This is a genomic window from Acutalibacter caecimuris (genome assembly GCF_034335085.1).
GTDB classification, from domain to species: domain Bacteria; phylum Bacillota; class Clostridia; order Oscillospirales; family Acutalibacteraceae; genus Acutalibacter; species Acutalibacter caecimuris.
The window spans coordinates 1-55621 of sequence record NZ_JAWXXJ010000017.1 but is presented as its reverse complement, the minus strand read 5'-3'; the positions used below and the strand labels follow the sequence as shown (position 1 = coordinate 55621).

The 55621-nt window shown below is 59.6% G+C and carries 61 protein-coding genes, 1 tRNA gene and 1 pseudogene (1 of these 63 cut by a window edge); 49 read left to right on the top strand and 14 right to left on the bottom strand.

Features of this window, described 5'->3' with window-relative positions; translation table 11 throughout:
- From U8U01_RS11200 to U8U01_RS11175, 6 genes and pseudogenes are all read left to right on the top strand, one after another.
- Positions 1 to 317: the final stretch of an amino acid adenylation domain-containing protein gene (locus U8U01_RS11200; protein WP_322174212.1), read on the top strand. Its footprint begins 1207 nt before the window's first position; only the last 317 of its 1524 coding nucleotides appear in the window; the start codon falls outside the window, past its left edge; its stop codon occupies positions 315 to 317.
- A gap of 15 nt (positions 318 to 332) precedes the next feature.
- Entirely contained in the window at positions 333 to 1199 is an 867-nt protein-coding gene (locus U8U01_RS11195) for a formyltransferase family protein (RefSeq protein ID WP_322174211.1), read from the top strand.
- A 63-nt stretch (positions 1200 to 1262) separates the two neighbouring features.
- Positions 1263 to 1901, top strand: a complete 639-nt coding sequence (locus U8U01_RS11190; RefSeq protein WP_322174210.1) for an MBL fold metallo-hydrolase — start codon at positions 1263 to 1265, stop codon at positions 1899 to 1901.
- Positions 1902 to 2133: 232 nt separating this feature from the next.
- Entirely contained in the window at positions 2134 to 2310 is a 177-nt protein-coding gene (locus U8U01_RS11185; RefSeq protein ID WP_322174209.1) for a hypothetical protein, read from the top strand.
- Between the two features lie 65 nt (positions 2311 to 2375).
- Entirely contained in the window at positions 2376 to 3818 is a 1443-nt protein-coding gene (locus U8U01_RS11180) for a recombinase family protein (RefSeq protein WP_322174207.1), read from the top strand.
- A gap of 46 nt (positions 3819 to 3864) precedes the next feature.
- Positions 3865 to 4356, top strand: a pseudogene (locus U8U01_RS11175) (sigma-70 family RNA polymerase sigma factor); the annotation flags it as partial.
- A gap of 91 nt (positions 4357 to 4447) precedes the next feature.
- Here U8U01_RS11175 and U8U01_RS11170 read toward each other — a convergent pair.
- A complete protein-coding gene (locus U8U01_RS11170) occupies positions 4448 to 4984 on the bottom strand; it encodes an inorganic diphosphatase (RefSeq protein ID WP_322174205.1) in 537 nt (178 codons plus the stop codon).
- 85 nt (positions 4985 to 5069) lie between these two features.
- Between U8U01_RS11170 and U8U01_RS11165 the strand changes: the two genes are divergently transcribed.
- Positions 5070 to 5360, top strand: a complete 291-nt coding sequence (locus U8U01_RS11165) for a YlmC/YmxH family sporulation protein (RefSeq protein WP_322174203.1) — start codon at positions 5070 to 5072, stop codon at positions 5358 to 5360.
- A gap of 17 nt (positions 5361 to 5377) precedes the next feature.
- Here U8U01_RS11165 and U8U01_RS11160 read toward each other — a convergent pair whose 3' ends face one another.
- Positions 5378 to 6232: a patatin-like phospholipase family protein gene (locus U8U01_RS11160; RefSeq protein ID WP_322174201.1), complete on the bottom strand. Its 855-nt coding sequence runs from the start codon at positions 6230 to 6232 to the stop codon at positions 5378 to 5380.
- A 274-nt stretch (positions 6233 to 6506) separates the two neighbouring features.
- On the opposite strand from U8U01_RS11160, the gene trmB reads away from it, so the two are divergent.
- Positions 6507 to 7166 (top strand): tRNA (guanosine(46)-N7)-methyltransferase TrmB, encoded by a 660-nt coding sequence (gene trmB, locus U8U01_RS11155; protein WP_322174200.1) that lies wholly within the window; start codon positions 6507 to 6509, stop codon positions 7164 to 7166.
- A gap of 177 nt (positions 7167 to 7343) precedes the next feature.
- On the opposite strand, the gene U8U01_RS11150 is transcribed toward trmB, so the two are convergent.
- Together U8U01_RS11150 and U8U01_RS11145 are read right to left on the bottom strand one after the other, a co-directional pair.
- Entirely contained in the window at positions 7344 to 7871 is a 528-nt protein-coding gene (locus U8U01_RS11150) for a hypothetical protein (RefSeq protein WP_322174198.1), read from the bottom strand.
- On the bottom strand, positions 7871 to 8353 hold the full coding sequence (locus U8U01_RS11145) for a sigma-70 family RNA polymerase sigma factor (RefSeq protein ID WP_322174196.1): 483 nt from the start codon (positions 8351 to 8353) through the stop codon (positions 7871 to 7873). The genes U8U01_RS11150 and U8U01_RS11145 overlap by 1 nt, the downstream gene beginning before the upstream one ends.
- Positions 8354 to 8753: 400 nt before the next feature.
- On the opposite strand from U8U01_RS11145, the gene U8U01_RS11140 reads away from it, so the two are divergent.
- Positions 8754 to 9788, top strand: a complete 1035-nt coding sequence (locus U8U01_RS11140) for an aldo/keto reductase (protein WP_322174195.1) — start codon at positions 8754 to 8756, stop codon at positions 9786 to 9788.
- A 119-nt stretch (positions 9789 to 9907) separates the two neighbouring features.
- Here U8U01_RS11140 and U8U01_RS11135 read toward each other — a convergent pair whose 3' ends face one another.
- Positions 9908 to 10459, bottom strand: a complete 552-nt coding sequence (locus U8U01_RS11135) for a helix-turn-helix domain-containing protein (protein WP_322174193.1) — start codon at positions 10457 to 10459, stop codon at positions 9908 to 9910.
- A gap of 343 nt (positions 10460 to 10802) precedes the next feature.
- Here U8U01_RS11135 and U8U01_RS11130 point away from each other — a divergent pair, with 343 nt between their 5' ends.
- The 3 genes from U8U01_RS11130 to bcp all read left to right on the top strand — a co-directional run bounded on the left by U8U01_RS11130 (position 10803) and on the right by bcp (position 12321).
- A complete protein-coding gene (locus U8U01_RS11130) occupies positions 10803 to 10997 on the top strand; it encodes a hypothetical protein (RefSeq protein WP_322174191.1) in 195 nt (64 codons plus the stop codon).
- 111 nt (positions 10998 to 11108) lie between these two features.
- Complete coding sequence (gene yaaA / locus U8U01_RS11125; RefSeq protein WP_322174190.1) at positions 11109 to 11855, top strand: peroxide stress protein YaaA; 747 nt, start codon at positions 11109 to 11111, stop codon at positions 11853 to 11855.
- A gap of 1 nt (position 11856) precedes the next feature.
- Positions 11857 to 12321 carry a thioredoxin-dependent thiol peroxidase gene (gene bcp / locus U8U01_RS11120; protein WP_322174188.1) on the top strand — a complete coding sequence of 155 codons (465 nt, stop codon included), beginning with the start codon at positions 11857 to 11859 and terminating at the stop codon, positions 12319 to 12321.
- 125 nt (positions 12322 to 12446) lie between these two features.
- Here the strand turns inward: bcp and U8U01_RS11115 are convergent, their stop codons facing one another.
- Positions 12447 to 13796: a PepSY1/2 domain-containing protein gene (locus U8U01_RS11115; protein WP_322174187.1), complete on the bottom strand. Its 1350-nt coding sequence runs from the start codon at positions 13794 to 13796 to the stop codon at positions 12447 to 12449.
- A gap of 530 nt (positions 13797 to 14326) precedes the next feature.
- Here U8U01_RS11115 and ruvC point away from each other — a divergent pair.
- The 34 genes from ruvC to rhaD all read left to right on the top strand — a co-directional run bounded on the left by ruvC (position 14327) and on the right by rhaD (position 43412).
- Positions 14327 to 14845, top strand: coding sequence for a crossover junction endodeoxyribonuclease RuvC (ruvC, locus tag U8U01_RS11110; protein ID WP_322174186.1), 519 nt, complete (start codon positions 14327 to 14329; stop codon positions 14843 to 14845).
- Between the two features lie 98 nt (positions 14846 to 14943).
- On the top strand, positions 14944 to 15546 hold the full coding sequence (gene ruvA / locus U8U01_RS11105; protein WP_322174184.1) for a Holliday junction branch migration protein RuvA: 603 nt from the start codon (positions 14944 to 14946) through the stop codon (positions 15544 to 15546).
- 86 nt (positions 15547 to 15632) lie between these two features.
- Positions 15633 to 15857, top strand: coding sequence for a hypothetical protein (locus tag U8U01_RS11100; protein WP_322174182.1), 225 nt, complete (start codon positions 15633 to 15635; stop codon positions 15855 to 15857).
- A 33-nt stretch (positions 15858 to 15890) separates the two neighbouring features.
- The gene (locus U8U01_RS11095) at positions 15891 to 16025 is read left to right on the top strand and encodes a hypothetical protein (protein ID WP_322174180.1); all 135 of its coding nucleotides are present in this window, start codon (positions 15891 to 15893) and stop codon (positions 16023 to 16025) included.
- A 99-nt stretch (positions 16026 to 16124) separates the two neighbouring features.
- Positions 16125 to 16676: a DUF6144 family protein gene (locus U8U01_RS11090; protein ID WP_322174178.1), complete on the top strand. Its 552-nt coding sequence runs from the start codon at positions 16125 to 16127 to the stop codon at positions 16674 to 16676.
- Between the two features lie 57 nt (positions 16677 to 16733).
- Positions 16734 to 17387, top strand: coding sequence for an RpiB/LacA/LacB family sugar-phosphate isomerase (locus U8U01_RS11085; RefSeq protein ID WP_322174176.1), 654 nt, complete (start codon positions 16734 to 16736; stop codon positions 17385 to 17387).
- Entirely contained in the window at positions 17384 to 18058 is a 675-nt protein-coding gene (locus tag U8U01_RS11080; RefSeq protein ID WP_322174174.1) for a DNA alkylation repair protein, read from the top strand. Before U8U01_RS11085 ends, U8U01_RS11080 begins: the two co-directional genes overlap by 4 nt.
- Positions 18059 to 18177: 119 nt before the next feature.
- The gene (gene ruvB, locus U8U01_RS11075) at positions 18178 to 19221 is read left to right on the top strand and encodes a Holliday junction branch migration DNA helicase RuvB (RefSeq protein WP_322174262.1); all 1044 of its coding nucleotides are present in this window, start codon (positions 18178 to 18180) and stop codon (positions 19219 to 19221) included.
- A gap of 142 nt (positions 19222 to 19363) precedes the next feature.
- Positions 19364 to 20716 carry a phosphoglucosamine mutase gene (gene glmM, locus U8U01_RS11070; RefSeq protein WP_322174172.1) on the top strand — a complete coding sequence of 451 codons (1353 nt, stop codon included), beginning with the start codon at positions 19364 to 19366 and terminating at the stop codon, positions 20714 to 20716.
- A 37-nt stretch (positions 20717 to 20753) separates the two neighbouring features.
- Positions 20754 to 20996 (top strand): hypothetical protein, encoded by a 243-nt coding sequence (locus U8U01_RS11065; RefSeq protein WP_322174170.1) that lies wholly within the window; start codon positions 20754 to 20756, stop codon positions 20994 to 20996.
- A 3-nt stretch (positions 20997 to 20999) separates the two neighbouring features.
- The gene (locus U8U01_RS11060) at positions 21000 to 21236 is read left to right on the top strand and encodes a hypothetical protein (RefSeq protein ID WP_322174169.1); all 237 of its coding nucleotides are present in this window, start codon (positions 21000 to 21002) and stop codon (positions 21234 to 21236) included.
- Positions 21237 to 21450: 214 nt separating this feature from the next.
- A complete protein-coding gene (locus U8U01_RS11055; RefSeq protein ID WP_322174167.1) occupies positions 21451 to 22314 on the top strand; it encodes a class I SAM-dependent methyltransferase in 864 nt (287 codons plus the stop codon).
- A 66-nt stretch (positions 22315 to 22380) separates the two neighbouring features.
- Positions 22381 to 22746, top strand: coding sequence for a hypothetical protein (locus tag U8U01_RS11050; protein ID WP_322174165.1), 366 nt, complete (start codon positions 22381 to 22383; stop codon positions 22744 to 22746).
- Between the two features lie 2 nt (positions 22747 to 22748).
- Positions 22749 to 22964: a hypothetical protein gene (locus U8U01_RS11045; protein WP_322174266.1), complete on the top strand. Its 216-nt coding sequence runs from the start codon at positions 22749 to 22751 to the stop codon at positions 22962 to 22964.
- A 270-nt stretch (positions 22965 to 23234) separates the two neighbouring features.
- On the top strand, positions 23235 to 24089 hold the full coding sequence (locus U8U01_RS11040) for an energy-coupling factor transporter ATPase (RefSeq protein ID WP_437124393.1): 855 nt from the start codon (positions 23235 to 23237) through the stop codon (positions 24087 to 24089).
- Positions 24090 to 24178: 89 nt separating this feature from the next.
- Positions 24179 to 25057: an energy-coupling factor transporter ATPase gene (locus U8U01_RS11035; protein WP_322174163.1), complete on the top strand. Its 879-nt coding sequence runs from the start codon at positions 24179 to 24181 to the stop codon at positions 25055 to 25057.
- Complete coding sequence (locus tag U8U01_RS11030) at positions 25047 to 25865, top strand: energy-coupling factor transporter transmembrane component T family protein (RefSeq protein WP_322174161.1); 819 nt, start codon at positions 25047 to 25049, stop codon at positions 25863 to 25865. The genes U8U01_RS11035 and U8U01_RS11030 overlap by 11 nt, the downstream gene beginning before the upstream one ends.
- Positions 25866 to 25927: 62 nt before the next feature.
- Positions 25928 to 26476, top strand: coding sequence for a putative signal transducing protein (locus U8U01_RS11025; RefSeq protein ID WP_322174159.1), 549 nt, complete (start codon positions 25928 to 25930; stop codon positions 26474 to 26476).
- A gap of 190 nt (positions 26477 to 26666) precedes the next feature.
- Entirely contained in the window at positions 26667 to 27155 is a 489-nt protein-coding gene (locus U8U01_RS11020) for a GNAT family N-acetyltransferase (protein ID WP_322174157.1), read from the top strand.
- Between the two features lie 4 nt (positions 27156 to 27159).
- The gene (gene truA / locus U8U01_RS11015) at positions 27160 to 27897 is read left to right on the top strand and encodes a tRNA pseudouridine(38-40) synthase TruA (RefSeq protein ID WP_322174155.1); all 738 of its coding nucleotides are present in this window, start codon (positions 27160 to 27162) and stop codon (positions 27895 to 27897) included.
- A 50-nt stretch (positions 27898 to 27947) separates the two neighbouring features.
- Positions 27948 to 29255: a DUF5711 family protein gene (locus U8U01_RS11010; protein WP_322174153.1), complete on the top strand. Its 1308-nt coding sequence runs from the start codon at positions 27948 to 27950 to the stop codon at positions 29253 to 29255.
- A gap of 127 nt (positions 29256 to 29382) precedes the next feature.
- The gene (locus tag U8U01_RS11005) at positions 29383 to 30081 is read left to right on the top strand and encodes a CvpA family protein (RefSeq protein WP_322174151.1); all 699 of its coding nucleotides are present in this window, start codon (positions 29383 to 29385) and stop codon (positions 30079 to 30081) included.
- Positions 30082 to 30233: 152 nt separating this feature from the next.
- Positions 30234 to 30872 carry a CDP-alcohol phosphatidyltransferase family protein gene (locus tag U8U01_RS11000; protein WP_322174149.1) on the top strand — a complete coding sequence of 213 codons (639 nt, stop codon included), beginning with the start codon at positions 30234 to 30236 and terminating at the stop codon, positions 30870 to 30872.
- A 169-nt stretch (positions 30873 to 31041) separates the two neighbouring features.
- On the top strand, positions 31042 to 33351 hold the full coding sequence (locus U8U01_RS10995) for an ATP-dependent Clp protease ATP-binding subunit (RefSeq protein ID WP_322174258.1): 2310 nt from the start codon (positions 31042 to 31044) through the stop codon (positions 33349 to 33351).
- Complete coding sequence (locus U8U01_RS10990; protein ID WP_322174147.1) at positions 33351 to 33869, top strand: GNAT family N-acetyltransferase; 519 nt, start codon at positions 33351 to 33353, stop codon at positions 33867 to 33869. Before U8U01_RS10995 ends, U8U01_RS10990 begins: the two co-directional genes overlap by 1 nt.
- A gap of 521 nt (positions 33870 to 34390) precedes the next feature.
- Positions 34391 to 35392, top strand: coding sequence for a glycoside hydrolase family 130 protein (locus U8U01_RS10985; RefSeq protein WP_322174146.1), 1002 nt, complete (start codon positions 34391 to 34393; stop codon positions 35390 to 35392).
- Positions 35393 to 35487: 95 nt separating this feature from the next.
- Positions 35488 to 35871: a GNAT family N-acetyltransferase gene (locus U8U01_RS10980; RefSeq protein WP_322174145.1), complete on the top strand. Its 384-nt coding sequence runs from the start codon at positions 35488 to 35490 to the stop codon at positions 35869 to 35871.
- A 5-nt stretch (positions 35872 to 35876) separates the two neighbouring features.
- Positions 35877 to 36440 carry a hydrolase gene (locus U8U01_RS10975; protein ID WP_437124392.1) on the top strand — a complete coding sequence of 188 codons (564 nt, stop codon included), beginning with the start codon at positions 35877 to 35879 and terminating at the stop codon, positions 36438 to 36440.
- 12 nt (positions 36441 to 36452) lie between these two features.
- A complete protein-coding gene (locus U8U01_RS10970) occupies positions 36453 to 37283 on the top strand; it encodes an NYN domain-containing protein (RefSeq protein ID WP_322174142.1) in 831 nt (276 codons plus the stop codon).
- 987 nt (positions 37284 to 38270) lie between these two features.
- A complete protein-coding gene (locus tag U8U01_RS10965; protein ID WP_322174140.1) occupies positions 38271 to 39461 on the top strand; it encodes a hypothetical protein in 1191 nt (396 codons plus the stop codon).
- A 27-nt stretch (positions 39462 to 39488) separates the two neighbouring features.
- Complete coding sequence (locus U8U01_RS10960; RefSeq protein ID WP_322174138.1) at positions 39489 to 39791, top strand: DUF5597 domain-containing protein; 303 nt, start codon at positions 39489 to 39491, stop codon at positions 39789 to 39791.
- 27 nt (positions 39792 to 39818) lie between these two features.
- Entirely contained in the window at positions 39819 to 41111 is a 1293-nt protein-coding gene (locus U8U01_RS10955; protein ID WP_322174136.1) for a rhamnulokinase, read from the top strand.
- Positions 41112 to 41150: 39 nt separating this feature from the next.
- Entirely contained in the window at positions 41151 to 42575 is a 1425-nt protein-coding gene (locus U8U01_RS10950) for an arabinose isomerase (protein ID WP_322174134.1), read from the top strand.
- A gap of 18 nt (positions 42576 to 42593) precedes the next feature.
- Complete coding sequence (gene rhaD / locus U8U01_RS10945) at positions 42594 to 43412, top strand: rhamnulose-1-phosphate aldolase (RefSeq protein WP_322174133.1); 819 nt, start codon at positions 42594 to 42596, stop codon at positions 43410 to 43412.
- 146 nt (positions 43413 to 43558) lie between these two features.
- Here rhaD and U8U01_RS10940 read toward each other — a convergent pair whose 3' ends face one another.
- Positions 43559 to 44065: a superoxide dismutase family protein gene (locus U8U01_RS10940; RefSeq protein WP_322174132.1), complete on the bottom strand. Its 507-nt coding sequence runs from the start codon at positions 44063 to 44065 to the stop codon at positions 43559 to 43561.
- Between the two features lie 593 nt (positions 44066 to 44658).
- Between U8U01_RS10940 and U8U01_RS10935 the strand changes: the two genes are divergently transcribed.
- Both U8U01_RS10935 and U8U01_RS10930 read left to right on the top strand, forming a co-directional pair.
- On the top strand, positions 44659 to 45009 hold the full coding sequence (locus U8U01_RS10935; RefSeq protein ID WP_322174130.1) for a matrixin family metalloprotease: 351 nt from the start codon (positions 44659 to 44661) through the stop codon (positions 45007 to 45009).
- A 44-nt stretch (positions 45010 to 45053) separates the two neighbouring features.
- Positions 45054 to 45887 carry a hypothetical protein gene (locus tag U8U01_RS10930; RefSeq protein WP_322174128.1) on the top strand — a complete coding sequence of 278 codons (834 nt, stop codon included), beginning with the start codon at positions 45054 to 45056 and terminating at the stop codon, positions 45885 to 45887.
- A 28-nt stretch (positions 45888 to 45915) separates the two neighbouring features.
- On the opposite strand, the gene U8U01_RS10925 is transcribed toward U8U01_RS10930, so the two are convergent.
- Together U8U01_RS10925 and U8U01_RS10920 are read right to left on the bottom strand one after the other, a co-directional pair.
- The gene (locus U8U01_RS10925; RefSeq protein WP_322174126.1) at positions 45916 to 46740 is read right to left on the bottom strand and encodes a phosphotransferase; all 825 of its coding nucleotides are present in this window, start codon (positions 46738 to 46740) and stop codon (positions 45916 to 45918) included.
- An 85-nt stretch (positions 46741 to 46825) separates the two neighbouring features.
- Positions 46826 to 46901: transfer RNA gene (locus tag U8U01_RS10920), tRNA-Ala, on the bottom strand.
- Between the two features lie 355 nt (positions 46902 to 47256).
- On the opposite strand from U8U01_RS10920, the gene fba reads away from it, so the two are divergent.
- The gene (gene fba, locus U8U01_RS10915; RefSeq protein ID WP_322174125.1) at positions 47257 to 48120 is read left to right on the top strand and encodes a class II fructose-1,6-bisphosphate aldolase; all 864 of its coding nucleotides are present in this window, start codon (positions 47257 to 47259) and stop codon (positions 48118 to 48120) included.
- Positions 48121 to 48232: 112 nt separating this feature from the next.
- Here fba and U8U01_RS10910 read toward each other — a convergent pair whose 3' ends face one another.
- From U8U01_RS10910 to U8U01_RS10890, 5 genes are all read right to left on the bottom strand, one after another.
- Positions 48233 to 49633 carry an MATE family efflux transporter gene (locus tag U8U01_RS10910; protein ID WP_367575618.1) on the bottom strand — a complete coding sequence of 467 codons (1401 nt, stop codon included), beginning with the start codon at positions 49631 to 49633 and terminating at the stop codon, positions 48233 to 48235.
- Between the two features lie 51 nt (positions 49634 to 49684).
- Complete coding sequence (locus U8U01_RS10905; RefSeq protein WP_322174123.1) at positions 49685 to 50566, bottom strand: YitT family protein; 882 nt, start codon at positions 50564 to 50566, stop codon at positions 49685 to 49687.
- 143 nt (positions 50567 to 50709) lie between these two features.
- The gene (locus tag U8U01_RS10900) at positions 50710 to 53877 is read right to left on the bottom strand and encodes a hybrid sensor histidine kinase/response regulator (RefSeq protein ID WP_322174121.1); all 3168 of its coding nucleotides are present in this window, start codon (positions 53875 to 53877) and stop codon (positions 50710 to 50712) included.
- A gap of 229 nt (positions 53878 to 54106) precedes the next feature.
- On the bottom strand, positions 54107 to 54370 hold the full coding sequence (locus U8U01_RS10895; RefSeq protein ID WP_322174119.1) for a DUF3795 domain-containing protein: 264 nt from the start codon (positions 54368 to 54370) through the stop codon (positions 54107 to 54109).
- Positions 54371 to 54475: 105 nt separating this feature from the next.
- On the bottom strand, positions 54476 to 55378 hold the full coding sequence (locus U8U01_RS10890) for a helix-turn-helix transcriptional regulator (RefSeq protein ID WP_322174117.1): 903 nt from the start codon (positions 55376 to 55378) through the stop codon (positions 54476 to 54478).
- Positions 55379 to 55621: the final 243 nt, after the last annotated feature.

Sequence of the window (55621 nt, the reverse complement as noted above, 5' to 3'; positions counted from 1 at the left end):
GGGAGATCATTTTTAAAGGGAGAAATGATACGCTGATTAAGCATCATGGTAAGCGTATCGAATTAGGCGAAATAGAGCATATAATCATCAACACGCTACAGTTGGTAAAAAATGGCTGCGCAGTCTATAACCGTGAAAAACAGGAGATAGTCTTTTTCTACGAAGCCGCGGCACAGTTGGAAAACGCAGCCTTGCGGAAAGAGATTGGGGCAGCCCTGCCTAAATATATGATACCGGGGAAGTTCGTTTTTATGGAAGAATTGCCGAGGAATACAAACGGTAAAATAGACAGGCTAAAACTAAGCAGAAATTTATAGATAAGAGGATATGTCATGGAATTATACTTAAATAATTCTGACAGCATTGCTATATTTGGTTCAGGTTCTTTGGTTAGGAAATGCATACAATCGATAAGGGGATTTTCCGGCTGCAAGATATTTGTCTTTGAAAAAAAGATAAGTGGTATTTCAGCATTAGAAAAGCAGATCCGCAAGATCGATCATGCGGAGTATGCAGAGGTGGATGCCAATGTTGAAAAAAGGGTATTAGAGGCCAATCCAAAAATAATTTTTAGCATTAGCAATATATATCTTTTTAAAGATCCCCTGATAAGCCGGTTCCCCATCATCAATTACCATAATGCCCTCCTCCCGATCCACCCAGGCAGAAATGCCGAAGCATGGACAATTTTTTCGCAGGATAACACCGCGGGGGTTACATGGCATTTTGTAGAGAACAAAGTGGATGCGGGGGATATTATCCTACAGGAAAAGGTTCCCCTGCATGACAGGATGACGGCAATCCAATTGTTGTCGCAGCAGGCAAGAACAGCGCATAAAATGTTTGAAACGATCCTAACGGATATTTTTGAGAAACATACGCTAAAGGGACACAGGCAAGCGGCCCGGGCCGATGTCAAGTTCCATTTTTCCTGGGAGAAACCCAATGACGGCCTGTTGGAACTATCTTGGGATACTAAAAAAATCTCGGCATTCCTGCGTGCGATGGATTACGGTAAATTCACTATACTGGGCAAGCCCTCCCTGCAATACCAGGGTACACCCTTCACATGGGAAAGCTATGTGATCGAGAGATCCGGCGATCCAGGCGGAAATACGCGATTCTCTTTCGGGGATGGGGAGGCGGTATTTACAGGCGGCGGCCTTTCCATTAAACTGTTGGGCTTTCACAAAGCATAAAAAAGGATGATGGATTTGAGTTTGACATATTATTTGGAGCAACACCCTATATACAGGTTCCCAATGCCGGTTATCGATTCTAATATGTATTTCCTGCCCACAGGGGAAAGCGCTTTGGTGGTCGATCCCTGCATATCCAGGGAACTGGAACAGCGGATGAAGGAATGCCGGATAACAGATTGCCTGATCCTTTTGACCCACGAGCACTATGACCATATCTCTGGTGTAAACTGGCTAAGGGGCCTGGCAAAGTGTAAAGTGATGTGCTCAGAAACCTGTGGGGAACGTATCCAAGATCCCAAGAAAAACTCTGCGGCATATTTTGAGGCCCTCTTTTTTAACCGGGATGCGCAGACGCAGAAACGGGCCCGGGAAATAACGGACCCCAACTATACCTGCCAGGCAGATGTTTCCTATGCCGGGAAACAGGTGTTTGTATGGAAAGGCCTAGAAATCGAACTGACAGAAGCCCCCGGTCACTCACCGGGCAGCCAGATCATCCGTGTGGGCGGGAAGTATTATTTTACCGGCGATTACCTGATCCCCGGCGGCCAGGTAATCACCCGCTTACCCGGCGGGAACAGGCGCCAATATGAAACGGCCACAAGGCCTTACCTGCAAAGGATAGGGCCGGATAGTTTCATTTTCCCAGGCCACGGGGAACCCGGGCCCATCCAAAGCAACACCTTGGGCGGAATATAACCGAGAGGCCTGCCGGTTGGGAAGTTCCCGTTTTTTCAGGCAGGCGAAAGTCCGGGAGAGGATAGTTCCCAGCAAAGGGGAAAGTAGACTTGTAAAGTGATCATAAAGGCAAGCCGCCCATAAGGATGGGGCGGCTTTTTGCGTCCCCTCATAGCGGAGCCTTGGAAAAAGGCCGGGGCGTGGGCCGATTATACAGCAAGAAACAGGCCATACTGGTTGTTGAGGTGATACCATGGACATGGCCGTTATACGTTATATCAACAACGAGCCCTATCAAGGGGAAAAGCTGCCCGCCATGAAGGTGGACAACCCCGGCGTGGTCATGGTGCTGAAGGGCCTACAGCACCGGCTCATAGACACATCAAAAACCAAACGGGAAAACCATCCCCTTGGGAAATCCCTCCATTGATTTTCCCCCCGGCAAATGGTATACTGGAGTTGCCTTGCAGAGGGCATTTTCGGAAAGGAGCAAACGTGGCAAACAAGCCAAATCAAGCGTTAGAAACCCGATTCCGTGTGCTGTACATCCGTGTTTCAACGGAGGCGCAGGCGGAGGAGGGCTTTTCCATCGGGGCCCAGCAAGAGCGGCTGGAAGCCTATTGCCGGGCCCTGGGGTGGGAAAACTATCAACTGTATATCGATCCCGGTTTTTCCGGGAGCAATTTAAACCGGCCGCAGATGCAGCGGCTGATTGGGGACGTGCAGAGCGGGAAAGTCAGCGCCGTGGTGGTCTACAAGCTGGACAGGCTTTCCCGTAGCCAAAAGGATACCCTATACCTGATCGAGGACGTCTTTATCCCCCATAACGTAGCGTTCGTATCTCTCAACGAGAATATTGACACCGGCACGCCCTACGGCCGGGCCATGATCGGGATCCTGTCCGCTTTCGCCCAGTTGGAGCGGGAAAACATCTACCAGCGTACCCGTATGGGTATGCTGGAGCGGGTCAAGCAGGGCTACTGGATGGGCGGCGGTGGTGTCCCCTACGGGTATGACTATGACCGAAACAGGGGGATCCTGGTGCCCAATGAGCAACAGGCTGAACAGGTGCGTAAGATGTATGACCTGTACCTGAGAGGATATTCCGCCCAGAAAATCGCCCATATGCTGGGCCTGCGCTATGACCGGATCGTTACCCAGATTCTAGCCCGTAAAAGCAATACCGGGGTGATCTGCTATAAGGGTGAGGAGTACCCAGGCCTGCACGAACCGATTATTTCTGCGGAGATATACAACCTGACCCAGATCAAAATGCGGGAGCGCGCTGAAAAGAGCCGGGTGCCAACCAAAGGCACCCACCTGCTGGCCGGGCTGGTATATTGCGGCGTGTGCGGCGCGCGGATGCGGTATGTAAAGTGGGGCAAGGGCGGTTGCAAGCTGTACTGCTACTCCAAAGACAAGTCCAAGCCGCATATGAAACGCGCGGACGCCTGTAGTTCGGAGCCCTGCTGGGCAGACCAGATCGAGGGCCTGGTGATACAGGACCTATTCAACATCTCCGCCAACCTGGAGCAGCCGGAAAAAGAGGGCTGTGCCCCGCCGGCTGACCCCCTCCAGGAGCTGGAAAGCCAGATCGCCCAGACAGAGGCCAAAGTCAAGCGCCTATATAACCTCTACGCCGTAGACGGCAACGAAATGCTGCTGGACACCATTGAGGAGAACAAGCGCCAGCTAGCCCTGCTCCGGGAACAACGGATTATGGAAGAGGAAACCCATGCCCGCGCCAGGCATATTGGCCTGATCCGGGAACAGGTGGTCAGCATCCGGTCGGCTTGGGAGATGCTAAGCGCCCAGGAGCGCCAGGCCATACTGCGGGACTGCATCGACCGTATCATCATCCACAAAAACAGGGTGGAGATCTTCTACACCTTCTTGAAAGAGAAAGGGAAGGGCGGGGAAACAGAATATGTTGCGTAGAACCGGCCATTTACCGCAAAATATAGTTTTTCCCCAAGATACGCCCATGCCCATGATCATCGGTGAAGTACGGCGGTTTTTGCGGGACAACAACTCCGTGCGGGTAAGCCGGTCCATGCGGGACACAGCCTATAAGGCCATCCAGTGTAAAGAGCGCCTGACCGCCAAAAACGGCCGGGAGCCTACGGTAGAGGAGATTGCCGGGGAACTGGAGATGAAACGGGAGGACATTGTGGTGGCTTTGGAGGCCATTGTGGAGCCGGTGTCCCTGTACGAGCCCACCTTCTCCGACGGGGGCGACCCGGTATATATCATGGACCAGGTGGGGGACGGGGACGACCAGGACTGGCTGGAGGAGTTGGCCATCAAGCAGGCCATCCACAATCTCAGCGACAGGGAAAAACGCATCCTCTCCATGCGCTTTCTGGATGGCTGCACCCAGATGGAAGTAGCCGGCCAGGTGGGTATCTCCCAGGCCCAGGTTTCCCGGCTGGAAAAAGGCGCGCTGGGGAAGATCAAGGCGGAGATAAGGGCGTAAGCCACTGGGCCCGGCTAATCTATAAAAAAGAAAATAAACAGGAAGGGCAAGCCCGGCGTGGGGCCTGCCCTTCCTGTCTATATTATGCCTTTTATGCCTTGCAAAAATCGTTTAAGTACCTGTCCAGGCAGGCGTCAATCACCGCCTTGGCGTCCTCCGGGCCCCTGGCCTCACTGATCTCGGTAAACTTGTCGCTTTCCAGTTGTTTGTAGACCTTAAAGAAGTGGCGCATCTCCTCAAAAATATGGGGCGGTAGCTGGGAGATGCTTTTATAGCTGTTGTAGGTGGGGTCGTCGAAGGGGATGGCGATGATCTTTTCATCCTCGGCGCCGCCGTCGTCCATGATGATCACCCCAATGGGATAGCAGCGCACCAAGGACATGGGGATAATGTTCTCCGAGCAGAGTACCAGCACGTCCAGGGGGTCGCCGTCATTGGCATAGGTGCGGGGGATAAACCCATAGTTGGCCGGGTAATGGGTAGAGGTGTACAGCACCCGGTCCAGCTTTAAAAGGCCGGTTTCCTTGTCCATCTCATACTTAGACTTGCTGCCTTTGGTAATCTCAATGACAGCATAGAAGTCGTCGCTTTTAATGCGCTTGGGGGAGATGTCATGCCAGATGTTCATGGTTCTGCCTTCTTTCTTATTTGAATTTTGGTATATATTCACCCCCGCGGGCATATATATGGCAAAAACCGCAGGGGGGATATTTATGAGCAGCAGAATGGCCGATCTGCGCCGCAAAGAGGTCATCAGCGTGAAGGACGGCGGGCGGCTGGGCTTTGTGTGCGATGTGGAAATAGACACCCACACAGCCGCAGTCACCGCGCTGGTCATTTACGGCCGGGCAAGGTTCTTTGGGCTGTGGGGCCACCAGGAGGATGTGGTGATCCCCTGGCGGGATATCGAAATGATCGGCGGGGACATTGTACTGGTAAGATGCACCGCCCCCCAGCGGGAACCCGGCCTGCTGGCAAGGCTGTGGGAAAAACTGTTGGGCTGAGCTCCAAAGGCAACACCCTACTCCCCCAGGAAGGCCTGTAACGAGGGCAAAAGCTGGCGGCAGGTGTCCTTTCCCTGGTCGTAGAGGGCTTGTAGCTTTGCCACGTCCCGCTCGGTGCGGCTGACGGTAACAGGCTCTGGCGGGCGGATGACAAAAAGCTTGCCCTGGGCCTCCAGGCGGTCCAGCTCATCCAGCTCGGCATTATAGTGGCGGGGGATATGCAGGATGGCCTGCACCAGACGGGGGTATCTGCGGTAGACACGGGCATACATCCTGGCTGCGGTGCGGGAAACCGGCTCTTTCCGGTAGCCGTGTTCCCTGGTCGTAACGACAACCACCCTGTCATAGCCCTCTTCCAGAGGGCGGCGGTAGGGGATAGACACCGAGAGCCCCCCATCCAGGCAGGGCTCGCCGTCCACAGGAACAATGGGGGAGAGCAGCGGCAAGCTGGCGCTGGCCCGTATGGCCGCGTACAGGTCCCCCACCTGGCTTTTTTCATAGTACATGGCCTGGCCCGTGCGGCAACTGGTGGCCACCGCCGTATACTGGCAGGGGGAATTTTCAAAAGCCGGGCGGTCCAGGGGAAACAGGGTATCGCTGACTTCTCCAAAGAGGAAATCAAAATTAAAAATGCTGCGGTGCAGCAGCAGGCTGCGCAGGCCCATATAGCGGGGGTCGTTCACACAACTGAGGTTGATCTCCGCGGTACGGCCCTTTTGCCCGGACACAATGTTGACCCCAGCCAGTGCCCCGGCAGAAACCCCGAACACCCCCTGCCAGCCCAGGCCAGCCTCCATCATCACATCGGTAACGCCGGCAGTGAACAGGCAGCGCAAAGAGCCGCCCTCTAAAGCCAAAGCTTTACGGTTCAAACTATCACTGTCCTTTCGGTCATTTTGAGGTTCAGGCAGCACGGTGCGGCCCTAAGCGCCCTATGGCGCGGCCGGCCCCCAGCGTGTAAGATTGCGCTGGCCGTGGGTGGTAGATGCCGCCTTAGAGTCTGTCTTAAAACGGACTCTAGCCCTATTTTACATCAACCGGCAGAAACTTTCAAGCCTTTCCGGGTTGATTTTGTTGGCAGGGGCAGGTATAATAGCAGCATATGCCCCTGCGGGCAGGGGAACACGATTTGGGGAGGCAAATGGTATGCGTATAAGGAAAAAAGCCTGGGCCCGGCCGGAACTGGCCGCCTGCGGCTACTACATAGACAACCCAGAGGCCCAAAAGGGGCGCTGGCAGGAATCCTTTGGGGCCAGGCGGCCCCTGCATCTGGATCTGGGCTGCGGGAAATGCGTGTTTCTGGCGGAGATAGCGGAGCGCCGGCGGGACGTGAACTTTGTGGGCATTGACATCAGCTACGATATTTTAGGGGTAGGCCGACGGAACATACAGGCGGCCTTTGGCGATGTCCAGCCGGACAATGTGCTGCTGTGCTACTATAATATTGAGCGCCTGTCCGAACTGTTTGCGCCGGGTGAGGTGGACAGGCTGTATATTAACTTCTGTAACCCTTGGCCCGCTGCCGGCTGCCATAAGCGCCGGCTGACCCATACCCGCCAGCTACTAAGCTATAAGCCCCTGCTGGCCCCCGGCGGGGAGGTATGGTTTAAAACCGATAACGACAGCCTGTATCTGGGTACCCGGCGCTATTTGGCGGAGGCCGGGTTTGAAGTGTTCTTTGATACCACCGACCTACACGCCCTACAAGATCCGGAGAATGTAATCACCGAGCACGAGCAGATGTTTACCGCCCAGGGGATAAAAACAAAAGCGCTACGGGCCCGGGTAGCCCAGGCAGAGGTCTAGCCGCCGTGGGCGCCATTCCCGCGGGTATTCTGGGGGCGGATGCACAATACGAAAGCCATAAAGCCAACACAGGACAAAGCAGGCCGGGCATACCCCCAAGAGGTATACCCGGCCTTTCCGAATGTTATGGCCTGCTGGCTGCACGCAATCCCCTGTACGCGCACCGGAAACCGTGTCCTATTTGCCTTTGGCCGGGGCCTGTTCCAGGCTCCAGTGGCCACCGTTTTCCCCGGCGGTGCCGGTGATGGTGCCGGCCTTTGCCTGCATTTCCTGGAAACTGTCATACTGCCGGAATTCCCTGTCCACGTCCAGTTCCAGCCATTCGGGCCCGCCATTTACCGGGGAAAAATAAGCCCGCAGTACGCCCCGTTCCGGGTAGTACTCCACCTTTTCCGCCAGGAATTCTATCTCTTCCCCATAGTCGTTCTCCATGCGGATCAGGCATTTTTGGCTGCCCGTAACAGAGCCTGTTTGGGCGTATTCTATCAAGCCGGTCACCCGGCTGAATATCTTCCCGCCCGAGGCGGCGTTGGCGCCTATGGCGGTGGCCACCACCATCACGGCGATCGCAGCCGCTACCAGCGCTCTTTTGGCCAGTTTAGGTTTCCGTTTGTTTTCCGTCATGCGAAACACCTCCTGCATTTTTTCCGGGGAGGCAGTCAGCCTGGAAAAAGCACGTTTGTAGAGATCGGGGTAAAATTCCATTATGAGTCCTCCTCTTGCGTTGTCAACATCTGTTTCAGTTTCTCCCTGGCCCGTTGCAGCCGGGTCTGTACGGTGGAAGGGTTCAGCCCGCACAGGGCGGCCACCTCTTTGACCGGGTAGCCCTCGTAATAGTAAAGGTATAGCGGCACCCGGTACTTTTTGGGCAGGGACATCACCGCCAAAAACAACCGGCTTTCCTCCGGGGCCTGAAAATCTACCGTGCCGGCATATTCCTCCAGGGGCGCCCGTTTGCGGAACCAGGCCGAGCGGGTAAGCTTGCGGCTCTCGTTCACCGTGACCCGGATGAGCCAGTGTTTCACGTGCTCCCTGCCCGCAAAGGCCGTCTTTTCCCGGTAGAGTTTTAGCAGCACGGTCTGCATGATGTCCTCGGCGTCGGCGGCGTTTTTGCAGCAGTTGAACGCCACCCGGTAGACCGTGTCGCCGTACCCTTCGGCATACCCGGCAAATTCTTCTGCTGTCATAGCGCCCCTCCCTTCTGCCGTGGCCTGAAAAGCTTTTCACCCATAATACCCCTTTGCGGGGGGAAATATCTCATTTTTTCAAAAAATATTCTTTAATCCCTTGACTTGGAATAGGGTTCATGTGGTATCATTAAAAAACGTCAGGGGGCGGTATCGTGTGGATTGCCGGGATGCTGGTGCTGTTAGCGGGTTATTTTTCCTTTGGGGACGGCTCTCTGTCCGGCACGGTGTTCGCCGCCGGGCTTACCCCCTGGGGTAGTATACCAGCCTGGTAGGCGCCCATGCGTGGGGCCCTGCCCTTTCACGGTATATTGTCTTTTACGTGAGGGATTTTTTAGACGCAAAACAGGAAAAAGCGAAAAAGGTAAAATAGATCCAATTTCCAGAAGGAGGAATCAGAATGAAAACCGTAACACTGGGCCGCACAGGTATTGTGGCCAACAAAACCGCTTTTGGGGCGTTACCCATCCAGCGGGTAAGCGCGGAATACGCCGGCAAACTGCTGCGTAAAGCCTACGAGGCCGGCGTAAATTTCTTTGACACCGCCCGCTCCTACAGCGACAGTGAGGAGAAAATGGGCCTGGCCCTGGCCGATGTGCGGGAGAAGATATTTATTGCCACCAAAACCCCTTCAACCACCGTGGAGGGCTTTTGGAAGGACCTGGAAACCAGCCTGCGCCTTTTGCAAACCGGTTACATCGACGTGTACCAGTTCCACAACCCGGCCTTTTGCCCAAAGCCCGGGGACGGCACCGGCCTGTACGAGGCAATGGAAGAGGCCAAGGCCCAGGGGAAGATCCGGCATATCGGCATTACCAACCACCGGCTGAAGGTGGCCGAAGAGGCCGTGCGCTCCGGCCTGTACGAAACGTTGCAGTTCCCCTTCTGCTACCTGGCCACGGAAAAGGAACGGGCCCTGGTGGAACTGTGCAAAGCGCAAAACGTAGGCTTTATCTCCATGAAAGGGCTTTCCGGCGGCCTGATCACCAACGCGGCCGCTGCCTTTGCCTGGCAGGGGGCTTTTGACAATACCCTGCCCATCTGGGGCGTACAGCGGGAGGAAGAGCTGGACGAGTTCCTGGGCTTTATGGCCGCGGCCAACCCACCCAGCCTGGACGACCCTGCCATCCAGGCGGCCATTGAGAAGGACCGGGCCGAGCTTACCGGCAACTTCTGCCGCTCCTGTGGGTATTGCCTGCCCTGTCCGGCCAACATCAATATCCCTCAGTGTGCCCGGATGAGCCAGTTGATCCGCCGTAGCCCCTCGGCCAACTGGCTGACCCCCGATGCCCAGCAAATGATGCTGAACATTGAGAACTGCGTGAATTGCGGCCACTGCAAAAACCACTGCCCCTATGAGTTGGACACCCCCGCCCTGCTCCGGCAGAACCTGGCGGACTACAAAAACATCCTGGCCGGCACGGTGAAGGTGTAGCGGCCGCTGCCGGGGCCGCGCCCCCTACCGGGGCAACAGACTTACATAATAGTGGCGTTATCCATACAAAAAGGCAGAGGGCCCCTAGGGGCGCACCTCTGCCTTTGTTTGGCCACGCTTTACGCAATGCCGTATTTGCGCACAAATTCCAGCATATTTTCCACCCAATGGGGGTACCGGAACCCGGCGCGGATGTCGTCAGGGGAGATGTAAGCCCCGCCCATCACGGCCTGCATGGCAGCCTCGGCCACCATAGCCTCTTTGGTATAGGGGTCGGCCATGTACTCTTCAAAGGTAATGTTCATCTTCAAATCCATACCGCCCACAGCCCCTATATAGAAAAAACTGTCCTTGCCCAGCAGTTGGCCCATGCGCTCTATACACGCAATGCCCTCGCGCATTTGGGCCACCGTAATGGTGCGGGTATAAGCCCCGGCCTGTTTGGGTTCCATTTTGCGTTCGCCTCCTGCCAATATTTGGTCCACAGTGGTTCCCAGCACGCTGGCCAGTTCCGGCAGCAGGGTGATGTCCGGCAGGGTTTCCCCCCGTTCCCATTTGCTTACCGCCTGAAAGGATACGTGCAGCTTTTCCCCCAGTTGGTTCTGGGTCAGCCCCAACTGTTTGCGCAGGCGGCAGATGTGCCTGCCCGCCTTCATGGGTATCAGTTCCATGTGCGTGCCCCCTTGTGTGTTGGTGCGCCTTACAAAAAAGAGTATAGGCAACACCGCACAAAGACCGGCCTACGGCCTTTGCACACGATTTGCTTGCACTTTTTCCGTCATAGCGCACAGCTTTCGCTTGCCAATCGATAGATTGGATGCCCTCAATCTGTACACTTTGACGAAAAAATTGACTGTGCAACTTGTGCACAATCTTTGTGCGGTGTTGCTTATTTTACCCCATAACCGCCCCCGGCGCAATAACCTGCCGGGCGATTCCCCCCGCCCCGCCTCCCCCGGCGGTTGAATATTCCGGCAGGGTATGCTATACTTACAAGCAAAGGGGGCTGCTATCATGAAAATCAAATGGCTGCAAATCGCTTGTATGTGCCTGGTGTTGCTATGTGTGCTGGGCCTGGGCTGGGAGGTCTATATGGACAACCTGAACCATATGGCCCTGCTCTACGTTTTCGGCGCTTTCGGCATCTGCGGCTTTCTTGCAAACGCCGCCCTGGCCGTGTACCGCGTTTACTTGGAACTGAAAAAGTGAATTTGCCCCGTGCCCACGGCAGGGGACCGGGTAGCGCCGGCAGGCTATCCGGTATAACGGCCCTGTATGGAAAAATAATGGTAGGGGCCAAAAAATGAAAGGCGGTGTGCCATGCGGATCATCCTCTCCCCGGCAAAGAAAATGCGCGTTGATACGGACAGCCTCCCCATAAGGGGCCTGCCCGCTTTCCTTCCCCAAACGGAACGGTTGCTGGCAGCGCTGCGGGCCATGCCGCCCCAGAAACTGCAAGCCCTTTGGAAGTGCAACGACAGTATTGCCCGGCAAAATGTGGAGCGGTTACAGGCCATGGACCTGCGGCGGGGCCTGACCCCGGCGGTCCTGTCCTATGAGGGCATCCAGTACCGCTATATGGCGCCGGGGGTTATGGAGGCCGGCCAGTTGGGCTACCTGCAAGAACACCTGCGGATCCTCTCCGGGTTCTACGGGCTGCTGCGGCCCTTTGACGGCGTGACCCCCTACCGGCTGGAGATGCAGGCCAAGCTGGCGGTAGACGGCGCGGAAAACCTCTACGCCTTTTGGGGCGGCCGTTTGGCAGAGCCGCTGGCGGACAGGGCGGGCTGGGTGCTGGATCTGGCCTCCAAAGAGTATAGCCGGGCCGTCACGCCGTATCTTCCCAAGGACATGGTTTTTACCTGTGTATTCGGCCAGTGGGCCAATGGCAGGGTGGTGGAAAAGGGCACCCTTTGCAAAATGGCCCGGGGCCAGATGGTGCGCTGGCTGGCCGAAAATAACGTGGAGCGGCCGGAAGAGATCCGCAACTTTGCGGACTTGGATTACCGCTTTGACGCCTCGCTATCCACCCCAAACCAATATGTATTTATACAAGGAGGACATTGATATGTTAGAAGCGGGAACAAAAGCCCCGGCATTTACCCTGCCGGACAAGGACGGCAACCTGGTTTCGCTGGCCAGTTTTGCGGGCCGGAAGGTGGTACTGTACTTCTACCCCCGGGACAATACCCCCGGCTGCACCCGGCAGGCCTGCGCTTTTGCGGCTGCCTATGAGGCATTCCAAAGCATCAACGCCGTGGTGATCGGCATTAGCAAAGACTCCGTAGCCTCCCACCAGAAATTCGCCGGGAAACACGGCCTGCCCTTCCTCCTGCTCTCCGACCCGGAGCTGGCCGCCATCCAGGCCTATGGCGTGTGGCAGGAGAAGAAAAATTACGGCAAAGTAAGCATGGGCGTGGTGCGCTCCACCTTTGTCATTGACGAGGCCGGGGTCATCGAGAAAGTTATGCCCAAAGTGAAACCGGATACCAACGCGGCGGAGATTTTGGCATACCTGCGCGGGGAGAAGTAGGCGCCCGCTATAGGCCCCGCCTGGCCCCATAGCCCTACTAAAGAACCGCCCGCTCTCCGGGGATTCCGGAAAGCGGGTGGTTTTCGGGTATTGGGGAGGCTGCGCCGCGCAGGCTACAGGGGGCGTTATTGTGCCAACACGCCGTGCCCATCCCGGCGCAGGATATATAGCTGCTCCTCCTGCCCGGTTCCGGCATTCACGTAGCTAAGCACTTCGGTCCCGTCCGCCGCCGTGCAGTGGAACTCCCAGCAAAGCACCTCATAAAGCCCCGGCGTGGGGATCACCGCCAGGGTCCCGCTGTCCGCGCGCAGGGCGGGGCTGAGAGCCTGTTCCGCCTGCTCCCGGCTTAGCCGGGGCCCGTCCAGGTCCCGCTGCCGGTGGTTCATCAAAAAACCTGTGCTGTCAAATTCCACAGCGCCGCCCTGGTCCAGTTCCACCACCACCTTGACCAGGTCAGGGTAGCACCATGCCTCTTCCCCGGCCACCTCCGCGGTACTGTGGAAGTTAATGGCGCACAGGTTGTCGCTGATCACATAATAGCTCTCCCGCATGGCGGGGAACCCCAGCCCGTCCAGGTATTTCCGGGCAGCGGCCAGGGCCTGGCTGTAGCCCAGGCGGCTTGTTTCCACAGCCCCGGCTTTTTTGTAGTAGGCAGGCTCGCCCCCTTGCCGGGTGATGTTCACCATGGAATCCCCCCAGGTAAAGGACCACACAGGCAGGCTGCCGCCCCCTTCCCCGGCAAAGGCCAGTTCGCCGGGGTCACATCCCAGAAAACGGGCCGCCTCCTTGGCCGCCTCCTCACGGGAAACCCCTTCCCTGTCCTGTAGGTAGGCCGGGCTGCGGCGGCTGATGTGGTCGGAGAAAGGCCCGTCGTACAGCAGGGTAGGGATGGCGGCGAACTCCTCCGCCACCGCGTCAAAGTCATCGTCCAGCAGGGCCAGTTGGTCGATCTCCGTAACGTTGTTCAGCAGGCTGACGGTCTGCACAATATGGTCCCCCTCGGCGCGCAGGCGGGACTGGATGTCCGTAAGGGCCCCGGCCAGCTTGCCGGCATATTCCCGCAGGGCGGCAAGGCTTTCCATGTCCGGTTTCTCCAGCCCCTTGCCGGAGAAGGATTTGCGGCTCAGGGCCATGGCAAAGTCCCCCGTCTGGGAGAGGAACCGGCTGACCCGCTCCGATTTTTCCTGGGAAAAAGGCAGGGCCGCCAGCGCGGCCTTGGCCCCGCCGCTCTGCTCCAGCAGTTGGGCCGAAACCGCGCTCTGGGTAGAGGCCGTGCCCGCGTACATGGCCTTTTGCAGGGTAGACTGCATCCCGGTCACATAGCCGGCCAGGTCGCTGAGAGCCCGGCGGTACACATATTCCAGGTGGGTCTGGGTGGCCTGCCTGCCCAGGTGGGCGTCCATCCAAAAGCCCCAGGGCAGCAAAAGGGCTGCCAAAACAAAGGTGCCAAGGCGGATTTTCGCGGTGCGTTTCATAGGGTATGCACTTCCCTTCCAGGTGATCTCAGGAATATTTTAGCGGATTGGTAGAGAAAAATGCGGCGGCCCAATTATTTTTTGACTGGAAAAATGTTCTATGCTATAATACCCACAGGGTATTTCAGTAGAGCGAAAACTTGCAAAGCAAGTTTACAAACCGCCCTGGCGATTTGGCAAGGCGCAACGCGGCTTGCAGCTATGCTATAAATCATAAGGGTATTTCAGTAGAGCGAAAACTTGCAAAGCAAGTTTACAAACCGCCCTAGCGATTTGGCAAGGCGCAAGGCGGCTTGCAGCTATGCTATAATATCATAAGGGTATTTCAGTAGAGCGAAAACTTGCAAAGCAAGTTTACAAACCGCCCTGGCGATTTGGCAAGGCGCAAGGCGGCTTGCAGCTATGCTATAATATCAAAGGGTATTTCCGTAGAGCCAAAACTTGCAGGGCAAGTTTGCAAACCGGCAGCGCGGTGTTTCAACGGGTGCAAGGGAGTTTTTGGGGCCGTAGGCGGCCACCGGGAGGGGCAGATGAGGATACTGGGAATAGACCCCGGCTATGCCATTGTGGGCTACGGGGCCATTGACGCGGTAAACGGCCGCTACAGGCCGGTAGAATACGGGGCCGTGACCACCAAAGCTGGCGAGGACTTTGGCCTGCGGCTGCGGGAGATTTACGATGGTATGGCCGAGTTGCTGGATACCCTGCGCCCCCATGCGGTGTCGGTAGAAAAGCTGTTTTTCCTCAACAACAAGACCACGGGCATCGGCGTGGCAGAGGCCCGCGGGGTGATCCTGCTGGCCCTGTCCCAGGCAGGGGTGCCGCTGTTTGAGTACACGCCCATGCAGGTCAAGCAGGCGGTCACAGGCTATGGTAAGGCCCAAAAGCATCAGGTGCAGGAGATGACCCGCAAACTGCTGGGCCTGCCGTCCATCCCCAAACCGGACGACGCCGCCGACGCGCTGGCTATGGCCATCTGCCACGGCCAGGCGGCGGGCTCGCCCCTGCGGCGGGGGCTGTTGGCAGGGCGGCAGGGGCAGGCGGGGTAAACCGTTGTCACCCGCCAAGGCCGGCAAACCCTGTTGTTTACAATTATACGCTTGATTTTTCACCTGCCGGGTGATACATTGGGAACGGAGGGAACAAAGTGATCTACAGCTTAACAGGAAAGGTCGTCCACACCGAGCCGAATATGGCGGTGATCGACGTAGGCGGGGTGGCGTTCCAGTGCGCCACCTCCATGAACACCCTGCGGGCCATGCCCCGTACCGGCGGGCAGGCCACGCTCTACACACATATGGCCATCCGGGAGGATGCCTGGAACCTCTACGGCTTTTACACCCAGGCCGAGTTGCGCTGTTTCCGGCTGCTTACGGCCATTACCGGTGTGGGCCCCAAAGCCGCGCTGGCTATTTTGTCGGATATGGCCCCCGAGGACGTGGCCCTGGCCGCTGCCGGGGCGGATGCCAAACGCTTTACCCGGGCCAGCGGCGTGGGCAATAAACTGGCCCAGCGCATCGTGCTGGAGCTCAAAGACAAGGTAAAGGGCCTGGCCTTCCCCGGCGTAGACCCGGCGGCCGTCCAGCCAGGGGGGCCCTCTGCCTCCGGCCACGCGGCCCAGGCAGCCGAGGCCCTGGTCACCTTGGGCTATTCCCCTTCCGAGGCCGCTGCCGCCGTAGGCCGCCTGGACGCCCAGCTCCCCCCCGAGGAACTGATCCGGCTGGCGCTAAAGTCCTTTGGGGGCGCCTAAGCCTGCCAGACCCGCCAGGAAGGATAACATCGTAATAAGGGCATGGCGGGCGCCTTGTGCCCGTGTGTGCCGGTGGAGGTGTAAACGTGCAACAGAAAATCCAAAAAACGGTGAAGGCCGTTTTGGGCCTGGCCTTGGGGGTGTTTATTGGGCGCTCCCTTTGGCTGCGCCAGGACGTACAGGCCCGCCCCCAGGCATACGCCGCCAATTCCGCCCCCTGGTACACCCCCCTGCTGGTAGAGGGCCTCATCCTGCTGGCAGTTTTTCTGGTTGGCGGGGCGGTATGGTGGTTGGCCGGCAGAAAGGGCTAGAGTCTGTTTTAAAACCGGAGAAATGCCGGATTTTTGTCCAAAAACGAGGGCTTTCAAGGAAAAAACCGCAAGAAAGGCTTGCCGCCAGAAAGGCTTGCAGCCTTTCGAGGAGTTTTGACACAGAAAGCACCGTTTTGGGGCAAAATAGACGGCGTTCCGGCGTTTTAAAACAGACTCTAGGGGTAAACCATAAGCCAGCCCCACCCATTGCGCAACAAGGCTACATATCACCGGCGCGCCCTGTGGCCGCCAAGGAGGTTTTGCAATATGCCCGGTAATGATAACGCCCACGCCATACGGCTGTACAATGCCCTGCTGGCACTGGGCGGCGCGGGGGCCGCGGGGGAGATCGCCCAGCGCTGGCCCCTGTCCAAGTCCGCCGATTACCAGAAACAGTATATGTGGGCCCAAACCGTGTGCGGGTATCTGGAGGAGCACTTCAAAGAGAAAAGCATCACAGAGATCCGCGTCCGCTGCTACTGCGAGGACGGGGTAGCGGCCGCCAACCGTATGCGCGGCTACCTGCGCCAGGTGTCCGGCGACCTGAACGGGTTCGCCCAAATGCACAACTGGCGGGAGAAGGGCCCAAAGATCGAGGTCATCAAGGGCGGGCTCCTCTACATCTACCCCATATGCGGCTGTTCCTGCGTCAAACAGGCCAGCGGCCCCCTCTCCAAAACCTGGTGCTACTGCACGCTGGGCCGCGCCAAAAAGCTTTTCTCCCAGGTGTTCGGCCCGAAAGTGGAGGTGGAACTCTGGGAAACCATCAAGTCCGGCGGCAAGCGCTGCGTGATTTTTGTGGACCTGCATAAGGTTTGAGGCCAGGGCCCTTCCCAGCCGGGAACAGCCCTGCAAGAGGAAAGGAGCATCCACCCCATGAAGGTAGCGGTCATACAGGCGTCCTCCCAAAAGGAAAAGAACCCCCTGCTGTTCCAATGCACGCAAAAGGCAGCGGGCCGGGGGCATACGGTGGTCAACTTCGGGGTGTTCCCGGAGGAAAGCGCCGATTATACCTATGTGGAAACAGCGGCCCTGGTGGGCCTGCTCCTTTCCAGCGGTGCGGCCGATTTTGTAGTAACCGGCTGTTCCTCCGGCCAGGGGATGATGCTGGCCTGTAACAGCCTACCGGGGGTGCTGTGCGGCTATGTGCCCACTCCCCAGGACGCTTTCCTCTTTGGGCGCATCAACGGCGGCAACGCGGCCTCCCTGCCCCTGGGCCTGGGCTTTGGCTGGTGCGGGGAGCTGAACCTGCAATACACCCTGGACAAGCTGTTCGACGGCCCCCTGGGCGGGGGCTACCCCCCGGAGGACGCGGCCCGCAAGCGCCGGGATACCCGGCTGCTCAAGGAGTTGAACCGCCTTACCAAGCGGGCCCCGGCAGACTGCCTGGGGGCCTACCCGCCGGCGTTGGTGAAGAAACTGTCCGGCCGGGTATGTGTGATGGCGTACATCCGGGCCAACGGGGCCGCCTGGGCCCAGGCCCTGGTTGAAAAATGGCAGCAGGGCCTAAAACAGGAGGCTTTGGAATGAACAGGCTGGTAGAGCAGGCAGTGGCGGAGGTCCGTTCCCTGGAGGAACGGGTGCCGCCGGGAAAACATATCGTTACCGGGGATATCCGCCGGCTTTCGGCCCGGCTTTACCGGGAACTGGGGCAGAAAGAGCTTAGGCAGGTGCTGGCCCTCTGCGAAGAGTTGCTGGTGCAGCGCGACTGGGCGTTGGGGGTGATCGCCTTTGACTGGGCGCACCGTGTCCGGGCCCGGTATGACGAGGGCACCTACGCCGTGTTTTTCGGCTGGCTCAAAGAATACGTGCGGGGCTGGGGGGCTTGCGACGACTTCTGTACCCATGCTTTTGGGGAACTTTTGCGGGCGCAAAAGGCGTTGTTCCCCCAGGTGTGCCGGTGGACAGAGGACCCGGGCTTCTGGGTGCGCAGGGCCGCGGCGGTGGTGCTGCTCCCCTCCATCGGGCGGGACGATTACCAGGGGATCGACCCCTACCGGATCTCGGACGCCCTGCTGGCAGACCCTCACCCCCTGGTCCAAAAGGGCTATGGCTGGATGCTGAAATGCCTGTCGGAGAAGGAGCCGGAAACAGTGGAGCAGTATTTGCGCCGGTGCCACAGTGCCATGCCCAGAACCGCCTTCCGGTATGCGCTGGAGAAGTTTAGCAAGGAAACCCGCCGTGAGTTGATGGCCCTGTAGCGGTCAGTGTGCGGCATCCCAACATAACGAGGTGAACCCCCATGATAGAAAAAAGCGGCGGCATAGGCCGGGGCAGCGCCCCCCAGCAGTACGGCATAGACTGGGACGCCCAGGACGACATGGATATAGAGGGCCGGCTGACAGACAACGGGTATATACCCGGAGACCAGGAAACGGAAAACCCCCTGCGCCCCCGGGCCTTTGCCGACTACATCGGCCAGGACAAGGTCAAGGAAAACCTGAAGATCTATATCGAGGCCGCCAAAAGCCGCCGGGAAACTTTGGACCACGTGCTGCTCTACGGCCCGCCGGGGTTGGGCAAAACCACCCTGGCGGGCATTGTGGCCAACGAGTTGGGGGTGAACCTGCGCATCACCAGCGGCCCGGCCATCGAAAAGCCCGGCGACCTGGCGGCCCTGCTCACCAACCTCTCTCCGGGGGATGTGCTGTTCATCGACGAGGTGCACCGCCTGCCCCGTACGGTGGAGGAGATCCTCTACCCGGCCATGGAGGACTTTGCCCTGGACATCATCACCGGCAAAGGGCAGATGGCCGCCTCCTACCACCTGCCCCTGCCCCGGTTCACCCTGGTGGGGGCCACCACCAGGGCGGGGCAGCTTTCGGCCCCTTTGCGGGACCGGTTCGGGGTGGTGCTGCGGCTGGAGCTCTACAACCCCCAGGAGTTGGGCCTCATCGTCCAGCGCTCCGCACAGATTTTGGACGCGCCCATTGAGGCCGACGCGGCCCTGGAGCTGGCCTCCCGGTCCCGTGGCACCCCCCGCATTGCCAACCGGCTGCTAAAGCGGGTGCGGGACTTTGCCGAGGTGATGAGCGGCGGGGTCATCACCCTGCACACGGCCCAAATCGCCCTGGGGCGCATGGAGATCGACGAACTGGGCCTGGACCAGAGCGACCGGAATATGCTGGCGGCCATCATCAAAAACTATGGGGGCGGCCCCGTGGGCCTGGAAACCCTGGCCGCCGCCATCGGCGAAGAGGCCGTCACCATCGAGGACGTGAACGAACCCTACCTGATGCAGGTGGGTTTCCTCACCCGTACGCCACGGGGGCGCTGCGTCACCCCGGCGGCCTGCGCCCACCTGGGCCTGCCCCTGCCCGCCCGCCTGCGGGCGGACGAGGACCTGCAATTAAGAATGGAGTGAAAAACCGCTAAACAGGAAAAGGGCCCCGCCCCTGGCTGCCGGCCCAGGCGGTGGAAGGCTGGCTGCGGCAAAAATGCGCATAGGGCAGGGCCCGGCAATATACAATAGAACAAAGAAATAATAGAATAGGAAGGTGTTTTATATGGGACGGCTTTTTGGGACAGACGGTATCAGGGGCATTGCGAATAAAGACCTAACCTGCGAGCTGGCCACCCAGTTGGGGCGGGCGGCGGCACAGGTGCTTACCAGCAAATCCAACCGGCACCCACGGGTGCTTATCGGCAAAGACACCCGCCTCTCCTCCGATATGCTGGAAAGCGCCATGGCGGCGGGGCTGTGCAGCATCGGGGCCAGCGTGGTCACGCTGGGCGTGGTGCCCACCCCGGCGGTGGCCTATCTGGTGGAGAAGTACAAGGCCGACGCGGGCATCATGATCTCCGCCTCCCACAACTCCTTTGAGTACAACGGCATCAAAATCTTCTCCGGCGACGGCTTTAAGTTGCCGGACGACCTGGAGGAGCGCATTGAGGACATTATCCTGGGCCGCACGGATATCTCCGCCCAGTTGCCCCAGGACGAGGGCCTGGGCACGGTCGCCCACGCGGCCGACGCGGTGCGGGACTATATCGACCATGTAAAAAGCACCGTGCACTTTGCCCTGGACGGCATGAAACTGGCCATAGACTGCGCCAACGGCTCGGCCAGCGCCACCGCGGAAACCCTGTTTACCGAGCTGGGCGCAACCGTCACCATGCTGAACCAGTCCCCGGACGGGATCAACGTGAACCGGGACTGCGGCTCCACCCATATGGAGGGGCTGATCGAGTACGTGCGCACCCATGACCTGGATGCCGGCGTGGCCTTTGACGGGGACGCCGACCGCTGCCTGATGGTGGACGAAGCCGGCAATTTTGTGGACGGCGACTTCATCATGGCCATCTGCGCCCTGGACATGAAGAGCCGGGGCAAGCTGAACAAAAACACCGTGGTGGGCACCATCATGACCAACCTGGGTTTCCAAAAGTTCTGCGAGGAGAACGGTATGCGCTTTGAGGCCACCAAGGTGGGCGACCGCTATGTGCTGGAGCAGATGCGCCTGGAAAACTACAGCTTTGGGGGCGAGCAGAGCGGCCATGTAATCTTCCGGGACTTCGCCACCACCGGCGACGGGCAGCTTACCGCCTGCCAGTTGCTCAGCCTGCTGCACCGGCGGCAGGGCAAGCTGTCCTCCCTGGCCACGGCCATGCAGCGCTACCCCCAGACCATGGTGAACATCCAGGTGACCCCCGAAGGCAAGCTGGCCTTCTACACCGACCAGCGGGTGCGGGCCGCCATCGATAAAGCCAGCGCCGAACTGGGCGCCGAGGGCCGGGTCATTGTGCGCCCCAGCGGTACCGAGCCCCTGCTGCGGGTGATGGTAGAGGGCCGCGACCAGGCCCACATCCAGGCCCTGGCAGACGAGCTGGCCGGGGTCATCCGGGAGGAGCTGTGCTGACAGGAAGGGAAAGGTATGGGGAAAGAGGAGGAAACACATGAGCCAATTTTTGTGCGTGCTGGCGGTTTTTGACCAGGCGACCCAGCGGGTGCTGGAAGGGCACCAGCGGGCGGTTTTGGCGGAGGGGTTCACCGGGCGGCAGACCATGGGCATCCCCTTCCATGTGACTTTGGGCACATTCCCGACAGAGCGCCGGGCTGAACTCACCGAAAAGCTCCAGGGGCTGGAGATGGGCCCGGCGGAGGTGTTTTTCAACCATATGGGGCTGTTTGAGGGGTAGGAGGTGCTGTTCCTGGCCCCGGACGTGGACCGGGCGCTGCTGGACCTTAAGGAGCGCTTTGGCCCCGAGCCAGGCTGGACCGCCCACACCACCATGCTCATCGACCGCCGGGAGAACACCCTGCGGGCCCTGGACATTTTGGGCGGCAGGTTCCGCCGCTTTACCGGCCGCGTCGACCGGGTGGCTCTGTATGAGTTCTTTCCCGCAAAATGGCTGGCTGAAAAGACGCTGGCGGGTTAAGGCCGCCGGAGGTAGCCTAAAAATCGGCCGAATAAAAAAGTAAACAAAACCCAACGTCCGTTACCGGGCCGACGGCGCTCCCACAAAAGCGCCCCCCGTAGCGGCTCAAAAGTTTTTGAAGATTCTCAAGAAACTTTTTTCAAAAATGTTTCTTCGACTTCATCTCCGATGAAGCCGGCCGCCGGAGGCGGCCTTAACAAGGGAGGCAGTAACCATGCGTACAGCGCAATGGCAGGACTACGAACTGATCGACACCTCTGCAGGGGAGCGGCTGGAGCGGTGGGGGAATATCCTGCTGATCCGCCCGGACCCCCAGATCATCTGGAATACCGGGAAACAGGACCCCCGCTGGCAGGCGGCCCACGCCCGGTACCACCGCTCCCATAAGGGCGGCGGCCACTGGGAGGCCTATAAGAAAATGCCCGATATGTGGCAGGTAGGCTGGCAGGGCCTTACCTTCCGGCTCAAACCCATGGGCTTTAAGCACACAGGGCTGTTCCCCGAACAGGCGGTCAACTGGGCCCTGGCCATGGAGCGGATCCGGCAGGCGGGCCGGCCGGTCAAGGTGCTAAACCTCTTCGGCTACACCGGGGCGGCCACCCTGGCCTGCCTGGCCGCGGGGGCTGCCGTCACCCATGTAGACGCGGCCAAGGGCATGGTGCAGTGGGCACGGGAGAACGCCGCTGCCTCCGGCCTGGCGGACAGGCCCGTGCGCTGGCTGGTGGATGACTGCGTAAAGTTCGTCCAGCGGGAGCAGCGCCGGGGCAACACCTACGACGCCATCATCATGGATCCCCCCTCCTATGGCCGGGGGCCGGGGGGCGAGGTGTGGAAACTGGAAGAGCAGTTGGACGGCCTTTTGCGCCTGTGCCTGTCGGTCCTGTCCCCCCAGCCCCTGTTCGTCATCCTGAATTCCTACACCACCGGCCTCTCCCCCGCGGTCATGGAATACCTCCTCCACGCCCTGCTGGTCCCCCGTCTGGGCGGCAGCGTCGCGGCCGATGAGATCGGCCTGCCCGTCACCGCCACGGGTATGGCCCTCCCCTGCGGCAATACCGCTGTCTGGTCGGCAGGGTAAAGGCCGCTGCCGGGGCTTTTCCTTTAAAACTATCCCATTTTTTGTGTGATGAAAGGGGCTGGGCATATGGTTAAATGGAGCTACCTGGCAGCGGCTTTGGGCTGGCTGCTCTCTATGGTCTACGAGGGGCTTTGGGCCGGGGGCCCTATGGGCAAGTACATCGGTTGGGGCGTAATCGGCGCCACCCTGCTGGGGGCGCTTTTCATCCGTGCCCTGTCGCCCGGCCGTTCCCGGCAGCGGGATCCCCAGGCGATGGTGTGGTTTTTGCTGGCGGCGTTGGTGTGCGCGCTCTTCACCATGGCGGTAGAGCGCGTGGATCTGGTGCAGCCGCCACACGTGCGGCTTTTGCCCCTGTACCCCATCCTCTTCCTGGACTTTTTAGCCGCAGGCTGCTATACTTGGTGGAAGAAACTCCACAGAAAGGGGCAATAACCATGGACGAAAACAATTTCCACACCCAAAACACCCAACAAACCGGCCGGCATTGCCACGGCACAGGCCGCGTACAAAAGACCGTGAAAGCGGGTATCAGCTTTGGCAGCGCCCTGGCCATGGTCATCAGCTATACCGCCTGGCACTCCGTAGGCTGGGCCATTTTCCACGGCCTGCTTAGCTGGGCCTATGTCCTTTACTTCCTGATCCGCTACTAACCCCCCACACCAACGGGTTTCCAAAGGGCCCCCGGCCCTTTGGCAGGGATTCTTAAGGGGCAGCGCCCCTTAAGCCGCCGGAGGCCCCCCACGCCAACGGGTTTCCAAAGGGCCCCCGGCCCTTTGGCGGGGATTCTTAAGGGGCAGCGCCCCTTAAGCCGCCGGAGGCCCCACACACAACAAAGGGTTCCCAAAAGGCCCCCGGCCCTTTGGCGGGGATCAAGCCGCCGGAGGCCCCCCACACGCCAACCAGAAACGGAGGAAAACATTTTGGCTTTCATAGAAACAAAGGACCTGCGTTTCTGCTACGAAACGGAGGAAGACACCCCACGGGAGGTCCTGCACGGCGTAAGCCTGCAAATCCAGGCCGGGGAGTTCGTGGCCCTTCTGGGCCACAACGGCTGCGGCAAATCCACCATGGCCAAGCTGTTCAACGGTATGCTGCTGCCCAGTTCCGGGCAGGTGCTTATCGACGGCATCGACACCCGGGACGAGGCCCGCCAGTTGGATGTCCGCCGCCGGGTGGGCCTGGTGCTGCAAAACCCGGATAACCAGTTGGTGGCGGGCGTGGTAGAGGAGGACGTGGCCTTTGGGCCCGAAAACCTGGGCGCCCCCCCCCTGGAGATCCGCCGCCGGGTAGACGCCGCCTTAAAAGCGGTGGATATGTACGAATACCGGGCCCATGCCCCCCACAAGCTTTCCGGCGGGCAAAAGCAGCGGGTGGCCATCGCCGGGGTCATAGCGATGGAAACCACCTGTATCGTGCTGGACGAGCCCACCGCCATGCTGGACCCCCGGGGCCGGGCCGAGGTCATGGACGCTATCCAAAAGCTGAACCGGGAGAAGGGCATCACCATTGTGCTGATCACCCACTACATGGACGAGGCCGTGCAGGCGGGCCGGGTGGTGGTTATGGACAGCGGCCGGGTGCTCATGGACGGCGCCCCCCGGCAGGTGTTCAGCAACGTAGAGCGCCTCAAGCGCCACGGCCTGGACGTCCCCCAGGCCACCGAGCTCTGCTACCGCCTAAAAGCCGCGGGCGTCCACCTGGGGCAGATGCCCCTTTCGGTTGAGGAGTGCCTGGGGCTGTTCCGGCAGCTTGGGCCAGGGCCCCGGCGCGTTTAACAGGGCAACAGGGCGCTTTTTGCCTTCCCGCGCTGCTATGCTGCTATGTCCATAAAGAAAACCGCCACTCGCTTTCAGGGAGGAATCAAATGCCAATACTGGAAACCAAAAACCTGACCTACACCTACGGCGCGGGCACCCCCTTTGAGAAAACCGCCGTAGCGGGCGTGTCCCTGTCCATCGAAAAAGGGGAGTTCATCGGGGTCATCGGCCACACGGGCAGCGGCAAGTCTACCCTCATCCAAACCCTCAACGGCCTCATACGCCCCACTGCCGGCCAGGTGCTGCTGGACGGCAAAGACATTTGGGCCGAGCCCAAAAAGATCCGGGCCGTGCGTTTCCGGGTGGGCATGGTGTTCCAGTACCCGGAGTACCAGTTGTTTGAGGAAACCGTGCGCAAGGACATCCTGTTCGGCCCCAAAAACATGGGCCTTGACGATGCCCAGGCCCAGGCACGGGCCCTGGAGGCAGCCCGGTTTACCGGGCTGCGGGAAGAGCTGCTGGACAAATCCCCCTTCGAGCTCTCCGGCGGCGAAAAGCGCCGGGCCGCCATTGCCGGGGTCATTGCCATGGATCCGGAGGTGCTGATCCTGGACGAGCCCACCGCCGGCCTGGACCCCAAAGGCCGGGACGTGCTCCTGGCCCAGATCAGCCAGTACCATAAAGAGCGGGGCAACACCATCCTGCTGGTGTCCCACAGTATGGAGGACATCGGCCGCACCGCGGACCGCCTCTTGGTGATGAACGGCGGCCGTATGCTGGCCCTGGCCCCCACCCGGGAGGTATTCGCCCAAAGCGGGCGCCTGGAAGAAGTGGGCCTGCGGGTGCCCCAAATCACGAAGATCATGGGGGAGCTGCAAAAGTTGGGCTGGCCGGTAGATCCCGCCACCCTCACCGTGGACGACGCCCTCAAGCAGTTGATCCCCTATCTCAAAACCAGGCAAGGAGGTGGCAGCCATGCTTTCTGATATCACCCTTGGCCAGTACTTCCCGGCGGCCTCGCCCATGCACCGGGCAGACCCCCGCATGAAGATCTGCCTGGTCATCTTCTCCATTATCCTCCTCTTCTCGGCCGGCAATTTCTTCTCCCTGGCCTTGGCGGTGGGGTACATCCTTCTGGGCATGGCCCTGTCGAAGATCCCCCTCAAGCTGTACCTGAAAAGCCTCAAGCCGGTGCTCTTCATTGTGGTGTTCACCGCGGTGCTCAATGTGTTCTACGGCAGGGGGGAGCCCCTGTGGCAGTGGGGGTTCCTCACCGTCACCAAAATGGGCCTTCTAAACAGCCTGTTTGTATCCGTCCGTATCATCACCCTGATCCTGGCCAGTTCCGTGCTCACCTTCACCACTTCCCCTACCCAGCTCACCGACGCCATCGAGCGCCTGTTGCGCCCGCTGGCCAGGCTGGGGGTGCCGGTGCATGAGTTCGCCATGATGATGACCATTGCCCTGCGCTTTGTGCCCACCCTGCTGGAGGAAACCGACAAGATCATGAGCGCCCAGAAGGCACGGGGTGCGGACATGGAAAGCGGCGGGCTGGTGCAGCGGGTGCGGGCGCTGGTACCGGTGCTCATCCCCCTGTTCGTGTCCGCTTTCCGCCGCGCCTTCGACCTGGCTACAGCCATGGAGAGCCGCTGCTACCACGGGGGCCAGGGCCGCACCAAAATGAAGGTGCTGCGTTTCGGCGGTACCGACTGGCTGGTGCTGGCCCTGTCCGCCCTCATACTGGCAGCCTTTGTGGCGCTGAACATCACCCTGCCCCCCACCATCGTCCGCTGAAAAGCGGCACACCCACCGCGGGGCAGAAAAAGCCCCGCCCCTTATACAGAAAGGAGCCTCCCATGCAATCTTTTGAAAACCAGGCAGGACAGGCCGGCGAGCCTCAAGCCGGTTACGAATTTCTCGCAGAAAAAGAAACCATGTGGGCAGAAATGCTCATGCAGCTTTTGCAGGCCGGCGGCGTCCCCTGCACCTCCCTGCCCGTGTACGGCGCGGGGCTGGTTATGCGTACCGGGATGCGGGAGAGGCTGCGGGTCTTTGTGCCCGCCGGGCAGAAAGCCCAGGCGGAGGAGATCCTCCAAAGCTTTTCCCCTGACAACTACAGAGAGGAGCCCCCCATGCAATCTTTTGAAAACCAGGCAGGACAGGCCGGCGAGCCCCAGGCCGGTTACGAATTTCTCACAGAAAAAGAAACCATGTGGGCAGAAATGCTCATGCAGCTATTGCAGGCCGGCGGCATCCCCTGCACCTCCCTGCCCGTGTACGGCGCGGGGCTGGTCATGCGTACCGGGATGCGGGAAAGGCTGCGGGTCTTTGTGCCCGCCGGGCAGAAAGCCCAGGCGGAGGAGATCCTCCAAAGCTTTTCCCCTGACGGCGAAAACCCCCAATAACCGGCCGGTAGGTTCCTAGGGCGTGTGCGCATAAGGGTCCGCACACGTCTTTCGGGCAATTTTTGCCATCTCCCGCGTTAAAAATTTTTGAAACACGCCAGTACAAGGGCAGCAAGCTGCCAAAAGAGCAGCAAGCTGCCCTGCAAATTCCGCATACGCAGCTTATGTGGACATAGCCTAGGAGGAAACCATGGAAGTGATCCGGGTTACACCGGGCGGGCAGGAATGGCCCGCCCTTATCCAATACGCAGAAACCTGCGGCTGGGAGGCCGGGGCCCATCTTGCCGCCATCATGGGGCAAAACCAATTCGCCCATCCGTGGGAGAGCGTCTTTGCCGCGGTAGGGGAGGGGGCCTTCCTGGGTTTCTGCACCCTGCTGGAAACCGACTATTACCCCGAAAACCGCTATACCCCGTGGATCAGCACGGTGTTTGTCCAAAAAAGCCACCGGGGCCGGCGTATCAGCGGCGCCCTCATCCAAAAAGCGGCGGACTACGCACGGGATCAGGGTTTCCCCACCGTGTATATCCCCGCCGGCCAACAGGGCCTGTACGAAAAATACGGCTTTGTGGAAATCGATGAGCTGGAAAACTACGGGGGCGGGGTCGACCATATCTTTGCCAAGCCCACCGGGGCAGCGGGGGAAAACGAAGGGCGCCTGGGCGCCGGGGAGGGGTAAGGGGATGCGCAACCTGCTTTTCAGCCTGGCCTATGACGGCGCCAACTACCACGGCTGGCAGATCCAGGACAACGCCCTCACCGTGCAGGCGGTCTTTCAGCAGGCGCTGTTCCGGGTCACCGGCCAGCGGGAGGACCTCAAGTCCTGCTCCCGCACCGACGCCGGGGTGCACGCGCGGGATTTCCGGGTCAGCCTGCAAACCGAAAGCAATATCCCCTGCCGCCGGTTCCCTGCGGCCCTCAACCATTATCTGCCCGATGACGTGGCCGTCCGGTCCTGCCAGGAGATGCCGCCGGGTTTCCACGCCCGCTACAGTTGCAAGGGCAAGGAGTACTGCTACGAAATATGGAACCACCCAGTGCGGGACCCCTTCCTCCGGGGCCGGGCCCTGCACTACTGGTACCCCCTGGATGAAACCCTGCTGGACGCCGCCGCCCGCCACTATCTGGGCGCCCATGACTTCACCTCCTTCTGTACCCTGGATAAGCGGGAGAAGGGGGATATGGTGCGCACCGTCACCACCGCCCGTGTGCAGCGCCAGGGGGATAAGGTGGTGTTCACCGTAGCGGCAGACGGTTTCCTGTACAATATGGTACGCATTATGACCGGCACCCTGCTGGCTGTCCAGCAGGGCAAACTGCAAGGGGAGGATATCCCCTCCATCCTCGCCGCCGGGGACAGGGCCGCGGCAGGCCCCACGGCCCCGGCCTGCGGGCTCTACTTAAACCGGGTGTTTTACTGACCCCCATCCGGGTCCGCCCAATCGCCCCATATGCCACGGGAGGTGTGTAGATGGCAAAGCACGGCAAGCATCAGGAAACAAAGGTCATCAACCTGCGGGACTACCAGCAGGAGCAGGCCCCGCCCCCGGCAGAGGGGGAAGAAGGCCCCCTGGTAGAGGTAGAATACGAGGACAGGCAGGCACAAGAGGCATACGCCAAAAAAAAGGCCCAGCGCCGGTTGCCCAAGGCCGTGTACCAGATCTCCCTGGTGCTGCTGGCCGTGGTGGTCGGCCTGTCCCTCTGGGTCAACCGCCAGTACCTTACCTGGGACAACATGAAGGAGTGGGCCCGCTACCAGCTCAAGGGCCCCCAGGGGGGCGACGGCTACCCGGTGCCCATCATCGGGGCCAATGTGTACGCATCCAACTTCCTGGCCCATAACGGCTCGGCGCTTACGCTGAGCAATACCGCCCTCACCCTGGTCAACGGCGACGGCAAAGAGGAGATGTCCATCCGCCACAACCTCAACCGGCCGGTGCTGCAAGCGGCAGGGGGCAGGTACCTGCTGTACAATGCCGGCAGCACCGGGTACATGGTGGTGTCCGGCGGCCAGGCCGTGCTGGAGGCCAACAGCCCGGAGGACATTATCACCGGGGGCATTGCCCCCAACGGCCGGTACGCGCTGGGGCTGGAGGGCACCCACGGGGCCTCCAAGCTGGAAGTATATATGCGGGACGGCACCCTGCAATATGAGTACCCCTTTGCCGAAGATTACATCACCGCCATTGCCCTGAATTACGACGGCACCCACGGGGCGGTCTGCACGGTGCGGGGCGAAAAAGGGGAGATGGTGTCCCGGCTGACCGTGTTCGATTTCCGGGAGCCCGACCCCATTGCCCAGTACGAAACACGGGACAACCTGCTGCTGGCCGCCGGCTGGGGGGAGAACGGGGTCATCTACGGCGTAGGGGACGCGGCCATGCTCTCCGCCCGCTCCGGCGATTACCAGTTTACCGAGTACGGCTACCAGGGCCGGTCCCTCACCGCCTGCTGTTTCAGCGCGGGCCGGGTGTTCCTGTCCATCTCCGCCTACCAGCACGCCGGGGCCAGCACCCTGCTGGTGTTTAACGGCAACGATGCCTACGGCGAGGGCAACCCCGTGCGCATGGAGTTCGACCAGCGCGTCGAGGCCATCTCGGCCTTTGGGGGCACGGTGGGGCTGCTGGTAGGGGGCGGGGTGGTTTTCTGCGATTACGCCACCGGCCAGCAGTTGGGCCGGGCAGATGCCGGCGCGGACGCCAAAGGCATTGCCCTTGCCAGCGAGGGGAAGGCATATGTGCTGGGGGTCAGCGAGGTGCGCACCGCGGAGATCAGTTGACCCCTGCCCCAAAAGAAAGAGAACTGTAAGGACTTAGCCCTTGTGAAAACGCCCGAACTGTGCTACAATCTATGGTAACGTGCCCCGGCGGGGGGCGCAATACCGCTTTTGTCAGGAGGAGATATGAATGGGATACATCCTGGACGGCGCCGTGATCGCGGTGTGCCTGATCTGTGTGCTGGTGGGTGTCCAGCGGGGGTTCATCCGGTCGGCGGTGCACTTTTTGGGCTCGGTCATTGCCGCGTGCCTGGCCTCGGTGCTGGGCGGCGCGGTGGCCCAGTGGCTGTTCGATACCCTGTTCCGCGGCGCCATGGTGGAGAAGATCAATGAAACCCTGCAAAGCCTGGGCGCTGAAAACGCCGTGGCCGCCATCCAGCAGGTGCTGGACTCCCTGCCCGACTTTCTGGTGCGGGCTATGGAGGAGGCCGGCGTCACCGTGTCCAGGATCAGCGGCGAGATCACCAACCAAAGCAGCCAGGCCGCGGGGATGATCGCCGACTACCTGGCCCCGGTATTCGTGGGCTTTTTAAAGGTGCTGGCCGTCATCGTGCTCTTCTTCCTGCTGATGACCCTGGTACGTCTGCTGGCCCATCTGGTGGGCAATATGTTCCGCTTGCCCATCCTGGGCCAAATCGACGGCCTGCTGGGGGGCGTGTTCGGGTTCCTGCTGGCCCTTTTGGCCGTGTGGGTGGTGGTGGCCGCCGTCACCGTGTTCATCCCCGTGCTGGATACCGCCACCCGCTACCAGGTGGACCAGGTCCTGGGCCAGTCCATGATCGCCAAGCTGTTCATGCAGTCCAACCCCCTTAAAGGTATGTTTGCCTGAAACAATACATAAAGAAAAGGCGGCGCAAACCGGGCGGCGGGCATTTTATGCCCCCGGCGGCCTGCCCGCCAAATCCATGGATAAAATGATAAGGGAACAGAAAAGATATGGAGATAGTGGAGAAAGAAAACGGAAAGGGAAAGGAAAGCCCCATGCCCCCAGTAAAACAACCTGCCAGCCGTATCCTCACCATACCCAACGCCATGTCGGCCCTGCGCATTGTGGTGGTGCCGTTTTTCGCGGTATACTACCTGCGGGGCCAACTGCCGGCCGCGGTGGGGTTTTTGCTGCTTTCCGGCCTTACGGATATGCTGGACGGCTGGGTGGCCCGGCGCTTTAACCAGGTCACGGACCTGGGCAAAATGCTGGACCCCTTTGCCGACAAGCTGACCCAGGGGGTGGTGGCCCTGTGTGTGGCCGTGCGGTTCCCGGCCATCCGGCCGCTGTTGGCCCTGTTCATCTTTAAAGAGCTCTTCATGCTCTGCTGCGCGGCGGTGCTGCTGAAAAAGCACAAGCGCCCCTGCGCCGCCAAGTGGTACGGCAAGGTGGCCACGGTGATGTTCTACGTGTCCGTATCGGCCATTGTGGCCATGGACGGCGTGGGGCTGATGAAACCCAGCACCTTCAACGTGCTGGCCTATGCGCTGCTGGGGGCCACGGGCCTTATGATGGCCTACGCCGCTATCAAGTACTTCCAAATCTTCCTGCGCATCCTCCGGGGCGAGGAGCAGGGCCGGCAGGGCCCTGCGGTTGCCGGCGGGGAAAATCCCCCGCAAAAAAAGAAAAATTAAAGGCCTGTTAATAAAAAGCGCCCCTGTTTGTAGTATAATAAGGGCTGCCCACCGTATCCAACCGGCACGTGCGCGCGGCCCCTGCAAAGGGGCGGGCGCTTTCGTGCTTTATCTATACGTAGTCTATCCCCAGCGGGAAAGCCGGGGGGAAAGGAAAATACCCATGACGATGCTGTGTACGCGCTGCCATAAAAGGCCGGCCACTGTATTCATCTCCCATTCCAACAACGCCAAGGAGATGAAAGGCTACTGCATTACCTGTGCCAAAGAGCTGGGCCTACAGCCGGTAAGCGACCTGATGGACAACATGATGGACGCCCTGAAACGCCAGACCGGCCTGACCGACGAGGAACTCCAGGAGGCCACCGAGCAGATGACCCAAATGATGCGCATGGACGCCCAGGAGGCCGGGGAAGAGGGCTGGGAGGACGACTTCTCCCCCGGGGGCGCCGCTACCCTGCCCACGGAAATGATGCTGGGGGGCCGCCCCGGCGAAAACGGCGGCGAGGGCAGCCGCCCCGGCGCCAATGTCCGGGACCGCCAGGAGGGCGGCCGCAAAAAGAAGCGCCGGCATATCCAAAACTACTGCAACGACCTGACCGGCCGGGCCCGCCGGGGGGAGCTGGACAATATCATCGGCCGGGAAAAGGAGATCGAGCGGGTGGTGCAGATCCTCTCCCGCCGTACCAAAAACAACCCCTGCTTAATCGGCGAGCCCGGCGTAGGCAAAACCGCCGTGGCCGAGGGCCTGGCCCTGCGCATCGCCCAGGACCAGGTGCCGGTGCGCCTGCGGGATAAGGAAGTGCACCTGCTGGACCTGACCGCCCTGGTGGCCGGCACCCAGTTCCGGGGCCAGTTCGAAAGCCGCATCAAGGGCCTGATCGAAGAGGTCAAAGCCGACGGCAACATCATCCTGTTCATCGACGAGGTGCACAACCTGGTAGGCACCGGCGACGCCGAGGGCAGCATGAACGCCGCCAACATCCTCAAGCCCGCCCTCTCACGGGGGGAGATCCAGGTCATCGGCGCCACCACCTTCAACGAGTACCGCAAGTATATTGAGAAAGACGCGGCCCTCGAGCGCCGTTTCCAGCCCGTCACCGTCAACGAGCCCTCCCTTGAGGACGCGGTACAGGTGATTTTGGGCATCAAAAGCTACTACGAAAGCTACCACCGGGTCACGGTGTCCGAGGCCGTGGCCCGGCGCATGGTGGTGCTGGCCGAGCGCTACATCAGCGACCGCTACCTGCCCGATAAGGCCATCGACCTGCTGGACGAGGCCTGTGCCTGCGCGGCCCTGCGCAACAAGCAGTTGGAGGAGTACGACCGGATGGAACGGGACCTGAACCGCCAGCGGGTCCGGGAGCAGGACTTGTCCAACCCCGGCAACGCCACGGTGGATTACGAGGAGCTGGCCAAAACCCACTACCACATCGCCACCCTGGAGGAGGGCCTGGACCGGCTGCGCAACAGCGGCGTGTTCGCCCCGGTAGAGGAGGCGGACCTGGCCTATGTTATCGAGCTCTGGACGGGCATCCCCGCCGCCAAAATCGAGGCCGGGGACCTGCAAAAGCTGGCCGGGCTGGAGTCCGTGCTCAAAAAGCGCATCATCGGCCAGGATGAAGCCGTCCGGGCCGTGTCCGCGGCGGTACGGCGCAGCCGGGTGCAAATCAGCCCCCGCCGCCGGCCCGCGTCCTTTATCTTCGTAGGCCCCACCGGCACCGGCAAAACCGAGCTGGTCCGCGTCCTCAGCGAAGAGCTCTTCGACACCCCGGAAACCATGATCCGCCTGGATATGTCCGAGTATATGGAAAAGCATTCGGTGTCCCGGCTGGTGGGCTCGCCCCCCGGCTATGTGGGCTACGACGAAGCCGGCCAACTGACGGAAAAGGTGCGCCGCCGCCCCTACTCGGTGCTGCTGTTTGACGAGATCGAGAAAGCCCACCCGGACGTAATGAACATCCTCCTGCAAATCCTGGACGAGGGCCGCATCACCGACGCCCACGGCCGCACGGTTAACTTTGAGAACACCGTGATCGTCATGACCTCCAACGCCGGCAGCGACCGGAAGGAAGGGGCCCTGGGCTTTGCCAAAACCGCCGAGGATATGAGCCGGGAGAAGGCCCAAAAGGCCCTTAGCGATTTCCTGCGCCCCGAGTTCCTAAGCCGCATCGACGAAACCGTGGTGTTCCGCCCGCTCAGCGAGGCCGACTACACCCAAATCGCCGGGCTGATGCTGGAAGAGTACGTGGGCTCCCTGGGGGAGAAGGGCATTGCCTTCCGCTACGACCAGGCGGTCTGTGCCTGCCTGGCCCACGGCGCCATAGGCGGCAAATCCGGCGCACGGGACCTGCGCAACCATATCCGCCGGGAGGTAGAGGACAAGATCGCCACCCTGCTGGTGGGCCAGGGCGAGGGCGCTGTCAGCGCCGTGGCCCTCACCGCCCCGGAGGGCCGGTTGCAAGTGGAGGCCCTCTGATGCCCAGCCTACAGTTGCGCAAAGCCACCCCGGCCGATATCCCCGCCATGGCCGGGCTGTATGAGCAGGCCCGGCAGGCCCTGGCCGCCGCCGGGGTCAACCAGTGGCAAGACGGCTACCCCAACGCCGCCAGCGCCGGGGCGGACGTCCAAAGCGGTACCGCTTATGTGCTGGTAGAGGGGGGCCGGGTGGTGGCCTGTGCCTGCCTGGCCTTTGGCCAGGAACCCACCTATGCGGTTATCGAGCAGGGCAACTGGCTGGGGCAGGGCCCCTACGGGTACCTCCACCGGGTGGCCGTGTCCGGGGCCGCCAAAGGCCGGGGGGCGGCAGGCCGGTTTTTTGCCGAGCTGGAACGCCAGGCGCGGGCCCAGGGGCTGGGGGCCATCCGGGGGGACACCCACCGGGACAACCGGCCCATGCAGCGGGTGATGGCCAAAGCCGGCCTCACCCTCCGGGGCGTCATCTATGTAGAGGACGGCACCCCCCGCCTAGCCTACGAAAAGCTGCTCGACGGCTAGAGCCGTTTTTGCTCGGTTTGGCCCGTTTGAAAATAGAGGAAATGGCTGTTCTTTGCAAGGAAAAACCGGTTGGCAGCCCCATCAGCGCCGTCCCCCGCCCTTTTCAAACAGGCAAACAGTAAAAGTTTCGTCTTCTCACCTGCCGGTTCGGTCGGCTCGTGACGGCCACTCCCAGTGGCCCTCGCCCTTTTCAAAGGTGGCGGGGTTCTTAGGGGGCGACAATCGCCGGTGGCGATTGTCCGTCGCCGACCGAGGCGGCAGCCGAGAATCAGAGCCCAAGAGTTGGCGTAGCCAACTCTAAGCCGCCGGAGGCCAAAATGCCGGCCTTTCCGCCCGGTTCCCACCCATACAGGCAAAGGCGGGCCTGCCCCCAGGGCGCAGACCCGCCTTGTTAGTTTTTTTGGCTTTTTTTCACAAAACCCTTTCTTTCTGGTAAAAACTGTGATATACTGAACCCATCCCAAAACCGCCCCTCCGCCCAAAACCGCGGAGGCGGCGCCAATACAAAGGAGTGTATCTTTATGGCAAAGATCATCGGCAGGCCCGCCCTGCCTAATATGCCCTGGCAGGACAAGCCCGCCGGGTACGACAAGCCCGTATGGCGCTACACCGAAAACCCCATCATCCCCCGTGACGCCATCCCCACCTCCAACAGCATTTTCAACTCCGCCGTGGTCACTTTTGGCGATGCCTACGCCGGCGTGTTCCGCTGCGACAACCGGGGTGTGGAGATGGACATTTTCGCCGGTTTCTCCAAAGACGGCGTCCATTGGGAGATCAACCATGACCCCATCGTCTTTGAGGGCGAAAAGGACGTAGTCCGCAAAGAGTACCGCTATGACCCACGGGTGTGCCTGATCGACGGTAAATACTATATCACCTGGTGCAACGGCTACCACGGCCCCACCATCGGCATCGGCTGGACCGAGGACTTCAAAACCTTCCACCAGTTGGAGAACGCTTTCCTGCCCTACAACCGCAACGGCGTGCTCTTCCCCCGGAAGATCGGCGGCAAATTCGCCATGGTCAGCCGTCCCAGCGATACCGGCCACACCCCCTTTGGCGATATCTTCTACAGCGAGAGCCCGGACCTGTGCTACTGGGGCAAGCACCGCTGGCTGTTCGGCACCGCGGGCGGCTGGCAGAGCAAAAAGGTAGGCCCTGGCCCCACCCCCATTGAAACCGACGAGGGCTGGCTGATGATCTACCACGGCGTGCTGAACAGTTGCAACGGCTTTGTGTACCGGTTCGGCGTGGCCCTGCTGGACATCGACCGCCCCTGGATCGTGAAGGAGCGGGGCAATTTCTACGTGTTCGGCCCCGAAGAGCCCTACGAGCTCACCGGCGACGTGCCCAACGTCACCTTCCCCTGCGCCACCCTCACCGACCCGGATACCGGCCGCATCACCATCTACTATGGCGCAGCCGATACCGTCACGGGCCTGGCGTTCACCACCGTGGACGAGCTGCTGTCCTATATGCGCCGCTACCCCATGGACGTAGGCGACCAGGAGAACAAGTAATCCCCAAAGCCGCCCATACGTTCGATTTTTCCTTGACAAGCCTCCCTGCCTGTGCTATACTGTAGCCAGAACAACCGTTCTATTCACAACAGGGAGTGATTGCCATGCGCTCCACCCATGATTACCGCTACGAAACCCCCCGCTTTCTCCTGCGCCAGGTGCGGCGGGAGGACGCCCCTGCCCTGCTGGCCTGCTACAGCGACCCGGCCGCCGTGGCCCTGATGAATGCCGACAACTGTACCGGCGGTTTCCTCTTCCAAACGCTGGGGGAGATGGAGCAGGCCATCCAATTCTGGAACCGCGACGTGTGCGGCTACGCCCGGCCCGCAGGCATTCCGCGGCTATCCGTACTACTACCGGCTGGATTTTCCGGCCGGTACCTGACCGCCAGCCCCGCCGGAAAAGGCCAGCTCTTCAGGCTGGCCTTTTCCGCGTTCCGGGTGGCCGAACACCAATTATTTGTCCATCGGAAAGGATGATGCATATGCGCGAAAAAGCGTTGGCGCTGCTGCAAGCATACAACCAAAGTGAATCCCTGGTCCGCCACGGCCTGCAAGTGGAGGCCATTATGCGCCACTACGCCCAAATGGCCGGCGAGGCTAACGCCCCGGAAGGGGTGGAGTATTGGGGCTGCGTGGGCCTGCTCCACGATGTGGACTACGAGCAGTACCCCCAAGAGCACTGCAAGAAAGCCGTGGAGATCCTGGAAAATGCCGGCTATGATGGGGCCTTTATCCACGCGGTCACCAGCCACGGCTATGGCCTGGTCTGCGATGTAGAGCCCCAGCACTACATGGAAAAGGTCCTCTACACCATCGACGAGCTCAGCGGCCTTATCCACGCCGCGGCCATTATGCGCCCCTCCCGGTCTGTAATGGACCTGGAAGTCAAAAGCGTGAAAAAGAAGTTCAAGGACAAAAAGTTCGCCGCCGGGGTGGACCGCCAGTTGATTCTGGACGGCTGCCAGCGCCTGGGCATGGAGCTGGACGAAGTGATCAACCAGTGCATCCTGGGGATGCGCGCCGTGCATACGGCCATCGGCCTGTAAGGGGGGAACGGAATGCCTAACGACAGCCGTTTCGCGGTGCTCATCGACGCGGACAATGTGTCCGTCCGGTATATCAAGCTGATCCTGGACGAGATATCCAAAGACGGTATCGCCACCTACAAGCGCATTTATGGCGATTGGACCAACCCCGCCCTGGTGTCCTGGAAATCCGCCCTGCTGGACAACTCGGTTATCCCCATCCAGCAGTACAGCTACACCACCGGCAAAAACGCCACCGACTCCGCCATGATCATCGACGCCATGGACATCCTCTACTCCGGCCAGGTGGACGGGTTCTGCCTGGTGTCCTCCGACAGCGACTTCACCCGCCTGGCCGCCCGCCTGCGGGAGTCCGGCATGACCGTGGTGGGCATGGGGGAGAGAAAGACCCCCAACTCCTTTATCGCCGCCTGCAACAAGTTCAAGTATCTGGACATCCTCTCGGCCGCGGGCGAGGAGGAGCCGGAGGAGCCCGCCCGTAAAGCCCCGGCCCCCAAGGGGAAAAAGGCCGCCGCCCGCAAAGCCCCGGCCAAGTCCGCCAAAAAGGAGGAGCCCAAAGAGGAACCTCGCGAGGAACTTCGGGAAGAGCCCAAAACCAGCCTGAGCCCGCGCAGCATCAAGCGGGCCCTGCGCAGCATCGTGCGGGAGAACTCCGACGAAGACGACTGGATCATCGTGGGCAAGGTGGGCAACATCCTGCTCAAGCGCTACCCGGACTTTGACGTGCGCAACTTCGGCTTTTCCAAACTCACCCCCTTCCTGGACTCCCTGGATATGTTCGAGATCAAATCCGAGCGCAAAGACAACAGCGCCTCCCCCCAAATGTACGTCCGGCTCAAGTAGCTACCCACCGCGCATGATAAAAAAGAAAGAAGAAAAAGCAGAATACAAAACTTTCATCCTCCCCCTGCCGGTTACAACTAGCGCCCCAGTAAGCCCACATAAAAGTTTCGTCCACCTTTTCAAAAGTGGTAGGGTCCATTGAGCCGCCCAAAGCGTGCACTATAAAAAAGGAAAAAAGAAGAAAAAACAGAAAACAAAACTTTCCTTATCCCCCCTGCCGGTTACAACTAGCGCCCCAGTAAGCCCACATAAAAGTTTCGTCCACCTTTTCAAAAGTGGTAGGATCCATTGAGCCACCCAAAGCGTGCACTATAAAAAAAGAAAAAAGAAGAAAAAGCAGAAAACAAAACTTTCCTCCTCCCCCTGCCGGTTATAATCAGCGCTCCAGTAAGCCCACGTAAAAGTTTCGTCCACCTTTTCAAAGGTGGTGGGGTTCTTAGGGGCAAAGCCCCTAAGCCGCCGGAGGCAAAAAAAAAAATACCAGGCGAACATCTCCTCCATACCTTGCCAATACCCTGTGTATATCTGCCTGGTATCGGGGCAAGAACCCCTTCCTATCCCCGTATAAACTGGGGCGAAACCAAGCCTAAAAGGCATAGGCGGATGGTTTTCTTGCTTTTTAGGCATATATTGGGGGCCTATGGGGGATCAGGCTGATGTTGGCCCCTCCGTCTTAGGTTGGGCCGGCGAAAGAAGGGGTCATATGCCCTTTGGGGCCTTGTTCAGGTAGTTTTTGTGGCGATAATCCACAAAGTTTTGCAAAAATCACTTGACTTTTCCAACGAATTTCTCTACAATGGAGTTATAAGCAGCCGCTGGCCCAGCCCGGCGGCTGTTTTGGGGTAAAACCGGGCAGCAAGGCGGCATGGCAATGCCAGCCCTGCCGTGGTTTCCGCACCAGAGCGGCACGATTTCTGTTGCAATCAAACAAAATTCCGGTAGAAAGAAAGTGAAAAATCTATGTTTTGCGTAAAAGGAGCCCCCTTTTTGTTGTTGGCCGGCGAGGCCCACAACTCCGATTCCTCCTCCCTAGCAGCCATGGAACCGGTGTGGGAGAGGGCCCAGGCCCTCTGCCTCAACACCCTGCTGCTGCCCGTAACCTGGGAGCTGGTAGAGCCGGAGGAGGGCCACTTTGACTTTGAACTGGTAGACGGGCTGGTTTTTGAGGCCAGAAAACGGGGGTTTAGGCTGGGCCTGCTCTGGTTCGGGGCCTGGAAAAACGGCCAATGCACTTACGCCCCGGCGTGGGTCAAAACCAACCTGTCCCGTTTCCGCCGGGCAGAGGTGCGCAAAGGGGCGCGCAAGGTCTGGCTGGATATGTTCAACGGCCTGGAATACTCCACCCTATCCTGTTTTTGCCAGGAAACAAGGGCGGCCGACGCACGGGCTTTTGCCGCCTTAATGGCCCATTTGCGGGAAACGGATCAGGAAGAACAGACCGTAGTCTACGTGCAGGTAGAGAATGAAGCCGGCATACTGGGCGCGGCCCGGGAGCACAGCGATGAGGCCGACAAGCTGTTTGCAGGGGCGGTACCCCCAGCGTTTGCCCAATATATGCGGGCCAACATCGATACCATGCGGGAGGACGTGCGGGCTGCCGTAGAGGCCGGGGCCCCCGCCGGCAGTTGGAACGAGGTTTTCGGCAACCAGGCGGAGGAGATATTCCAGGCCTACCATGTGGCCTCTTACATAGACGCGGTGGCTGCCGCAGGTAAGGCGGCCTATGATATCCCCATGGCAGTAAACGCCTGGCTGGAGCAGGGCCCTGCCGGCAGCTACCCCACCGGCGGGCCGGTGGCGAAAATGATGGAGGTCTACAAATTTGCCGCGCCCCATATCGACGTGGTCTGCCCGGACATCTATGTGCCCAACTTCTGCCAGGTCTGCGACAGCTATTGCCGCCCGAACAACCCCCTGCTCATCCCGGAAACAGCCATACATAGCCTGGCTGGGCCCCGGCTGGTGTACGCAATCGGGCATTACCATGCCTGGGGGTTCGCGCCCTTTGGCTTTGACGGCATTGGCCAGCCTATGAGCGCTATGGCCGCTTTGGGCATGGACGAGAGCGATCCCCTGCTGTGTACGCCCCAGGATGGGGAGGAATACGCCTGGTACAACCGAACCCTGGCAAGCCTGGCCCCGCTGCTGGCCAAGGCCTATGGCACCAGCCGGCTATAGGCTGTCAGTTGTGAGCGGAACGGCGACATGGCCTTTGGCGGGTTTACTTTCCGGGCGGTGATGGACCCTTCGGCCGTTACCCGCCGGGACGGGGTGTGCCTGGTGTTGCAAGTGGCCGAAGATGCGTTTTACCTGATCGCCAACGGCTGTATGCTGGAGGCCCACTCCACGGACCCGGCCCGGCCGTATGTGGATATCCTCGACCTGGAAGAGGGCAGCTTTGTAGACGGCGAATGGCAGCGCTACCGGCGGCTAAACGGGGACGAGAGCTTTTTATTGCGCTATGAAAAGCCGGTTTTACTGCGGCTGCGGCTATTTGCATACGCCTAAACGGCGCCGGAAAGGAAGGGAGGCAGTATGGAATACTATTTGGCCATTGATATCGGCGCGTCTTCCGGGCGGCATATTGTGGGCTGGCAGGAGGGCGGCGCTTTGCGCACCGAAGAGGTCTACCGTTTCCCCAATGGGGGGGTAGAGCAGGAAGGCCACCTAACCTGGGATGTGGGACGGCTGGAGAGAGAGGTGCGGGCAGGCATAGACGTGGCCCTTAGCCGCTACCCGCGGATCGAGAGTTTTTCCGTTGATACCTGGGGGGTAGACTATGTACTGCTGCAAGGGGATGAGCCGGTGCTGCCCTGCTACGCCTACCGGGACGGGCGCACCGAAAACGCCATCCCTAAGGTGCACGGGGTGGTCCCCTTTGAGGAATTGTATGCCCGTACAGGCATTCAGTTCCAGCCCTTTAACACCATTTACCAGTTGTATGCCGACAAGCTGAGCGGCCGGCTGGAGGGGGTGACAGGCTACCTGATGATGCCCGAATACCTGATGTGGCGGCTTAGCGGGGGGCGGGCCCATGAGTATACCATTGCCAGCACCACCGGCTTGGTGAATGCCTCCACCTGTGAGTTTGACCCTGAGATCATTACGCGGCTGGGCTTGCCAAGGGGGCTGTTTGGTGCGCTCAGCCAGCCGGGGACAGTGCTGGGGACATACAAAGGCATGAGGGCGGTCCTTTGCCCTGGCCACGATACCGCCAGCGCTGTAGAGGGCATCCCCATGGAGGGGGAGGCGCTGTTTTTGTCCTCAGGCACCTGGAGCCTGTTGGGGGCTAAGCTCCCAAAGGCGATCACCACGCCGGAGAGCCGGGCGGCCAATTTCTCTAACGAGGGCGGGGTGGGGTATATCCGCTACCTGAAAAACATCATGGGTATGTGGATGGTAAACAACCTGCGGGAGGAACTGTGCCCAGGCCAGGGCTTTCCGGCCATTGTGGCGGGCGCGGAGCAAAGCGCGTACCAGGGCCTGGTCGATGTGACCGCCCAGCGCTTTATGGCCCCCCGGTCTATGAGCGGGGCCATGCAGGAGGCCCTTCGCGAGGGCGGCTTTGCCCTGCCCCAAGTTCCGGGGGACTACTTCCGGTGCGCGTACCGTTCCTTGGCAGCGTGCTATGGCGAGAGTGTGCGGGAACTGGAAACCCTCACCGGCAGGCAGTACACAACCCTCTATATTGTGGGCGGTGGAGCCAAGAACCAATATTTAAACCGCCTGGCAGGGGAGAGCACCGGGAAAAAGGTGGCTGCCCTGCCTATAGAGGCCACAGCGTTGGGGAATCTGCGGTGCCAAATCAAGGCGGCGCGGCTTACCTGAAGATAGCGGGGCGGCCCGTCAATATGCGGTAAAGGAGAGATGCGTGTGTTAGTGGAAACCAAAGCAAGGGTAGGGGTGTTTGCCATCGCATTGGGGGCGTACCTGCCCCAGTTCCCCAGCCTGGTGCCGGAGTTTGAGGGCCAGTATGCGGCATTTAAGAAAATGCTGCCCGGCTCGGCGGAACTGGTCGACGGCGGTATTGCCACCACCAAAGAGCAGGCCATGGCTGCTGGGGACAAGTTCCGGGCGGCAGATGTGGATTTGGTGGTCTTGCAGCTTTTGACCTATGCCACCTCTTACAATATGTTGCCCGCCGTGCGGGATCTGGACGTGCCTGTGGTACTGGTAAACCTGCAAAAGAGGAAAGCCCCTGACTACCAGAACACGGACACCGCCACCTGGCTGGGGGAACTGTACGCCTGCGGGGCTGTAGGCGAGATGGTGGCTGACCTGGAGCGGGCGGGCAAGCGCCACGCGGTGATCACCGGCGTGGTGGAGGGCGGCGACCGGGAGGCCCAGGCGGAGTTGGAGGACTGGGTGCGGGCCGCCCAGGTACGCCGGCGCTTTCGGGACACCAACCTGGCCCAGATCGGCCGGCCCTACCCAGGGATGATGGACCTGTACATTGACGAAACCAACCTGTACCACCGGATGTTCCTCTACACCAAGCAGTTTGATTGGGAGAAGATGTGGGCTATCGCAGACGGTGTTACCGATGAGGCGGCCATCCGCCGGAAAGCCCAGGACATTCTGGACACCTTTGACATAGAGGGCGGGGGCACCATAGAAAAGGTGTGGGACATGGCCCGGTACGTGGTGGCCTTTGAGCAGTGGGTGCAGCAGGAGCAGATCGCCCTGATTGCCTCCCACTATGACGGCTTTGCCAAAGGCCAGGCGGGCGTGCTGGACAGTATGCTGATTCCGGCTTTCTCCATGCTGATTAAGCAGGGGGTGGCCTGCGCGGTGGAGGGGGATATCAAGGTGGCCATGGCCATGAGCGTCCTGAAGACCATTGCCGGGACAGGGCAGCTCTCGGAGATGTACTCCATTGACTTTAACGAGGATTTATGCATCATCGGGCATAGCGGCTCCGGGGATGCGGCTATCTCCGCCAAAAAGCCAACCATGAAGAGGGTGGATGTTTTCCACGGCAAAGCCGGCGGCGGGTACCTGACCCAGTTCTATCCCCACCTGGGGCCGGTAACATACCTGGCCATTACCCAGGACCGGGACGGCCACTTTAAGTTTGTGGTGGCGGAGGGCGTGAACGAGGCGGGGCCTATCTTCAACTTTGGGGACACCAATATGCGCACCCGGTTTACCTGCGGCGCCCGGGCGTTTTGCAACAAATGGAGCGAGGCCGGACCTACCCACCATATGGCGGCGGCCAGCGGCAGGCACATCGGCACCATTTTAAAGGTCGCCAGGATCTTTAACGTGCCGGTGGACATTATCACCCGCTGAGCGGGAAGGAGGGACCATATGAAACCTATACTGGATGCGCCTTTCCTCACCGAAATGCGCAGGGCTACGGCCAATATGTATCGCCTGGGCTGGGATGAGCGCAACGGCGGGAACATCAGCTACCTGCTGGACAGGGAACAGGTGGCTGGTTATCTGGACTTAGGCCATGTAATACGGGAAATACCCATTGGCTTTGAGGCAAAACCCCTTTGCGGTAAGATCTTCCTTGTCACCGGCACGGGCAAGTATTTTAAGAATGTGGCGGATGACCCGGAAACCAACCTGGGTATCATTCAGATAGCGCCGGATGGGCAGACAGCCCGGCTTTTGTGGGGCTATAGGGATGGGGGCAAGTTCACCAGCGAGTTGCCCGCCCATCTGATGAGCCATATGGCCCGCCTTGGCGTGGACCCGGAGAACCGGGTGGTGATGCACTGCCACCCTACCCACACGTTGGCCATGAACTTTGTCCATGAATTGGATGAGAGGAAATTTACCCACAGTCTTTGGGAGATGTGCACAGAGTGCATTGTGGTGTTCCCGGACGGGGTGGGGGTACTGCCCTGGATGCTTTGCGGCACCAACGCCATCGGCCAAGCCACGGCGGAGAAAATGAAGGAATTCCGGCTGGTGGTGTGGGGGATGCACGGCATCTACGGCGCGGGCAAGACGATGGACGAAACTTTTGGGTTGATTGAAACGGTGGAGAAAGCCGCCCAGATTTTTATGCTGACCGCCCACCTGCCCCGCGTGAACACCATAAAGGATAGCGAGATGAAGGAACTGGCGGAGTTCTTTGGGGTGGACTACCGGAAGGACTTTTTGACAGGGGTATAGTGGCAAACCTTGGAAATCCAACGATTGTAAAAACAGAACCAGGCATTGAAACCCACGGGTTTTAACGCCTGGTTTTGTGGTGATGGGGGCTGGCGCAACCGTACTGCAAAGCGTACTTTGTGGGCGGGATAGGCAGGGGAGGCGGGTTAGCCGCAGAACCCCTCTACCCGCTGGATCACCCCGCAGGCAATTTTGGCGCCTGCGTTGCCGGCGGGCTGGGTGGTAAAATCGTCGGGATGGCCATGCAGGATAACCACTTTCCCGATGACATCATCCACCAAAAACCGGTCGGTCAAAAAAGCGGATACCGCAAGGCCATGATTCCCAAACAGCGGCGGCAGGTCGCCGGCGTGGTAAGGGTGTGCGCAATCTCCGGGGTTGTAATGGGACATGGCGTGGGGGAAGGGCTCCTCCCCGCTACCCCCGCAGTCAGAGCCCTGGTGGATATGGAACCCGAAAATCCCCCCTTGGCAAGGCTGGCTGGGGAGGGGAAGGCCGGTGACTTCGGCATAGACCATTACGCCATGATCGGTTTGGTAAAACCGTACCCAGCCGGTTATGCCGGGGAAATTTTCGCTGCCCGATATACAAGCCTGGGCCGCCGGTTTGCCGCGCAGTGCGGGGAGAAGATGGACATGGGGCAAACGGTTCATGTACAGCGCTCCTTTATCGAAATGCTTTCTAAGGCATCCTATGCAGATAAAGGGGGCAATGTTAAGGGGAAGGGCACATCTGGGGGAAATGTCGTCGACTCGACTTTTTTGAACGTGATACGGGAATATTCTCATGTCGGCTTGGCACAAACCGCTAAAAGAATTGATTTGTTGAGATTGGATGGAGTCAAGTTGACAATAGATCTTTTTTATAATATAATTTAGGCAAAACTAGATGATAACTGGGGTGATACCAATGGATTAGCTAATGGGACAAAGAGGTACACCGTAGCTTAATTACAAGGAAAGAGAGGGTGTTACTCATGAAAAAGGTACTAAGCATTATCCTATCGCTGTGTATGATCCTTCCTATATCGGCAAAAGCATATAAATCTACTGGGGATGGGAGACGCATTTCAGGGTGATTCACTTTTATCCCTTATTCACAATTGGATTCAACTTCCATTAGTCATCTGAATGAGGCGTTATACCAATGGAACAAGGCTGGAATTGAAAGGGGAAACAGTGCGTTTACGCTCTCGCGTTCACCGACAGAAAGGCATGACAAAACAAATTTCTTTTCCAGTGCGGTAATGAATGGATCCACAGTAACCTTTACGTGCGTAAATGATGGAAACAACTACATATACCGTGTTACAGAGCCCTATTTCTCGTGGTCTCCAGGATTTGCGGAGGTTCGCCTCAACTCGTCAAAAAAAGTAGTAGAAGCAGACATTTGTTTTAACACTGCACTGCCTTTTGGACATGGCGGCGCAGGGTATTATGATGTATGGACTGTTTTCATGCATGAGGCTGGCCATGTTCTAGGACTGGATCATCCAACGAACACGACGGATGCAGCAATGTATAGCCATCCTAGGGGGACGCTAGTTCGGGCTCTCAGACAGGATGACATAAATGGAATTGCGGCCCTTTATGGATAAAAATATGGCCGCCGTCACCAACAGAAAGGAAAGGAGCCATGATCATGAAAAAGCTGTGGTTTTTGTACGGCCTTTGTGTGATTTTCTGCCTCGCCGGGTGTGCGTCTACGCCCGCAGCCAGCACAAATGCGGCCCTTACATCCTCCCAGGCCGCAGACGCAGCCGCCGAAGATACCGCCTATTTGCTTTCGTATGACACGCCCTATACCCTAGAACTGCTTATGGAGGGCTCTACCGCTGTGGTGCTTGGCACAGTAAAGGACGGTGAACTGCTAACGGTAAACGGTGTGGATGGGGGCACTATCCCGATTGCGGAGTACCGGGTGGAGATTTCTCAGGTACTGCGAGGCGACCTTCAGCCCTCGGACACCGTTTTGGTTCAGCGTACCGGGAACCCCTATGCGCAAAGCGGGGTGATTTTTGCCGGCGAACCTACCCTGGAGCGGGACGTGGAATATCTGCTGTTCCTGCAAAGCCGCCAAGGCTTGGGCGGCAGCTACAACACGGGGCATATGCACTTTTTTGTGCTGGGCAGGCAGCAGGGCGTTTTTGAAGAAACCCCAGCCCAGGCACAAGCCGGCGCCAAGGGGGAGCGGCGGTTTATCAGCCAGCAATGCCTGTATGCTGCGGAGGCGAGCGCCCAAGGCAGTTCAGGTGACAACACGGCGGATACTATCCTGTTGTCTGCGCTGGAGGCCGATTTGGAGGCTATCAACCAGGAAGTGCCGGCCGTCCCTACCCTCTACCGCGACGCCTTTGTGGCCAACTTGGAAAGCAACCTGGAAAGCGGTTTTATTTCGGAAGAGGAGTACTATGATACGATGGAAAAAATCAAGCAATACGCTCAAGTAGCGGAACGGGTGCCGCTGTGGGAGTGACCGGCTAGGGAAGTGGGGGCATATGGCTTTATCCGAACACCTCAAAGGCGGCAATGGTTTGGAGCGTTTCATATTCGAAGTTTTCCCGGCCGTATGCGTCCAGGAAGTAATCGGTAAATCTGCCGGTTTGTAGGGTGTTTTGCAGGGACCAGGCCACCCAGTACAGATCTATGTGCCTATCGCCAGCCCCGGCCATACGGAAGTCGATAAAAGACTCGAACTGCCCATGGTTCCAGATTATATTGGACAGACAGGCATCGCCGTGAATAAGAGTGCCGGGTTTCAGCAAGCCCCTGTTTGCTTGCATGATTGCCCAGGCTTCTTCCTTTGAGTGGATGGGGAATCTGTCCATGGAAACGGATATATCGTAATACCCGCCGGAAAAGTCCCCGCCGGCTGCGTCCATATACCGCTGATACCTGGAGGAAACCGGTATATCCTCCATTTTCTGGCTGTCCGGTCTGTTTAGGCTGCACAGCTTGTGTGGATTGTGCAGATTGTGTAAATTGTGCAGCTTTTGGAATGTTTCGGCCAGTATGGTACAGGCTTTTTGGGGGTCATCCAAACAACTGGCCAACGTTCTGCCGGCAGCGCTGCGGGTCACAAGGAAATCCATGTCCTGCGAGATATAGGCGGCCACCTCCACGCCAAGGGCCATGCGGTGGAATATCCTGCCAAGCCGGGCTTCTTCCGCAAGCGCACCTTTTTCATCCACTTTTACATAAAAACCGGTGTCGCAGTAGTATACGGTCGAACTGGAATGGTGGCTGCTGTCATATATGTTTGCCCCGGAAAAAAAGCTGCGTATCTCGGAAGGGAACCGGCTTATATCGGGGTGGGCTATTTTGAGCATACGATGCACTTCCCCTGACAAATGATTGATAAAAAAGAGAACACCAACCCTAATACGAAACTGTATCAGGACTGGTGTTCGGTTGTGGTGGACCCGAAGGGGATCGAACCCTCGACCTCCGCGTTGCGAACGCGGCGCTCTCCCAGCTGAGCCACGAGCCCATGTGGCTTATAACACGATTATTTTATCACAAAAGGCGGCAAATGTAAAGAGGAAATTTCATTTTCCGGGGAAATTTTCTGGCAGGAGCGGCCTGGTGGTGTACTGCCCCTAAAACAGTGGCCAGGTGGGCGGTTCTTGCCAATTTCCGGTTGATTTTTCCCGCGGTTTGCGCTATAATGTCTATAAGGATATTCCGGCGACGTTCCATAAAACCGGCGGCCTGGTGGCGCGCGCTATTGGGGATGGCCCCGTTACCCCCGGAAGGCTGGGCGGCTTGGGCGCTGCTTAAGATGTTCGGAAAAGCCTGGGGCCGGGCACTGCACCGGCCAGAATTTGAAATCGGAGGGAAACGCAATGCTAGTTTCTGCAAAGGAAATGCTCACCAAGGCCAAGGCCGGCAAATACGCGGTGGGCCAGTTCAACATCAACAACCTGGAGTGGACAAAGGCCGTGCTGCTGACGGCCCAGGAGAATAACTCCCCGGTCATTCTGGGCGTGTCTGAGGGCGCGGGCAAGTATATGTGCGGCTTTAACACGGTTACCGGCATGGTCAAGGGCATGATCGAAACCCTAGGCATCACGGTGCCGGTGGCCCTGCATCTGGATCACGGCAGCTATGAGGGCGCGCTGAAGGCCATGGAGGACGGTTTCTCCTCTGTGATGTTTGACGGCTCCCACTATGCCATTGACGAGAACATCGAAAAGACCAAGGAGATCATCCGTATTGCCGGCGAGAAGGGCATTTCGGTTGAGGCCGAGGTAGGCGCCATTGGCGGCGAAGAGGATGGCGTGGTAGGCAGCGGCGAGGTTGCCGACCCCAACGAGTGCCAGATGATCGCTGACCTGGGCGTGACCATGTTGGCCGCCGGTATCGGCAACATTCACGGCGTGTACCCCGAAAACTGGACGGGCTTGAACTTCGACGTGCTGGCCCAGATCCAGGAGAAAACCGGCACCATGCCCCTGGTGCTGCACGGCGGCACCGGCATCCCGGAGGAGATGGTCAAGAAAGCTATCAGCCTGGGCGTGTCTAAAGTGAACGTGAACACCGAGTGCCAGTTGAGCTTTGCCGCCGCGACCCGGCAGTATATTGAGGCCGGCAAGGATCAGCAGGGCAAGGGCTTTGACCCCCGCAAGCTGCTGGCCCCTGGCTTTGAGGCGATCAAGGCTACCGTGAAAGAGAAGATGGAGCTGTTCGGCTCTGTAGGCAAGGCGTAAGCCCCCCTGACAGGCCAACGCACTTTCCAAAACCAATAGAGCGCCGGGCAGGAGCCCCCAAGCCGTGGGGGTTCTGCCCGGCGCTTTTCGTTTTTTTGCGGATTTTCCGGGTTTACGGCCCCGGAGCCTTCCCCTCCCGGACAAAGTGATACCAGATCCCGACCAGGTCTGCCAGGGCCCAGCCAATGGGGATGGACACCCAGATCCCCACTACCCCCACAGCGGGGATGGCGGAGAGGACATTTGCCAGCAGCACACGGGTACCCAGGGAGAGCACCGTCAGCACTACAGACATCATGGGGCGCTCTACGGCCCGGTAGTAGCCATACAGCATAAACAGCAGCCCGATACCTATATAGCAGGCGCCCTCTATCCGCAGGTACTGGGCCCCTACCGCAATGGTCTGCTGGTTGGCCCCGTCTACAAAAACGCCCATCAGTGCCGGGGCAAAGGCCCACACCAGGGCGCTTACCACCCCGCAGAACAGCGCCACGCTGACCGCTGCCTGCCGTATGCCTGCCCGGATACGCCCCTGTTGCCCGGCCCCGTGGTTTTGGGCTACAAACACGGAGAAAGCGTTGCCAAAGTCCTGCACGGGCATATAGGCAATGGTGTCTATCTTTACCGCTACGGCAAAGGCGGCCATGACCACCGGGCCGAAACTGTTGACCACTCCCTGCACCAGCAAAATGCCAAAGTTCATCATAGACTGCTGCAAACAGGTAAGCCCTGACAGGGACAGGATGCTGTGGAAGTTCTGCCGGTCCCAGCGCATATCTGCCCGGCGGGGACGGTACTGGGGGCAGGCCAGCCAGAAATACAGCGCCAGCCCTATGCCGGACACATACTGGGCAATGACCGTGGCAATGGCCGCGCCCTGGATGCCCAGATGCAGGTTGATGACAAAGTGCAGGTCCAAAACCACATTTAGTACCACCGACACGGCTAGGAACAGCAACGGCGTACCGGAATTGCCCATGCCCCGCAGCAGGCTGGCAAAGTAGTTATACAGGAAGGTGGCGAAAAAACCCGGAAATACCCAGGCCAGATAGCCATACATCTCCTCGACCAGGGTGGCGGGTACCTGTAACAGGGCGATAACCGGCCGGAGAAAGGCATAAAACAGGGCCATGATCAGGAGGCTCAGGCCGGCTATCAGCAAGCCCGAAAGGAAAATACCCTGGCGGATGCGGGGGGCGTCCCCCCGGCCAAAGGCGATGGAGATGAAAGCCCCGGTGCCCAGGCTGAGGCCGATGACCACTGAGGTGAGGAAGGTGAGCAGGGTATAGCTGGCCCCTACCGCGGCCAGGGCGCTATCGCCAATATAGCGGCCCACCACCCAGGTGTCCACCAGGTTATAAAGCTGTTGCAGCACATTGCCCAGCATGAGGGGTACGGCGAAAAGCCACAGACCACCGGTAATGCTGCCGGTGGTCAGGTCACGGGTCTTGGACATAGGTTCCTCCTTGGTGGGGCAGGCAAGGCCAAAGGCCATGCGCCATACAGGCCGCACGGCCCCCGGATTGCCCCTTTTTTCCATAAATAGCAGGGATGCTGCCAATGCTTAGCCGCTGTTGTTGGTAAACACGTCGGCTACTTCGGTAATGGTAATATACGCCTGCGGATCACAGGTGTGCACCAGTTCCTTCATCCGGCCGATCTGGAAACGGTTCAGGATGATATAGGCGCAAGCCTTTGTGCCGCCCGAATAATAGCCGGTGGCGGGGAAGATGGTAATACCCACCCCAAAGGCTTCTGAAAGGGTGCTGCACACCTCTTCCTGCCGGGCGGTGATGATCATGGCGGCTTTTGAGCGGTCGATGCCCTCCACGATGAAGTCTACGGTTTTGAGTGCCGCCATATAGGTGACAATGGAGTATAGGGGCAGTACCCAACTGCCAATAACCACCCCACACAGGATATACAGGATTGCATTGTACAGCATAACAAAGGTGCCTACGGTGATCCCTATCCTTTTGGCGAATGTGACGGCCAGCACCTCAATGCCGTCCATAGCGCCCCCGAAACGGATGGCAATGCCAGAGCCCATGCCGGAGATCATGCCCCCAAACAGGGCGCACAGCAGCAGGTCTGTACCCGCTAAGGGGGAGGCCAGGCGCACATCCACCGGCAGCACGTCGGTGATCAGCCAGGCGCAAAGGGAGTAGACCAGCACCGCGTAGCAGGCATACACCGTAAAGGCCAGCCCCTGCCGTTTTAACCCAAAGAGGAACAGGGGCAGGTTTAATAGCAGCAGGAAAAAAGACAGGGACAGGTGCGGCGGCGTAAGCTGGGAGAACAGGATGGACGTGCCGGATATGCCGCTGTCGTACAGTTGCACCGGCGCGATGAACAGGGTGACCCCCACAGCGTTCACAATACCTGCCAGGGCCAACATAACGAAGTTGCGGCCCCGCAGCTCTTTTAATTGTTTACGTATCTCCACATACGCCTCCTTTGCTGTTTGGGACAGATGTGGGCGGACGGAAAAGCGTAGCCACCTCTGCCGGGGCTTTGCGGCCCTGCCAGGCAGGCCGCTTGTAAAAACAGGGCGCGGGGGCCCGTTACAGGCCCCCGCGCCTGCGGGGTTTACTTCCCAGCCAGGGCCTGGTCCAGGGTTTCCAAAAGCTGGGCAATGTTGATGGGCTTGGCAATGTGGCCGTTCATGCCGCACTTCACGGCCTCCTGCTTATCCTCGTCAAAGGCGTTGGCTGTCATGGCGAAAATGGGGATTTGAGCCAACTGGCGGTTTTCCAGGGCGCGGATATGCCGGGTGGCTTCGTAGCCGCCCATAACGGGCATTTGCACGTCCATAAGGATCAGGCTGTAGTAGCCGGGGGCAGATGCCTTCAGCATCTCCACCGCAAGGCGGCCGTTACTGGCAATATCGGTGGTAAAGCCGGCCTCCTCCAGGATTGCCACGGCAATTTCCTGGTTCAACTCGTTGTCCTCGGCCAGCAGGATGTGGCCGCTGTGGCGCAGCAGGGGTACCGGGGCGGGCAGGGCTTCGTCGGCGATAGGGCTGCGGCCCTCGGTGCTGACCACCGACCGCAGGCAGTTGCGCAGTTCGGAGGCGAACAGGGGCTTGCGGCAGAAAGCGGCCACCCCGGCCTCCCGGGCCTCTTCCTCTATATCCGACCAGTCGTAGGCGGTCAGGATTACCACCGGGGCGTCGCCGCCGGTTTCCTGCCGGATGCGCCGGGCCACCTCTACGCCGTTCATATCGGGCATCAGCCAGTCTACAATGTATACGGCGTAATTGTCCCCCCGGCTTACGGCCTGGCGGGTCCGCAGCACTGCCTCTTTGCCGGAGAGGGTCCACTCGGCCCGAAGGCCGATCTGTTGCAGCATATAGGTTACGCTGTCGCAGATGTTGAAGTCGTCATCCACCACCAGGGCCCGGCAGTTTTTCAGCTCCGGGATCACCTGGGGCTCTTTGCAGCCGGGGCTGAGCCGGAAGGAGAAGGAAACAATGAACTCGGTGCCTACCCCCGGCTGGCTGCGCACCTCAATGAGCCCGTGCATCATGTCTACGATATTCTTGGTGATGGCCATGCCCAGGCCGGTGCCCTGCACGCCGCTCATGGTGGAGTTGCGCTCCCGCTCAAAGGGCTCAAAGATATGGGAAACGAACTCCGGGCTCATGCCAATGCCGGTGTCCTTGATGCGGAACTCATAGTAAGCGGAGCCCTTGGGCGCCCCGGCCTTTTGGGTGATGCGCATACTGACCGAGCCCCCGGCCCCGGTGTACTTCACCGAGTTGGACAGAAGGTTTAGCAGCACCTGGTTCAGCCGCAGCTTGTCGCAGTAGATATCCTCGTCGGTGATGTCTACCGTGTCCACAGAGAACTCCAGTTGTTTGGCCCGGATGTCCGCCTGGACAATGCTGTGTAGGCTGTGTAGGATATCCGGTAGGCTGCACAACTCCTCGTCCAGGTGGATTTTGCCGCTTTCGATACGGCTCATGTCCAGGATGTCGTTGATAAGGCTGAGGAGGTGGTTGCCGGAGGTCATGATTTTTTTCAGGTACTCCTCCACCTGCTCCCGCCGTTCCAGGTGGTTTAGAGCCAAGGAGGTGAAACCTACAATGGCGTTCATGGGGGTGCGGATGTCGTGGGACATATTGGAGAGGAACACGCTTTTAGCCTTGCTGGCCCGGTTGGCCTGGGAGAGGGCGTCCTCCAGCAGGGTCTTTTTCTCCATTTCGCTGCGGGTTTCCTCGTCTACGCTGCGGAAACCAAGTACGACCGTGTGCTTTTCGCTCCAGGAGCCGGTGCGCACGGCCTTTAGCTGGAAGTACCGCATCTCCCCTTCGCAGATGGTGCGGTAGTTCATGTAAAAGCGGTTCTGTTCTGTCAGTTTGGCCATGAGTTGCGCGGGGGCGCAGGCCTGCCGCAGCGTTTCCCGGTCCTCAATATAGACGCAGGTGTCTATGTATTTGCCCAGGCTTTCCGCCATATTGAACTGCTGCCCGCTAAAGAGGTTATCCAGCACACCCAGCGGGCAGTCGCTGATACGCAGGGCGCTGCCCTGGTCTTTGTCCAGGTCAAATACACAGACCAGGCTGTAGTCGATGCTTAAAGCGTGCACCAGTTCCATCTGCCGGCGGCGCGACTGCTCCCGTTCCCGCTCTTCCTGTAGTTTCTGGGCGGTGCAGTCCAGTAAAAACCGCTGGTAGAACAGTTCGCCATTTTCCTCAATCAGCTTGACATTGCCCATGACGTGCAGCCGTTCGCCGTCTTTGTGCAGCACCCGGTACTCTACGCTGACGCTGTCATCCGGCTTTTTCAGCGACTGGATGGCAGAACGCAGGGGCTCCTTGTCCTCAATGGCTACCGTACCCGCCACGGTGTCAAAGTTATCCGCCAGCAGGTCCTGCTCGCTGGCATAGCCCAAAATGTTCAGCGCGGCCCGGTTGATGCTTAGCACCCGCCTGCCGTCCAGGCTGTGGCACATAACCCCACAGTCCATGGAGGTAAAGATGGTTTCCATCATCCGGCTCTTTTCGATTAGCTCCTGCTCATAGGCACGCTCCTGGGTCACGTCGATGCCCACGCCCACGGTGCCCATTACGCTGCCGTCCAGGTCGTACAGGGGGGTCTTATAGGTGGTCAGCAGGCGCAAGCCCTCGCCGGTCAGCACGGTTTCTTCCGAAACCTGGGTGCGGCGGCTCTCCATGACCAGCCGCTCGGACTCAATACAGGCAGGGTCGTCCTGCTCCACATCCCAGATATAGGCGTGGCGCTGGCCCTGGACCTGCTCTTTGGTCTTGTTTACGGTTCTGCAAAAGCTGTCGTTTACCTTTTCATGGATGCCGTCCCGGGTTTTGTACCACACCATATTGGGGACACTGTTGATGGCGGCATCTAGATATTGAGAGATTTCCCAGTGATCCTTTTCCAACCGGAGGCGGGTCTGCCAGCGGGTGAACTGGAACCGGGCCTCTGTTTCCGAAAGCTCTGCGGGCCATATATCGGCGGCGTGCTCCAGCAGGCCGGCCAGCCCTTCCACCTGCCCGGGGCCTGCCAGCAGGATCAGGGACGCGCCGGGATCCAGGGCCTGTAACAGGCCGGCGGCAAAGGCAGTGGGGCTGTCTGGCAGGCGGGCAAAGACGACAGAGGCCCCGGCGGCGTCCTGGGGGGCGCTGGCGGGGTAGAATTCGTGGGTGAAATTAGGCAGGGGCGGCGCGTCCTGAAAGATTTTGAAGGCTGTGCAGGGCTCGCCCAGCAAACAAAACCGGATATGGCAATGATACATCGATGTTTCCTCCCAGGGCCTGGCGTTGGCTGCGGTATTTTCCGCTTTTCAGTAGTCACTGTTATTTTATCAACTATTGGGAGGGATGTCAAGTTGCTTGGCAATTTTAATGGCTTTTTGCGAAAAATACAGACGGATAGTACCGGGGGGAAGGGGCCAAAACCGCAGAAAAGCCGCCCCTACCTGGCGGGCAGGGGCGGCTTTTGTGTGGTGTTGGGTGGCGGAAAGCTTATTTGGCGGCCTCTTTCCAGTGGCGGCACTGTTCCAGGCGCTTGCCGTCATCGCCCTGTAGTTCGTCGTAGGCAAACTGCGTGAGCTGCTGGCAGGGGAACGCCCCACACTGGCCGCAGTGGGTGTGCCCCTTTTCCTCGCAGCAATCTTTTACCGGGCATTTGCCCCAGAAGGGCTGGGCAATGTTGACGCACCCCTTGCAGCCCATCTCCTCCTGGTACTTGCAGCCGCTGCACAGGAGGCCGCATCTTGACTCTACCATACCAGTCACCTTTCCCTTTCCTGGCCCGGCCGGGGGCCGGGCCCTATGTTGTGGCGGGCTGGACCCGCAGGTACAGTATACCAGGCCAAACAGGACAACGGTATGTCATGTTGACGGGCCATTTCCTGTTAGCCGCCGACCTATGGCCAAAAGGGCCTCGGCTACTTCCGGCGGGCCCAGCAGTTGGGCCTCGCCCCGGAAACCCAGCATCCATTCCACGGCGCTGCCCAGGTGGGTAAACCCTATGTCGGCCAGGCACCGGCCGTCCGGTTGCAGGGTGAAGGAGGCGGGGCCGTACTCTTCGATCAGCCGCCATTTGTAGTGGGCGGGTACCAGCGCCTGCACCTGGTACCGGGTGGGGAACACCCGGTCCGCGGAAAGGTCCGGGGGCGGGGCTGGGCGGGGCCGGAAGGGCTGGCCGGGGGCCAGGTCCGTCATGCGCAGCAGCTTGAACAGGCGGAAGTCCTGCCGTTGCAAACACCACCCATAGAGGTACCACCCGGCCCACTGGTACACGATATAGTAGGGCTCCACGGTGCGGCTGCCCTCCCCGCCGGGGGTGCAGTAGCAAAAGGACACCAGCCGGGGCTGCTCGATACTGGCTTGCAGCAGGGAAAGTTTTTCGGAAAGGGGGCCTTTGTACCAGGAGGCTAGGTCGATGAGCACCGGGCCCTGGCGCTCCCACAGGGTGGAAAGGCCCAGTTTTTCCATCAGCCGGGCACAGGAGCCCCCGCCGGTGACGCTGTCCAAGCTGCGCAGGCCCGCGATAAGGGCCTGGGCGTCCTGGGAGGTGAGGAGGGTGTGGTCCAGCTTGTAGCCCTGCATGATGGAGATGCCGCCCCCCGCCCCCTGGCTGGTGGAGAGGGGGATGCCCGCCCGGCAGAGGGCGTCTACGTCCCGCTGGATGGTGCGGCGGGATACTTCGAACTTTTCGGCTAGGTAGGGGGCGGACACCCGGTCATGCTGCAAAAGGGTGGAGAGGATGCCGATCAGGCGGTCGATTTTCATGGGGTGCCTCCGGGTAGGGGATACCGGGGGATATACGGGAAAAGTGCAAAAAGTGCATAAATATACACTTTTCACTCCGGTTCAGGGTCAGGTAATAAGGGGTTATCAGGCAGATAGTAGAGGGTTATCAGGCAGGTATTGCGGGGATATGCGGGGGATAGGAAGGCGGTCTTGGGAGGGCGGGGCTTTGGCAGGGTGAAGTGCAGGGCGCTTGGGGGAGGGCGTGGGGTAGCTGGCGGGGAG

Bases quoted from the DNA above. Each gene is read 5' to 3' on its own strand.
- U8U01_RS11195 (WP_322174211.1), top strand. From the start codon at position 333: ATGGAATTATACTTAAATAATTCTGACAGCATTGCTATATTTGGTTCA.
- U8U01_RS11190 (WP_322174210.1), top strand. From the start codon at position 1,263: ATGCCGGTTATCGATTCTAATATGTATTTCCTGCCCACAGGGGAAAGC.
- U8U01_RS11185 (WP_322174209.1), top strand. From the start codon at position 2,134: ATGGACATGGCCGTTATACGTTATATCAACAACGAGCCCTATCAAGGG.
- U8U01_RS11170 (WP_322174205.1), bottom strand. From the start codon at position 4,984: ATGAACATCTGGCATGACATCTCCCCCAAGCGCATTAAAAGCGACGAC.
- U8U01_RS11165 (WP_322174203.1), top strand. From the start codon at position 5,070: ATGAGCAGCAGAATGGCCGATCTGCGCCGCAAAGAGGTCATCAGCGTG.
- trmB (WP_322174200.1), top strand. From the start codon at position 6,507: ATGCGTATAAGGAAAAAAGCCTGGGCCCGGCCGGAACTGGCCGCCTGC.
- U8U01_RS11150 (WP_322174198.1), bottom strand. From the start codon at position 7,871: ATGGAATTTTACCCCGATCTCTACAAACGTGCTTTTTCCAGGCTGACT.
- U8U01_RS11145 (WP_322174196.1), bottom strand. From the start codon at position 8,353: ATGACAGCAGAAGAATTTGCCGGGTATGCCGAAGGGTACGGCGACACG.
- U8U01_RS11140 (WP_322174195.1), top strand. From the start codon at position 8,754: ATGAAAACCGTAACACTGGGCCGCACAGGTATTGTGGCCAACAAAACC.
- U8U01_RS11135 (WP_322174193.1), bottom strand. From the start codon at position 10,459: ATGGAACTGATACCCATGAAGGCGGGCAGGCACATCTGCCGCCTGCGC.
- U8U01_RS11130 (WP_322174191.1), top strand. From the start codon at position 10,803: ATGAAAATCAAATGGCTGCAAATCGCTTGTATGTGCCTGGTGTTGCTA.
- yaaA (WP_322174190.1), top strand. From the start codon at position 11,109: ATGCGGATCATCCTCTCCCCGGCAAAGAAAATGCGCGTTGATACGGAC.
- bcp (WP_322174188.1), top strand. From the start codon at position 11,857: ATGTTAGAAGCGGGAACAAAAGCCCCGGCATTTACCCTGCCGGACAAG.
- U8U01_RS11115 (WP_322174187.1), bottom strand. From the start codon at position 13,796: ATGAAACGCACCGCGAAAATCCGCCTTGGCACCTTTGTTTTGGCAGCC.
- ruvC (WP_322174186.1), top strand. From the start codon at position 14,327: ATGAGGATACTGGGAATAGACCCCGGCTATGCCATTGTGGGCTACGGG.
- U8U01_RS11090 (WP_322174178.1), top strand. From the start codon at position 16,125: ATGCCCGGTAATGATAACGCCCACGCCATACGGCTGTACAATGCCCTG.
- U8U01_RS11085 (WP_322174176.1), top strand. From the start codon at position 16,734: ATGAAGGTAGCGGTCATACAGGCGTCCTCCCAAAAGGAAAAGAACCCC.
- U8U01_RS11080 (WP_322174174.1), top strand. From the start codon at position 17,384: ATGAACAGGCTGGTAGAGCAGGCAGTGGCGGAGGTCCGTTCCCTGGAG.
- ruvB (WP_322174262.1), top strand. From the start codon at position 18,178: ATGGATATAGAGGGCCGGCTGACAGACAACGGGTATATACCCGGAGAC.
- glmM (WP_322174172.1), top strand. From the start codon at position 19,364: ATGGGACGGCTTTTTGGGACAGACGGTATCAGGGGCATTGCGAATAAA.
- U8U01_RS11065 (WP_322174170.1), top strand. From the start codon at position 20,754: ATGAGCCAATTTTTGTGCGTGCTGGCGGTTTTTGACCAGGCGACCCAG.
- U8U01_RS11055 (WP_322174167.1), top strand. From the start codon at position 21,451: ATGCGTACAGCGCAATGGCAGGACTACGAACTGATCGACACCTCTGCA.
- U8U01_RS11050 (WP_322174165.1), top strand. From the start codon at position 22,381: ATGGTTAAATGGAGCTACCTGGCAGCGGCTTTGGGCTGGCTGCTCTCT.
- U8U01_RS11045 (WP_322174266.1), top strand. From the start codon at position 22,749: ATGGACGAAAACAATTTCCACACCCAAAACACCCAACAAACCGGCCGG.
- U8U01_RS11035 (WP_322174163.1), top strand. From the start codon at position 24,179: ATGCCAATACTGGAAACCAAAAACCTGACCTACACCTACGGCGCGGGC.
- U8U01_RS11030 (WP_322174161.1), top strand. From the start codon at position 25,047: ATGCTTTCTGATATCACCCTTGGCCAGTACTTCCCGGCGGCCTCGCCC.
- U8U01_RS11025 (WP_322174159.1), top strand. From the start codon at position 25,928: ATGCAATCTTTTGAAAACCAGGCAGGACAGGCCGGCGAGCCTCAAGCC.
- U8U01_RS11020 (WP_322174157.1), top strand. From the start codon at position 26,667: ATGGAAGTGATCCGGGTTACACCGGGCGGGCAGGAATGGCCCGCCCTT.
- truA (WP_322174155.1), top strand. From the start codon at position 27,160: ATGCGCAACCTGCTTTTCAGCCTGGCCTATGACGGCGCCAACTACCAC.
- U8U01_RS11010 (WP_322174153.1), top strand. From the start codon at position 27,948: ATGGCAAAGCACGGCAAGCATCAGGAAACAAAGGTCATCAACCTGCGG.
- U8U01_RS11005 (WP_322174151.1), top strand. From the start codon at position 29,383: ATGGGATACATCCTGGACGGCGCCGTGATCGCGGTGTGCCTGATCTGT.
- U8U01_RS11000 (WP_322174149.1), top strand. From the start codon at position 30,234: ATGCCCCCAGTAAAACAACCTGCCAGCCGTATCCTCACCATACCCAAC.
- U8U01_RS10995 (WP_322174258.1), top strand. From the start codon at position 31,042: ATGCTGTGTACGCGCTGCCATAAAAGGCCGGCCACTGTATTCATCTCC.
- U8U01_RS10990 (WP_322174147.1), top strand. From the start codon at position 33,351: ATGCCCAGCCTACAGTTGCGCAAAGCCACCCCGGCCGATATCCCCGCC.
- U8U01_RS10985 (WP_322174146.1), top strand. From the start codon at position 34,391: ATGGCAAAGATCATCGGCAGGCCCGCCCTGCCTAATATGCCCTGGCAG.
- U8U01_RS10975 (WP_437124392.1), top strand. From the start codon at position 35,877: ATGCGCGAAAAAGCGTTGGCGCTGCTGCAAGCATACAACCAAAGTGAA.
- U8U01_RS10970 (WP_322174142.1), top strand. From the start codon at position 36,453: ATGCCTAACGACAGCCGTTTCGCGGTGCTCATCGACGCGGACAATGTG.
- U8U01_RS10960 (WP_322174138.1), top strand. From the start codon at position 39,489: ATGGCCTTTGGCGGGTTTACTTTCCGGGCGGTGATGGACCCTTCGGCC.
- U8U01_RS10955 (WP_322174136.1), top strand. From the start codon at position 39,819: ATGGAATACTATTTGGCCATTGATATCGGCGCGTCTTCCGGGCGGCAT.
- U8U01_RS10950 (WP_322174134.1), top strand. From the start codon at position 41,151: ATGCGTGTGTTAGTGGAAACCAAAGCAAGGGTAGGGGTGTTTGCCATC.
- rhaD (WP_322174133.1), top strand. From the start codon at position 42,594: ATGAAACCTATACTGGATGCGCCTTTCCTCACCGAAATGCGCAGGGCT.
- U8U01_RS10940 (WP_322174132.1), bottom strand. From the start codon at position 44,065: ATGAACCGTTTGCCCCATGTCCATCTTCTCCCCGCACTGCGCGGCAAA.
- U8U01_RS10935 (WP_322174130.1), top strand. From the start codon at position 44,659: ATGAATGGATCCACAGTAACCTTTACGTGCGTAAATGATGGAAACAAC.
- U8U01_RS10930 (WP_322174128.1), top strand. From the start codon at position 45,054: ATGAAAAAGCTGTGGTTTTTGTACGGCCTTTGTGTGATTTTCTGCCTC.
- U8U01_RS10925 (WP_322174126.1), bottom strand. From the start codon at position 46,740: ATGCTCAAAATAGCCCACCCCGATATAAGCCGGTTCCCTTCCGAGATA.
- fba (WP_322174125.1), top strand. From the start codon at position 47,257: ATGCTAGTTTCTGCAAAGGAAATGCTCACCAAGGCCAAGGCCGGCAAA.
- U8U01_RS10900 (WP_322174121.1), bottom strand. From the start codon at position 53,877: ATGTATCATTGCCATATCCGGTTTTGTTTGCTGGGCGAGCCCTGCACA.
- U8U01_RS10895 (WP_322174119.1), bottom strand. From the start codon at position 54,370: ATGGTAGAGTCAAGATGCGGCCTCCTGTGCAGCGGCTGCAAGTACCAG.
- U8U01_RS10890 (WP_322174117.1), bottom strand. From the start codon at position 55,378: ATGAAAATCGACCGCCTGATCGGCATCCTCTCCACCCTTTTGCAGCAT.